Source organism: Enterobacter sp. HG048, from assembly GCF_024702055.1.
Classification (GTDB): Bacteria; Pseudomonadota; Gammaproteobacteria; order Enterobacterales; family Enterobacteriaceae; genus Enterobacter; species Enterobacter dykesii.
Map to the genome: position 1 here is coordinate 1 of NZ_JANLIZ010000015.1, position 57,671 is coordinate 57,671.

Below are 57,671 nucleotides of genomic sequence, written 5' to 3' on the forward strand. Positions count from 1 at the left end.
GTGCAGCAGGGTGGCATAGCCGATGGAAAGCGGGATCGCCCCTTCCCCGACGCCGCCCGCCATAATTGGCAGAATGATAAAGAAGAAAATCTGGAACGGCTCAAGACCCAGCGCCAGGCCGACGCCCATCCCTACCAGCATGCCGACGATTTCGCCGCACAGCATCGGGAAGAAGATGCGCAGGAAGCCCTGAATCAGTACCGTGCGGTTCATGCTCATGATGCTGCCGACGATAATGCAGCAGATGTAGAGGTAGAGAATGTTGGTGGATTTGTAGAACTTGGTGGTGGACTCGACCACCACGTCCGGCAGCAGGCCATAATAGACCAGCGCGGAAGGGATAAAGGTGGCGCAAATCGCCGCCGCGCCGAGCTTGCCGACAATCGGCAGGCGTTTGCCAAACTCGCCGCAGGCAAAGCCGAAGAAGGCCAGCGTTGCCACCATCACCACGATATCGCTCGGCAGTTTTCCGCCCAGACAATCAATCGCAATCAGCGCGCCCGCCAGAACGAACAGCGGCAGAGGAATAATCCCAATTTTCCAGGTATCCATAATATGCCACCAGCGCTCTTTGAGCGAAGGTCGCTGAATTTCAATCGGGTCGTGGGTAACAGAGAAAGAATCGTCAGTTGTGCTCATAATAAGCCCCTTGGTTATTTTGTGCGTTCAGCTTAGAGTCACAAAGGCTTACTTTATGTGAGGAATGGCATATTAAAAGCGAAGTTTTAATGGCAGCTATGGTTTTAATGGTTTCTTTTATTTAATGTGATTGATACCTTATTTATTGCCGTGGTTTTTATGGTTTCTTTTCCGAATTGAACAAACAAATAACATTTGTTCGTGCAGCCCGAAGCACGTTAGCCTTCAGGATAACTCTTTTACAGCGCCCGCTGTGCAAGGGATCACAAGTTTTCGGCAAAGCGGGCGTCAGCGCAAAAAAAGATGATATATTGGCGATCTTTGCTGCTACCTCGCGTGATAGTTATGAAACTCTCCTTCCAGATTAAGCTGTTTATTTCGCTGGTTGCCTTTTTCTCAGTGCTTTTCGCGCTGCTGGGCGGATATTATTATGCCGATGTTGGGAAACAGCTTTATCAGGAAATGAGTACGCGAGCCAAAATACAGGCTGAAGAGATTGCGCTTATTCCGACATTGCGTCATGAAGTTGAACAAAAGAATATCAACGCCATCCATGATTTTATGCAGAAAATTTCTGCGCACAGTGACGCCAGCTTTATTGTGATTGGCGATAATAAGGGCCAGCATCTTTTTCACTCCGTCTTTGCCGACAGAGTGGGCACAACCCTGGTTGGCGGAGACAATGAAGCCGTATTGCAGGGTAAAAGCATTACCACCATCCGCAAAGGCGGGCTGGGCATTTCGCTGCGTAGTAAAGCCCCCATCTTCAATGCTGCCGGAAAGGTGGTCGGCATTGTTTCGGTTGGCTATCTCACCAGCTACCTGGACACCATTACCGTCAGTAAAGTGGTCAATATCCTGATTGCCGCCGTGCTGCTGCTTATCGCTCTCTTTATCTTCTCCTGGTTCTTTACCCGCAGCATCAAGAAGCAGATCTTCTCCCTTGAGCCGCGCGAGATCGGCCTGCTGGTGCGCCAGCAGAAGGCGATGATGGAGTCTATTTATGAAGGGGTGATTGCCATTGACGATCGGCGGCGGATTGAAGTGATCAACCAGGCGGCGCGCAAGCTGCTGGGCCTGAGCCAGCCCGCCCGTGAACTGCGCGGACAACTGATAAGCCAGGTGATCGATCCGGTCCCGTTCTTCGACACGCAGACGATGCTGGCGAAAGATACCCATGACGAGATTTGCCGTTTTAACGATCTCACGGTGATTGCCAGCCGGGTGCACATCATGCTTGAGGGTTCGCTGCAGGGCTGGGTGATCACCTTCCGCGATCGCAACGAGATCGACTCGCTGAGCGCCCAGCTCAGCCAGGTAAAACGCTATGTCGATAACCTGCGCATCATGCGCCACGAGCAGTTAAACAGGATGACCACCCTCTCCGGCCTGCTGCACATGGGCCGCTATGAGGAAGCCATTGGCTACATTCAGGCGCAGTCTGAACACGCCCAAGAGCTGCTGGACTTTATCTCTTCGCGCTTCAGCTCCCCGACCCTGTGCGGCCTGCTGCTGGGGAAAGCTGCCCGCGCGCGGGAGAAAGGCGTCGAACTGTATTTCGACCCGGCCTGTCGGCTGGACAGACCGTTCCAGCCCCTTGGGGAGCAGGAGCTGATTTCAATTATTGGCAACCTGCTGGATAACGCCATCGAAGCGACACAGCGGTCGCCGCTTCCCCATGCGCCGGTAGAAGTGCTGATTAAACTTAGCGATCAGGAGCTGATTATTGAAGTCGCCGACCAGGGCGTTGGCATCAAGCCCGAGATCCGTGAGCGGATCTTTGAACGCGGCATCACCACCAAAACACGCGGCGATCATGGGATTGGTCTGTATCTGATCGAAAGCTACGTCACACAGGCTGGCGGCGCGATAGAAGTTGCCGATAATACCCCGCGCGGCGCCATTTTCTCCTTGTTTATCCCGGCCACGGGAACCGCCCGGCAACTGGAAGACACCGACTATGCAACATGAACTTATCGACGTACTGATTGTTGAAGACGAGAACGAGCTGGCGCAACTGCACGCGGAGCTGATAGGCAAACATCCACGTCTGAGGCTGGTGGGCATTGCCTCGTCCCTGGCTGCGGCCCAGGCAGAGCTTGCAAACAAACAGCCGCAGCTGATGCTGCTGGACAACTACCTGCCGGACGGCAAAGGGATCTCGCTTATCAATAACCCGATGCTGGCCCGCGCCAACTGCTCGGTGATTTTTATTACTGCCGCCAGCGATATGGACACCTGCAGCCAGGCGATTCGCAACGGCGCGTTCGACTACATCCTCAAACCCGTCTCCTGGAAGCGGCTCAGCCAGTCGCTGGAGCGGTTTGTGCAGTTTGCCGAACAACAGCGCGTCTGGAAGATTGTCGACCAGCAAAACGTGGATTCTCTGTATCAGCTCCAGGCGAAAAACTACCGCCTGGACAACGGCAGCAAAGGCATTGAGGAAAATACGCTGGCGCGAGTGCAGACGCTGTTCAACGACAAGGCAACGCACTGCTTTACCGTGGATGAGGTGGTGAGCGAGACGGGATTAAGCAAAACCACCACCCGGCGCTATCTGGAACACTGCGTGGAGGCGGGTTTTCTGACGGTGGAGATGCTGTACGGCAAGATTGGGCATCCGAGGAGGATGTACAAGCGTAGCGCGGTTTGATGAAACGTTCCCTCTCCCTGTGGGAGAGGGTTAGGGTGAGGGCAACAGCCCGCACTATCTTAAAACATACCCATACAGCCGCTTAATCCCGTCGGCATCCTTCTCGCTGTAAACTCCCTGCAGCTCCGGCGAGAAGCCCGGCAGCAGGTTGACGCCCTCCTCCAGCGCCAGGAAATAACGCTGTACCGCCCCGCCCCAGACCTCACCCGGCACCACGCACAGCACGCCCGGCGGATAGGGCAGCGCCCCTTCGGCAGCAATGCGCCCTCCGGCATCCCGAATGCGAACCAACTCCACGTCACCGCGAATATAGGCCCGGTTTGCATCCTGCGGGTTCATCACCACCTCCGGCAGGCTCTCCTTGCGGAACATCGCCTTCTGCAGATCCTTCACGTCAAAGCTGACGTAGAGATCGTGCATCTCCTGGCACAGCTGGCGAAGGGTGTAATCCCGGTAGCGCACCGGGTATTTCTGGAAGATCGTCGGCAGCACGTCCGCCAGCGGCGTGTCGTCTTCAATATGCTGTTCGAACTGGCCCAGCATCGCCACCAGCTGCGCCAGCTTCTCGCTGCTTTCGGCAGGCGTCAGCAGGAACAGGATCGAATTGAGGTCGCATTTCTCCGGTACGATGCCGTTTTCGCGCAGGTAGTGCGCCAGAATCGTCGCCGGGATCCCGAAATCGGTGTACTCCCCGGTTTCGGCATCAATGCCCGGCGTGGTCAGTAGGAGCTTGCACGGGTCGACAAAGTACTGCTCGCGGGCATAGCCCTCAAAGCCGTGCCATTTGGCCCCCGGTTCAAAGCTGAAGAAGCGCAGCTCGCGGGCGATGGCGTGCGTCGGATGATCCTGCCACGGCCGCCCCGCCACCACCGGCGGGATAAACGGTTTGATCATATGGCAATTCGCAACGATCGCCTTGCGCGCTTCAATCCCCAGCTCGACGCACTCCGCCCACAGCCTGCGTCCGCTTTCACCTTCGTGGATCTTGGCATTCACATCCAGCGCTGCGAACAGCGGATAAAACGGGCTGGTGGAGGCATGCAGCATAAACGCGTTGTTCAGCCGCTTGTGCGGACAGAAGCGCGCCTGACCGCGAATGTGGTTATCCTTTTTATGGATCTGCGACGTTTGCGAGAACCCGGCCTGCTGTTTGTGCACCGACTGGGTCACGAAAATCCCCGGATCGTTCTCGTTCAGCTCCAGCAACAGCGGGGACGTTTCCGCCATCATCGGAATAAACTGCTCGTAGCCCACCCATGCGGAGTCAAAGAGAATGTAGTCGCAGAGATGACCGATCTTGTCGATCACCTGGCGGGCGTTGTAGATCGTCCCGTCGTAGGTGCCAAGCTGAATGATCGCCAGGCGGAACGGACGCACCTCGTCGGCCTTTTCCGGCGCCGCCTCGCGGATAAGATCCCGCAGATAGGCATCGTCAAAGCAGTGGTCGTCAATTCCGCCAATAAAGCCAAACGGGTTACGCGCGGCCTCAAGATAAACCGGCGTGGCGCCCGCCTGGATCAGCGCCCCGTGGTGGTTAGACTTATGGTTATTACGGTCGAACAGCACCAGGTCGCCGCGGGTCAGCAGCGCGTTGGTCACCACCTTGTTGGCCGCTGAAGTGCCGTTCAGCACGAAGTAGGTTTTGTCCGCATTGAATACTTTTGCCGCGAACTTTTGCGCGTGCTTGGCGGACCCTTCGTGGATCAGCAGATCGCCCAGCTTCACGTCGGCGTTGCACATATCGGCGCGAAACACGTTCTCACCGAAGAAATCATAGAACTGTCGCCCTGCCGGGTGTTTTTTGAAAAAGGCGCCGTGCTGGTGTCCGGGACAGGCGAAAGTGCTGTTGCCCATCTCCACATACTGGCTCAGGGTGTCGAAAAAAGGCGGCAGCAGATTCTCTTCGTAACGGCTGGCAGCGCTCTCCAGTTCCAGAAACTCCTGAGCTTTACCTGAGATGACCGCGGTGGCGCCGTCGGGTACGTCCGTTGGCTCCTGCGAGAAAATAAACACTGGTAAATGAAAGCCCGTGCGTTTCAGCAGTGCAAGAATGCCGCTGCGACTTTCAGCTGTTGTGATGACGACGGCCGCCACATCGGTAAAATCAGTGCTGTCCAGCGTCACCTTTTCGCGGTGCGTAGACACAGTGGAGAGCAGCTCGCGGCTGACGGCAATTTTCATGGTTTTCATAGGCGCAGTTACCCTCACCGGGCGGTGAGACAGGAAGGAGAAAATTCGCGCAATAATGTCACCTTTTATTTTGAGGTGCAAGAAGGAATCAGTATGCACTAAACCAACCAAAGCTAAGGCTCGCGCAGCCCTGCCGTGCCATAATAATGCACTATCAATGATTAAATAACAGGAGTTAACTTTGGTTATCGGGCCATTTATTAACGCAGGCGCCGTATTGCTGGGCGGCGTACTCGGCGCCGTGCTGAGCCAGCGGTTGCCGGAGCGTATTCGCACCTCCATGCCCTCAATATTCGGCCTGGCATCGTTAGGGATCGGTATTCTTTTAGTCATCAAATGCGCCAACCTGCCGGTGATGGTGCTGGCCACCCTGCTCGGCGCGCTGATTGGCGAGTTCTGCTATCTGGAAAAAGGCATTAACAGCGCGGTGAGCAGAGCCAAAAACCTGATTGCCCGACCGGGCAAGGCGAAACACGGCACGCACGAGTCGTTTATTCAAAACTATGTCGCCATCATTATTCTGTTTTGCGCCAGCGGCACCGGGATTTTCGGTTCGATGCAGGAAGGGATGACGGGCGACCCGAGCATTTTGATTGCAAAAGCGTTTCTTGATTTCTTCACTGCCACCATTTTCGCCACTACCCTTGGCGTTGCCGTGGCGGCGATTTGCGTCCCGATGCTGCTTATTCAGCTCGCGCTCGCCACCTGCGCCACGTTGATTCTCCCGCTCACCACGCCGGCGATGATGGCAGACTTTACCGCCGTCGGCGGCCTGCTGCTGCTGGCTACCGGGCTGCGCATCTGTGGAATCAAGATGTTTGCCGTGGTGAACATGCTGCCCGCCTTGCTGCTCGCCATGCCGCTCTCCGCGCTCTGGACGCACTTTTTCGCTTAAGGATGCGGCGAAATGGTGAGAGATTGCGCAGTCTGTAACGAAAACAACATTTTTCGTTGACGCCACGGGGCAGATCGGGTTTAATGCGCCCCGTTGCCCGGATAGCTCAGTCGGTAGAGCAGGGGATTGAAAATCCCCGTGTCCTTGGTTCGATTCCGAGTCCGGGCACCACTATTTAAAGAACCCGCCCTCGTGGCGGGTTTTTGCTATATGGCTTCGGCCGATTTCTGGGCGCTGATAAGCGTGGCTTTAATGCAGGCACGCTTACTCTAATAGCCCGGTAAGTTAATACAGGCGGTGGCTCTTTTTATCACTTAATTTTGCCGGATAAATTGCTGACCTGATTTGAAAGGTTGTCGTTGCTCCGCTTCATGTCATCAAGGCTTCTTTGCAATCGCTCGATCTTACTCTCCTGCTCAGAATTCTTTCTCTCAAGCTGTAAAACCTTCTGAGTTAGCTCATCGACTTTGCGGTTGTCGGACTTCATCTTCCTCAGGCTATCCTGCATCTCCTGTAGATCCGACTCCCTGAAATCAGAAGGCTCGATTTCATCTGCATCAGAAATTACCGGGATATATCCTCCATTAGCGCTGCTGGGTTTGATACTAACCTGAACTTTATTTAGCCCCGCAGAGTGCGCGTAACCTATTGAAGAAAAATAAAAAAAAGAAACAACACACAGACCAGACAGATATTTATTCATTTCTAACGTCCTTTTAAATTTTTCAATCACTTCCAGGAGTCTCCTTCTGGTATCACCCGCTTAGGATAAAACACATGGCTTAGCCTCTGGCAGTTCATAAACGGGGTTAAAGAGCAGAAGATACCATTCGTTTTTCATTATAATACGCGTTTCCTCTCCCCCAAAATCCAACCGCCACCCGCTCATTTTCTGCCACCTTATATCCGCCGGTATCGAGATAAGCGCGTTACCACGCACCTTATCAAAGGTATCTCCCATGCCCGTCGAAGAAATAATCCTGCTTAGCGCCTGCCTGTCAGCGCACCTTGTCCGCTACAACGGTACCGATAAATCCTGTTCCTCAGATCTGCTGCAAAACTGGCGCAAAGAAGGCCGTCTGGTCACCCACTGCCCGGAACTGGCGGCAGGGCTATCTACCCCCCCTTATCCGCAGAGAGGATTAGCGGTCAGGAAATCGATTGTTCAAGCCCATACCTGTACAAAGCCGTTGCGACAGGTCAAAACCTGTCATCAGCTGATGATAAAGTGGTATCGGATAAATTACTCTGGCCTTGAAGAAGAGTATTTCAACATGTTGCCTGAAGACGTCAGGATAGTGTCGATTTCCCCTGCGATGACTACAGGCGATAACCCTAACGAAAACCCTATGGAGACCGTCGAACTCAGGTATGAGAAAATCACCTGGAAGGTCCATTCTTTCTTTGCCGGAGATTTACGGTCACTGTAATTCTCAGTGATGTAATCTAGTAATTCTTGCTCATCATGTAGCATCAGAAAAATTTCCAACCAGACTCTTCAACCGTGTCCATTACAACGTCCTTTCTCTCGTTTTGAGCTAGAGTAAATCCATAGCTAAAACAAGGATGTCGTCACCGTCCAGTTTTCTTAAAACTCAGAATACCGCCCGCAAGTCAGTTCTATGCTTTTGATTTCTCCCCAGCCCAGGGATCGTTCCCACCTGCGTCCAGCAGTTTGTTTTTAAAGATAAACAAACACGCCTCGTTGAAGTTTTCAGCCCCCAGGCGTTCCGAGAGCGCCGTTCGTTTGCGATAGAGGCTTTTGACCGACGTATTTAGCTCATCGGCAATGGCTTCCATCGACATCCCTGCCCTCAGCAACCGCAGCATGATCGCTTCGTGCGTGCTAAGCCGTAAGTTAAGCAGCCACTTCGTGGTCAGGCGCCGGCCCTTCATATTGAGCACCAGGTTAAATAACGACGCCATATCCGGCGCGGTCAGCGACGTGTTCATAAACAGCTTCATACTGAGCAGATTCTCCTCGCGGTGTCGCATATCAAGCATAACGCAGCAGATTGTTTTTTTCGTTCTGGCCGGATGGCGTATCAGGTAATCATATAAACGGAGCGGACAACGACTATCAATCAATACAGAATATTCATCTGCACCGTTATCAAATATGTTTCTGTCAATCGAGTCGAGCAGGATAATATCCGGAAAAAATATCCGCATCCCCCTGACAAGGTAGCGATCCTGAGTCACTAACACTATTGAAGTTGCCACTAACCATCCCTTTTAGATTAAAGCAAGAACGATCCCTCGCAAAGAAGGCCGCCTTCGTTTTATAGCGCTGTTATATTAACGATAAATGTATTCTGGCTTTGGACATCCCTCAATACAGACATTGATGAGTAAGACTTCCTATAGACTATCATTCAATGGCTGCCATTAATTATAAATAAAAAACAATCGCAGAAAAGTCACTTCCCTAAACATTAAGAATTTTTGTCATGAAACTTCCCAAACATGTACCAGAAAGTACTTTAATTGAGGCGGGTAAACCACATTAGAAATATATACAAAGCTGTCACAATATAAATAAAAAACCTATGTATCAATCACTTACAAATAACCAATCATTTCAATAAAACCGCCAAAAACCACTCGATACAGAATTATCTCAAAACAACACACCCCCATTTCAACATATTTATCCGGCAACATATCAGGTGTACATTAGCTTTCACCCAGTCCACTGAGATAAGGAACCATAATTACCTTTAGGTAAGTACCCCATAACGTTACTGCATTCAGATTTAATGTTCTCATTTATGGCCTTTAACGCTGAGTTTAAAGGCGGCCGTGTTATGCAATGGATTCATGATAAACAAATGGCAAATAGATATGGAAAGATCGCTTCGCTTCAATACGTTATTCTTTTATCGCACCCCAACATTATTGTTTCTGTTATTCCTCTTTCCTGTTCTGGCTCAGGCTACTGAATCCGTTTATGAGCAACAGATTCAACAGGCGAGAAACGGTAATTACTCACCGTTTCTCGATTATCTTCATCGTTATCAGCAGCAGCATGCCCTGACGCCAGAACACGTTGCGGACTGGTTACAGGTTGCGTCCTGGGCAGGTCATGATGACGAGGTTATTCAGGTCTGGCAGCGTTACGGTATTTATATGCCGCTGCCCGCCCGCGGCGTTGCTGCCGTCGCGCAATCCTGGCGGAATAAAAAAGCGTGGCAGCCGGCCCTGGCGCGCTGGAAAGAGGCACGTAGCCTTGCGCCGGATAACGACGATTATCGTATCGGCTACATCAAAACTCTCGCCGATGCCCGCATGGACACGCTTGCCCTGCAGGAAGCCCAACGGCTGGTAGCGGAAAATCCCTCTCAGGCGCATCTCCAGACGCTCTCGTATGTCTGGTTACGCCAGGGAAAAAGCTGGGATCGGCTTCTGGCAGACACGCGCGCGCTGAATATCGCACCTGAGAATAAAGCGCTCCTCAGCGAGCTGATCGACGCGCTAACGGATAGCCGGGTGAACACCCCCGCGCTCCAGCTTTCACAAAGCGTTACGCTGCCCCCCGCGGAGCGTCGCCGTCTTGAACGTAATGCCGCCGCCGAACGGGTTCGCCTTGCCGATGTGCCCGGCAGAACAGAAAAGGAACGCCTGCAGCTTGCGCAATCTGCGCTGAATCGTTACGACGCCCTGCTTTCCCGCTGGCAAAACGAGCCGCAGGCGGCGGAAGACGTCGTCCTTGCGCGTATCGACAGGCTTGGCGCGCTGTACGCCCATGCTGATTACCCACAGGTGATTAGCGAATATCAGGATCTTACGGCAGCCCAGCATCCGGTGCCGGGCTGGGCAATCGGCTGGGTCATCTCCGCGTATCTGCAGGAGAAAAATGCGGCCGCCGCCTTCGCGCTTCTGCAACGCTACCCACAATACGCTTCCGACCCGCAGGACGAGGAGCACGCGCTTTTCTACGCCTGGCTGGATACGGGAGATTATCAATCCGCCCGCCGATATGCTGAGCGCCAGACCCATAATGCCCCCTGGACCCGCTACGATTTCGGCTCCCCTACCCCTCAGCCGAACGATCGGTGGCTTACCGGACAGTCGCTCCGCTTTAACTATTTGCTGGCGACGAATGCCCTGCCGGAAGCCGAAAAGCTGGCGCACCATCTGGCGACAACGGCGCCGGGCAATCAGGGGTTACAGATTGACTACGCCACCCTGCTTCAGGCGCGGGGCCTGCCGCGCGCGGCCGAGCAAAAGCTGAAAAAGGCGGAGGCGCTGGAGCCCTCGAATCTGGAGCTTGAGCAGCAGCAGGCTTACGTCGCCATGGATCTGCAGGAGTGGCGGCAAATGGATTTACTGGCCGACGACGTGCTTGCCCGCGCGCCAGCCGACCGCAGCGCATGGCGTCTCGACAGGCTCCGCACCGTCCACCATATGTCCGAGCTGCGCCTCAACGCGAGCAAGGGGTTGCACTCCGATAACCCCGTCAGCGGGACGCACGACCTCAACTGGGACGCCACGCTCTATGGCCCGCCTCTGGCAGACAAATGGCGGCTGTTTGCCGGTACCCGCTATGCAGAGGGTAATTTCGATGAGGGCAAAGGCACCAGCCGGCACCTGTTGGGCGGCGTCGAATGGCGGCCACGCGATCTTCAGCTTGAAGCCGAGCTCTCCAGCAACCGCTATCACGGTGAAAACAAGCCGGGTGCTCGACTCTCAACAACCTATTTTGTGAGCGATAGCTGGCAGGTCAGCGGCAGCCTGGAACGCCTGTCGCGCACCACGCCCCTGCGAGCGTTACGTAACGGAATTAGCGCCAACAGGGGGGAAGGCGGGGTGCGCTGGTATCAAAACGAGCGGCGTGAGTACCAGTTCAGCGCCGCCCTCAGCCGATTCTCCGACCATAACCGTCGCCAGGAATACACCCTCACGGGCAAGGAGCGTCTCTGGCAGACCCCGTCCCTGACGCTGGATCTCGAGCCGGGGATCGCCGCCAGTAAAAACAGCCTGCGCGACACGCTCTATTACAACCCGGCGCGGGATCTGTCCGTGACGGCCGCCCTGGCCGTTGACCATGAGATGGTCCGCCATTACGACACCCTCTGGAGCCAGCAGTTTGTGGCGGGAGGCGGCAGCTACTGGCAGAAAAATCAGTCCGCTGGCGCCATCGCCCTGCTGGGTTACGGACAGCGCGTCCAGTGGAACAACGTTATTGATACCGGCGTGATGCTGAACTGGGACAAGCGCCCTTATGACGGCAAACGCGAGAGCAACCTCTCCGTCACGTTTGACGCGACTTTACGCTTTTAAGGATGAATATGCTGAACACACGTTTTTCCGTGAGCCTGATACTCCTCGGCTGGCTCTGCCTCAGCGCAAATGTCTGCGCGCAGGCGATCTCGTTCATTGCGCCCAAAGATCGGCCGCAGCTGGAGGCAAGCAAACCCTGGCCGAAGAACCAGTTTCTGGTTCTGGCCTACCACGATGTAGAAGACGATGCCGCCGATCAGCGCTATCTCTCCGTCCGCACCAGCGCGTTAAACGAGCAGATAAGCTGGCTTTTGCACAACGGCTACCATGCCATCAGCGTGCAGGACATTCTGGATGCCCATGACGGGAAAAAAACGCTGCCGCCAAAAGCCGTTCTTCTCAGCTTTGACGACGGCTACAGCAGCTTTTACACCCGCGTCTGGCCGCTACTTCAGGCCTGGAACGTTCCTGCGCTGTGGGCACCGGTGGGCAGCTGGGTCGATACGCCAGCGAAACAAAAAGTTAACTTCGGCGGCCTGATGACGCCCCGGGATCGCTTCGCGACGTGGGACATGGTGCGCGAGCTCAGCCGGTCCCCGCTGATTGAGATCGGATCGCATACCTGGGCTTCGCATTCCGGCATTCCGGGCAACCCGCAGGGCAGCCGCGAGCCGGCGATCGCCAATCGCTTTTATGACAGCGCGACGGGTCGCTATGAAACCGATCGGCAGTTCAGCCAGCGGATCGGCGATGACGTTCGCAAAGTGACTGAAAAAATCACGCAGGTGACGGGCAAAGCGCCGCGCGCCTGGGTCTGGCCCTACGGCGCCGCTAACGGTACGTCGCTCGCTATCGCCAGACAGCAGGGTTATCAGTTGGCCTTTACCCTTGAGGACGGGCTGGGGAACGTGCAGGATCTGGGCAACATCCCCCGTCTGCTGATCGCCGGAAATCCCTCGCTCAAGGCGTTTGCCAGCACGGTCAGCCAGGTTCAGGAGCGCGATCCCGTGCGCGTCATGCACGTCGATCTCGACTACGTTTACGATCCCGATCCGGCCCAGCAGACTCAAAACATCAACAAGCTGATCCAGCGGGTCTACGACATGAAGATCAGCCATGTTTTCCTGCAGGCGTTTGCCGACCCGCAGGGCGACGGCAGGATCAAGGCGCTCTATTTCCCCAACCGCCGGCTGCCGGTCCGTGCAGATCTTTTTAATTTTGTCTCCTGGCAGTTGCAAACCCGCGCGGGCGTGAAAGTCTTCGCGTGGATGCCGGTGCTCTCGTTCGATCTCAATCCTTCCCTGCCGCGCGTGCAGCGCAGGGATCGTCAAACCGGCGAGCTGCGCGAAGCCACCGAACCCTATATCCGGCTTTCCCCGTGGGACCCGCAGGTGCGCCAGCAGGTGACGGACATCTATGAAGATCTGGCCCGCTATGCCAGCTTCAACGGGATTTTGTTCCATGACGATGCGGCGCTGACGGACATGGACGATGCCGGTCAGAACACCACGCGTCAGAAAAGCCAGACGCTTATCGGACTTACCCACGCCCTGAGCCTGGCGGTGAAGCATATCCGTGGCCCGCAGATAAAAACCGCGCGCAATATGTTCGCCTTACCCATTCTGCAGCCCGAAAGCGAAGCGTGGTTCGCGCAGAATCTTGATGATTTTCTGGCGGAGTATGACTGGACGGTACCGATGGCCATGCCGCTGATGGAGTCCGTCCCGGCAGATGAAAGTGATGCCTGGCTGACGCGTCTGGTTAACGCGGTCGCCGCACGCCCCGGCGCGCTCGATAAAACGATTTTCGAGCTGCAGGCCAGGGACTGGGACCAGAAACCGCAGCGCGCCGTTGCCGACAGCCAGCTTGCGCAGTGGATGCGCGTGCTCCAGCTGAACGGCGTCAAAAACTACGGTTACTACCCCGACGACTTCATCAACAATCAACCTGATATCTCACGCATCAGGCCTGAATTTTCTTCGTACTGGTACCCTGACAATGACTGATCGCATTATCGCCTTCTCTATTTTATGTCTGGTATTCGGGTTGCCGTTAGGCGTGGCCGCCCTCTTTACCGGCGAACTGATTCTGGATTTTGTGTTCTTCTGGCCGCTGTTCATGTCGGTACTCTGGATAACAGGCGGCCTCTATTTCTGGTTTCAGCTTGAACGCCACTGGTCGTGGGATAAAGACACGCTCGCCCCGACGCTCGCGGGTGAGCCGCTCATCTCCATTCTTATCCCCTGTTTCAACGAGGGACGAAATGCCCGGGAGACCATCAGCGCCGCGCTGGATCAGCGGTATGAAAATATAGAAGTTATCGCCATCAACGACGGGTCTTCTGACAACACCGCGCAGGTTCTGCAGGAGCTGGCGCTGGAACAGCCGCGCCTGCGGGTGATTAACCTCGCGGAGAACCAGGGGAAAGCGCTGGCGCTCAAGGCCGGAGCCGCGGCGGCGCGGGGCGATCTGCTGGTCTGCATTGACGGCGACGCCCTGCTCGACCGCGATACCGCCGCTTATCTGGTGGCACCGCTGATTCAGTACCCCCACGTCGGCGCGGTTACCGGGAATCCGCGTATTCGCACGCGCTCCACGCTGATTGGCCGCATTCAGGTGGGCGAGTTCTCATCCATTATTGGGCTCATCAAGCGGACGCAGCGGATCTATGGCCGGGTCTTTACCGTCTCCGGCGTCATCGCCGCGTTTCGCCGACAGGCGCTGGCGGACGTCGGGTACTGGAGTCCGGACATGATCACCGAAGATATCGACATCAGCTGGAAGCTTCAGCTGCGCCACTGGGATATCTTTTTTGAGCCGCGGGCGCTGTGCTGGATCCTGATGCCTGAGACGCTGAAGGGCCTGTGGAAACAGCGTCTGCGCTGGGCCCAGGGGGGCGCGGAGGTGTTTCTGGTCAACCTTCGCAGGATTGTGCGCTGGGAGCATCACCGCATGTGGCCGCTGTTTCTGGAGTACGCGCTGTCAACGCTGTGGGCCTTCGCGTACGCGGTGACGGTGCTGCTATTCCTCCTCAGCCATGTCGCGCCTGTTCCCGCCAGGCTAACCGTGGAGAGCCTTTTTCCACCGGAGTTTACCGGCCTGCTGCTGGGCGTGATGTGCCTGCTGCAGTTCCTGGTCAGCTTGTACATCGAGCGGCGCTATGAACGAAAAGTGGCCAGATCGCTTTTCTGGGTGATCTGGTTCCCGATGGTGTACTGGATGATCGGCCTGTTCACCACCCTCGTCGCATTTCCAAAAGTCATGCTTAAACGCCAGCGCGCCCGCGCTCGCTGGATCAGTCCGGATCGAGGAAAAGGGAGCATTTAATGAACGAAAATACCTTAATTTTGACCGAGCATCGGCTCTTGCCGCGTCTTTTCGATGCAGCGTTGACGCTGGTGGCGTGGGGAGGATTTCTGTTTTTCCTGTATGCCCGTCTGTGGATGCAGCTAACCGATGAGAGCGACCACCGCTGGGGCGTGATTATCGCGTCCTTTAATACGGTGTTGATCTACCTGCTGTTCGCCGCGCTTAACGGCTGGCTGCTGATTTTGTGGTATCAGTACAACCGCCGCCGCGCCAACGTGAGACGGCGCCAGCCGGGCTATTTTCACCAGGAGGAGCTGGCCCGCAGCTTTAACGTTTCACCGCAGATCATCTCCGAGATGAGCCAGTACAACCTGCTGACGGTGTACCATGACCAGATTGGCCGCATCATCGATCTGAAGGTAAGCGAGCAGCAGGAAGAGGAAGAACAGTAGCGAAAAGCCCCCGCAGGAGACCCTGCGGGGGCTTTTATATTGCGGGTGTGAACTACTTATCTTTAACAACAATCAGCGGCTCGATATCGCTCTCTTTCTTCACCACCAGCGAGTCATCGCCGCGCAGACAGGTGCCGCCGTAGTTCCCGCCCACGGTGAAGGTGCAAACCTGTATGTACTTGCCGTCGACCTTCGGCAGGCACCACAGCTGCTGGTAGATATTCTTGCGGTCGACAAACTTGCCGCTGGATTTATCCAGCAGTTCGTCCTGGGCGCTGATGAGATCGATATTGCTGCCGCAGCGGCCGGCAATCGGCTTGGCTGCGTAGCCAGTCTGCTTCAGCAGATCGTTAACCTCAAAATCGGTGTCGAGCAGGTAACGGTGATTCGGGAACAGCTGCCACAGAACCGGGAGAATCGCCTTGTTGCCGGGAATCACGGTCCACAGCGGTTCGAAGACCAGCACCTCCGGGCGCAGCAGGACGTCAATCAGGCGCACCTCGCCCTTAGGATGTCCGGTGCGAATCGGCACGGCGGCGTATTCGGTTTCGCTCACCTCGCGGATCTGCTCTATCGCCGTTTCCCACGCCCAGGTTTTCCACACGCAGTTGACGTGGCGACCTTCGTCGTCAATCAGCTGTCCGGCGGCATCCCAGCTGAGCGCCCCCAGCCCGTGCAGGATTTTGGTCTCGAACCCGGCCTGCATCAGCGAACGCTGTATAAAGAGCGCGTGATAGTCCTCTTCGACATCGTTGTCCTGCATGATGTGGACGAACGGCCGCGCGTGGCTGTGTTTCCACGCCCCGGTCAGCTCTTCAAGCAGCCCTTCCGCCGGGTTATGCCCGTTGCCGCGATAGCCGTTTTTCACCCACTCTTCGAGAATCAGCCCGCCCTCGGTATGGCAGGAGGCGGAATCCGCGTTGTACTCGTAGACCTTAATGCCGCGCTCATCCATGCAGAAATCCATACGACCGGTGATCATATGGTGGCGACGCCACTGCCAGGAGAGGCGCAGGCGCGGCCAGAGGATTTTCGGGATGTCGAAAAGCGCCAGCAGGCTGTCGTCTTTCAGCACCTTGTCCGTCGCGTGCAGGTACATCAGATGCAGTTCGTTGGTGGCCTTGATCAGCTCCTGCTCGGCGCTTTCGGTAATGGTGAAGTACTGGCAGGGATCTTTGTTGATCACATGGCCGTTGGCGCGGATATACGCCTGCTGTAGCGCGTCATTTTCGTTAAGCCATTTTCCGTCGAACTGACGTTTGTTTTTCAGCCGCGCGCCGCTGATTTTCAGCAGTTCGCCGTCGATTTCCGGCTGGGGAATGCTGTGTTCCGTGTCTTCGGTCTGGATCATCCAGCCGAGAATCTCCGTGTCGTTGAAGGTGTCATGAATTGTATAACACCCGTTCTCCACGCTCAGACGCAGCTCGCGCGTCCACTGCTGCCCGAGCGGCAGCGGGGAGTGAATCACGTTCTGCTCCGCAATACGTACCCTATCGTCGAGAAGCTGGGTGATCACCGCCACGTGGCCGGTCTCGTGAAACTCGCCGCCCTTTTGCCAGATCAGCAGCGCCCCGGCGCGCGGCGCGCGTTTTGAACCGTTGGCAAAAGCCTGAAGGGGCAGAATGTTATCGTTCACCACCTGACGCAAAAAGCGCAGGGAGAAGATTTCCCACGCCATGCCGACGTCGGTAAACACGAAGCCATAGTTGAGAAAAAGGAAACGGCGGGCAAACTCAACGCACTGCCACTTGTGGCCCATGTATTCGTTGCCGATATAGCTGCGAAAATCCGCGTCCTGCGGGTAGCTGCGCGGGTCCAGACTGCCGTAATTTGAAGAGTAAATCGCCACGCCACCGGGCGCATAGCCTAACAATGTCCCGAATGGCGCATCACTGCTTAACTTTCCTTTACGCATGTATCCAACCTAAAACAGGCAGGCGGCAATTTTTTAAGGGTTGTCGTCGTCTGCACGTTGTAATTAACCTGACAGAGGAGCGTTTATCATACACCTGCGCGGTGCATTAATGACATGTTAAACAGCCAGCACGCCGCGAAATGCCCTGGCGCAATCTCCTGCATGGCAGGCTCCTGCGTCTGGCAAACCGGCATGGCGTGCGGGCAGCGGCTGCAGAACTTACAGCCCGGCAGCACGGACGTGGGGCCGGGAATGTCGCCGCGCAGGGTGGCGTCTTCGAGATTGCGGATGCGCGGGTCGGGCTGGGGAACCGCCGCCAGCAGCGCACGGGTATAAGGGTGCGCCGGATGCTGATACAGTTCATTCGCCGGGGCCACCTCCACCAGTTTGCCGAGATACATCACCCCAATGCGGCTGGAGATATGCCGAACCATGGAGAGATCGTGGGCGATGAACAGATAGGTTAGCCCCAGCTCCTGCTGCAGATCCTGCAAAATATTCACCACCTGCGCCTGCACCGAGACGTCCAGCGCCGAGAGCGGCTCGTCGCACAGCACGAATTCAGGATGCACCGACAACGCGCGGGCGATACTGATGCGCTGGCGCTGCCCGCCGCTGAACTCATGCGGGAACCGTTCGAGGTGTTCGTGCTTCAGCCCCACCTTGTAGAGCAGCGTTTCCGTACGTTCCCGCTGTTCTTCCCGGCTGTAACCGTGGATCTGCATCGGCTCGGCCACCAGCTGTCGCACCGTCATACCGGGGTTGAGCGAGGAGTAGGGATCCTGAAAAATCGCCTGCATCCGCTTGCGCAGCGGCTTGAGTTCTTTTTCGCGGGCGTGGGCGATCGCCTGTCCGGCGAAGTGGATCTCACCCGAGGTGATATCGAAGAGGCGCAGGATGGCGCGCCCGAGGGTGGATTTTCCGCAGCCGGACTCCCCCACCAGGCCAAACGTCTCGCCGGGCTGGATATCAAAGCTCACGCCGTCAACCGCCTTCACGGCCACGCCTTTACGCAGCAAACCGCCGTTAAGCTGATAGTGCTTGCGCAGATCGCGCACGCTCACTAAGGGCGCCTGTTGTTCATTCATGCCTGAATCTCCTTGTCGGCCCATAGCCAGCAGGCGGCGCGATGGCCCTCTCCGACGGCGTAAAAGGCGGGCTGTTGTTCGCACTGGAGCATGCGCTTCGGGCAGCGTTCCGCGAACGGGCAGCCCGGCGGCGGATTCAGCAGGCCAGGCGGCGAGCCTTCAATGGGAGATAAACGCTGATTCACCTCATCCGGGCGCGGCAGCGAGGCCAGCAGACCCCGGGTGTAAGGATGCGCAGGGCGATAGAAAATGTCCTCCACGCTCCCCTCCTCCATCACCAGCCCGCCGTACATCACCACCACGCGGCTGCAGACCTGCGCCACCACGCCGAGATCGTGAGTGATCAGCAAAATCGCGGTCCGGGTCTGCTGTTGCAGACTTTTCAGCAGGCGCAGGATCTGCGCCTGAATGGTCACGTCCAGCGCGGTGGTCGGCTCATCGGCAATAAGCAGCTTAGGGTTGCAGGAGAGCGCAATGGCGATCATCACCCGCTGTCGCATCCCGCCGCTAAACTCGTGGGGATACTGGTCGTATCGGCGTTCCGCCTCGGCAATCCCCACCTGTTCCAGCATGGCGATTGCCGCCGCTTTGGCCGCTTTTTTTGTCAGCCCTTTGTTGCGCATCAGAATCTCTGCCATCTGCTTGCCGATGGTCAGCACCGGGTTCAGGGCGGTCATCGGATCCTGAAAAATCATCGCGATCTCGTTGCCGCGAATGGCGCGCATCTGCGCGGGCGTTTTCTGCGCCAGATCCTCATTCTGGAAGCGGATGCTGCCGCCGGCGATCCGTCCGTTGCTCCCCAGAAGCTGGATAATCGACTTGCAGGTGACGCTTTTCCCGCAGCCCGACTCGCCGACGATACCGACAAGTTCCCCCGGCTGAACCTGAAAGCTCACGCCGCGCACCGCGTGAACCTCGCCCTCGCGGGTGCGGAACGTGGTTTGCAGGTCCTCAAGCGCTAATAAGTTACTCATCGCGATTCGCTCCCGGCTCAAAGGCGGTACGGAAGACATCGCCGAGCACGTTAAAGCTGAACACCGTCAGCAGGATCAGAATGCCGGGGAACATCGCCAGCCACGACGCTTCGCCTATATAAGACTGCGCGTTGTTAAGCATGCTTCCCCACGACGCCGCGGGCGCCTGCACGCCCAGCCCTAAGAAGCTGAGCGTCGACTCCATCAGAATGGCCGAGGCGATATTGAGCGTGGCCGCCACGATAATGGTCGGCAGCACGCCGGGAATGATGTGGCGCGCGATGATGCGCAGCGGATGCTCCCCCGACGCGCGGGCATAAAGCACGTACTCGCGCTCTTTCACCGACAGGGTTTCAGCACGCACCAGACGCGACATGTTCATCCACGTCAGCAGGCTGATAATCAGAATGATGTTATCCACGCCCGGCTTGAGGTAAGCATTCACTACCAGCAGCAGGAAGAAGGCCGGAATGGCCATCAGGATATCCACGGCGCGCATCATCAGGTTATCCAGCCAGCCGCCAAAATAGCCGCTCACCGTTCCCACCACCGTGCCGATAAGCGTAGAAAAGAGCATCGCCAGAAAACCGACCATCAGGGAGATCTGGCCGCCATACAGCGCGCGGGTGAAGTAGTCGCGGCCGTATTCGTCGGTGCCGAACCAGTGCGCGGCATCCGGCGGCAACGTGCGCGCGCCGAGCGACATCCGATCCGGATCGTACGGGCTTAACCCCGCACAGAGCGCGGCGACGACGAAAATAAAAAGCACAAACAGGGAGAACTGCGCCGGACGGTTGCGGCGCAGCTGGTGACGAACCTGCTGCCAGCGTCTGCTCATCCGGGTTACCTCAGCGTACGAATGCGGGGATCGGCGAAGCGATAAAGCACGTCGGCGATCAGGTTACCGACGATCAGCATCATCGACGAGAGCATGATGATCGCCATAATCAGGGGGTAATCCAGCGAGGCGATCGACTGGATCCCGAGCAGCCCCATCCCCGGCCAGGAGAAGACGCTTTCCGTCACATAGGCCCCCACAATCAGCTCTCCGAACGACAGGCCGAACAGGGTGATCACCGGCAGCAGCACGTTTTTCAGAACGTGCCGAAACAGAATACTGGAACGCGTCGCGCCGTAGGCAAGCTGGGTTTGCACGTAGTCGGCCGAGAGCTGCGAGATGGTGTTGGAGCGGATGTAGCGCACGTAGCTGGAGAGGTTGTAGAACGTGAGGGCAATACACGGCAGCACGACATGACGCAGCACGTCCAGCGCATTATCCTCCATGCCGATGGTGCGCATCCCCATGCTGGGGAACCAGTTAAGCTGCACGGCAAAAACGGTGATGAGCAAAATGCCGAACCAGAATATCGGAACAGAAATGCCGATATAGGCGAATATATTGAGCAGATGATCCAGCCAGCGGTGCTTAAATGCCCCGGCCAGCAGGCCCAGCGGGATCGCCAGCACGATCGCCATCAGCAGCGACGCGCCCATCAGCCCCAGCGTGGCCGGAATGCGTTCGCCAATCATCTCCAGCACCGGGCGGTGGTAGATCAGCGAATAGCCGAGATCGCCCTGCAGGACGTTTTTCAGCCACAGGACGTACTGCGTGACCAGCGGCTTATCCAGCCCCAGGCTCTGGCGAATACGCTCGATATCCTCCGGGGCCATACGCGGCGTAATGTACGCCGCCACCGGATCGCCGGGCGCGAGCTTGACCAGCAGAAACGCCACCAGTGAAATAAAAAACAGCATCGGCAGCAGCTGCAGCAGCCGACGCGTGAGAAGTGTGTTCACGACATGCCCTTACCAAGGCCCCGACCCGACGGTCGGGGCAATCACTTATTTCTGATAGATTTTTGACAGATCCTGGAACAGATAGACCGGTTTCGGCTCTGCTTCCTGGGTGCCGCCGAAACGCTTGTCCACCGCGACGGTCGCATTGGTGTAGGCAATCGGGTAGTAGGTCATGTCGTTCGCCACGGTCTGCTGAATTTGCTTATAGATATCGGCCCGTTTTGCGGCGTCGGTTTCCACGGCGCCTTTATCCCACAGGGCATCAAACTGCGGATTTTTGTAGTGCGCGTAGTTATAGGCTTCGTTGCTCATGAACAGCGATTTGTAACCGTCCGGCTCGGAGCCCATGATGTAGCCGCCCAGGTTCAGCTCCCACGCGGTGTTGTTCATATCAAGGCTGCGCTGAGACATGGCGTTGGAGTCCAGCGGCATCAGCTCCACGTTCACCCCAATGCCCTTCAGCGCCTGCTGAATATAAAGCGCCATGCTCTCCTGGGTTTTGTTGGTGTTCACATACGCCAGGCGCAGCTTGAGATTGTCCGGCGCGCCGGACGTCTTCAGCAGCTCTTTGGCTTTTTGCAGATCGAATTTGTACTGTTCAACGTCATCCGTCTTGTAAAGCGTATCTGGCGTCAGGAACGAGGTCGCCGGTTTAGCGTAGTCCAGCGAGGTAAAGGCGGTCTGGGTGAGCTCGTCTTTGTTGATGGCATACGCGATGGCCTGGCGCAGCGCTTTGCTCTTCATCACCGGCACGTTCTGGTTGAACGTCATGTAGGCCAGACGACCTTCCGGATAGACCACGAAGTCAAACTTACCGGTATTTTTCAGACGGTTCACATCCTGCGGGTCAACCATCTTGAGGTTGATTTCCCCGTTTTGCAGAGCAAGGTTGGCGGCGTTGCTGTCTTTGGCGAAACGGTAGGTGACCGAATCAAGCTTCGCTTTGCCGTTCCAGTAATCGTCAAAACGGGTCAGGGCGTAATACTGCCCGGCGCGATACTCCTTAAATTTGAACGGCCCGGAGCCGACCGGCGCATCGTTTTTGCTGCTCTTTTCCAGGTCGCCTTCACCGGCGAACACGTGCTGCGGGATCGGGTAGATCTGTACCAGGGTGCCGGTAAAGGCCGCGCTGACCTGCGGTAAGGTGAGCTTAACGGTGCGCTCATCCACCTTGCTCACCTGTACCGGCTTGTCGCCCCAGGTAAACATGCTGCGAAAGAAGCTGTGCTGTTTGGCATCCAGCAGCTTATTGAACGTAAAGACCACGTCGTCCGCCGTCAGCGGCTGGCCGTCCTGCCATTTGAGGTTGGGTTTTAACGTCAGGGTATAGCTCAGGTTGTCGGCGGAGGGCGTCAGGCTTTCCGCCAGGCCCCACTCAATGTTGCCGTTATTAAAGCTGTACAGCGGGGCATAGAGCGCCTGCATGATCGTTAACGTCGTACGGTCGCTGGCATAGAGCGGATTAACGGCTAACGGGTCGCCGGAGGTAATTCCAATAATTAGCGAACCGCCCTCTTTCGGCGCGCCGCTTTTTGCCGCTGAGGGCGTATTTGTCTCTTTATTTTTCGCATCATCACAGCCCGCCAGGCCTAACGCGAGCGAAACGACCACTGCCGATAACAGAAGCTTGCGCATCTCACTAACTCCTTGCCTTATAAAGTGTTTATTACTGCATTTTTTATTTATGTTGAAGCATCATATTCAGCTTTATCGGTTTTCGCATTAATTATGAAAATGCGATTTTCGATTAAGCTTATGCCGGATTTGTTATATATAAGCGCCAGAAGGAATAGCGGTTAATTGATTGCGCTCGCAACGTTAAACGGTTCACAAATCTCCTGCTACACTGCCTCAACACATCACTCAAAAGGCAGGCCAACATGTCAGACAACACGTATCAGCCACCAAAAGTGTGGGAATGGAAAAAGAACGGCGGCGGCGCGTTCGCCAACATCAACCGCCCGATTTCCGGCGCGACCCATGAGAAAGATCTGCCCGTGGGCTCCCACCCGCTGCAGCTTTACTCTCTCGGAACACCGAACGGCCAGAAAGTGACGATCATGCTCGAAGAGCTGCTGGCGCTGGGCGTGACGGGTGCGGAGTATGACGCATGGTTGATCCGCATCGGCGAGGGCGATCAGTTCTCCAGCGGGTTTGTAGACGTGAACCCGAACTCGAAAATACCGGCGCTGCGTGACCACTCCACGAACCCGCCAACGCGCGTATTTGAATCCGGCAATATCCTGCTCTATCTGGCAGAGAAATTCGGTCACTTCCTGCCGAAAGATCCGGCTGGACGCACCGAGACCCTGAACTGGCTGTTCTGGCTGCAGGGCGCAGCGCCGTTCCTCGGCGGCGGCTTTGGCCACTTCTACAACTACGCGCCGGTAAAAATTGAATACGCGATTGACCGCTTCACCATGGAAGCCAAACGCCTGTTCGACGTGCTGGATAAACAGCTGGCGCGCGGCCGCTACGTGGCGGGTGAGGAGTACACCATCGCGGATATCGCCATCTGGCCGTGGTTCGGCTGCGTGGCGCTGGGCAGCGTCTATAACGCCGCCGAGTTCCTCGACGCAGAGAAGTACACGAACGTGCAGCGCTGGGCGAAAGACGTGGCGAATCGCCATGCCGTTAAGCGCGGCCGTATCGTTAACCGCACCAGCGGCGAGCTGAACGAGCAGCTCCACGAGCGCCACGCGGCGAGCGACTTCGATACCAATACGGAAGATAAGCGTCAGGCGTAATGTTCCGCCGGGCGGGTCCCCGCCCGGCAACTGAGATCCTTGTTCAGGGCATGATTAGCTTAAAGGTTAAGCCGGTATTGCTGGCACTATCTGGACGTTTTTCTCGCGTGAGATACCATGTCTCAACCGACAGCAGTCACAAAGGATCTGTTATGAAACTTATTAAAACAACGCTGGTTATCAGCGCCCTCATTTTTTCCACCTCGGGAATGGCAATCGACAAAACTGCCGCCGGCGCGGTAGCAGGCGCGGCCATTGGTGCGGCCACGGGCAAAGATCTGAAATCAACCGTTGGCGGCGCCGTCGTGGGCGCAGGCACCGGTGCCATGTTCAAAAATGGCGGCAAAGGTAAAGCCGCGCGTAAGGGCGGCGCGGTAGGTGCAGCCCTAGGCGCTGGCGCCGCGGCGGTTACCGGCAAGAGCGTGCTGAAAGGTGCAGCCGTTGGTGCGGGCACGGGTGCGCTGATTGGTGAAGCGACGCACTGATAAATAAAGCCGGGCGGCGCTGAGTTTGCCCGGCATGAATCACATTCCCGATGACGCCCTCCGCTTATTGTTCGTGTCTCATTCCTGGATAGTTTTCGTTAACCGCATTAATACTTAATGTCCCGCGCTTTTTGTCTTCCGGACTGTTTCATCTGACGCTTGTCCTGACGGCAGTCATGATTGCTCTGGTTATTGTTCGCCACGCAGGTCTGCTTCACCTGCCGCGACGCGTCGCGGGTTTCCCGCCTGACAACACGCGCTACACGCCGCTCCTGCGCCTGCTGGGTCGCGCTGGCAGAAACCGAGAACAGCATCAGAATAATGAAAGAAAGGACAGGAATGACAGATAACGATCTGTTCATAAAGGGTTAGCAAAAGAATAGCTGTTTCAGAAGGGGCTGAATGGGGAAGGCGTTAATAATATAAGGCCGCACAAGGCGGCCTTATACGCTGCGTTATGCCGTCAGGCGGAACTTCTGCACCGAGCGCTGAAGCTCTTCGGTCTGGCGCTCCAGCGCCGCCGCCGCGGCAGAAACTTCTTCAACCAGCGAGGCGTTTTGCTGGGTAACGCCGTCCATCTGCGTAATGGCAATCCCGACCTGCGAAATGCCCTTGCTTTGCTCCTCAGAGGCGGAAGCGATTTGCTTCATGATGGTTGTCACTTCCGTCACGTCACGTAAAATCGCATCCATGGTGGTGCCGGTGTCGCTCACAAGCTGCGCCCCCTGCTCGACGCGGGAAACGGAATCGGTAATCAGCCCTTCAATCTCTTTGGCCGCGTTGGCGCTGCGGCTTGCCAGGTTGCGCACTTCTCCTGCCACTACCGCGAAACCACGCCCCTGTTCACCCGCGCGCGCCGCTTCAACCGCCGCATTGAGTGCCAGAATATTGGTCTGGAAGGCAATGCTGTTGATCACGTTGGTGATTTCAGCAATTTTCTTCGAGCTTTCCGAAATACCGCTCATGGTGGTCACCACCTCTTCCACCAGCGAGCCGCCGCGGCTGGCGGTGGTTGAGGCCACATCGGCCAGCTGGCTGGCCTGACGCGCGCTTTCCGCGTTCAGTTTCACCGTGGCGGTCAGCTGTTCCATGCTAGCTGCCGTCTCTTCCAGCGCAGCAGCCTGCTCTTCGGTACGGGAAGAGAGATCGTTGTTGCCGCTGGAGATTTCCGTCGCGCCGCGCCAGATATTTTCACTGCCGGAGCGAATCGTGCTGACCGCTTCGCGCAGGCTGTCCTGCATGGCGCTCAGCAGAGGCACCAGCTGCCCCACGCAGTTACGACCGAACGGCTCAATGGGCTGGCTGAGATCGCCCTGGGCAATCTGGCGGAACTGCTGGCGAATGCGAGCCAGCGGTTTGACCAGCATCGCCACCAGGTAACGGTCGGTGAAGAGCAGGATCAGCAGGCCGATAATCGTGGCGACGATAATCACCGTGCGGGTCATGCTTGTCAGGCCGTCCACCACCACGCGGGTGCTGTCGAGCGACTTCGCGGCGGCATTGTTGAACTCCTCAGCCGCCGCACCGAACGCGCGGCTCAGCGGTGGGGTGACGTTGTTGGCCTGCTGGCGATACCCCTCCAGATCCCCCTGCTTCGCCTGCTGCATTTGCGGCGTTACGCCCTGTTCAAGCAGCGCCTGCCAGGAGCCGATCACCCGGGATGAGATCTGCTCATCCATCGGGCCCGGGGAGATCGCTTTCATCTCGGTCAGTTTCTTGCCCATGTTATCCAGCGCCTGCTGGGCGGAGGAGAGATCCGGCGTGCCGCCTGCGGCTTTGACTTCCATCGCGCGGCTCAGACGGGTCACAAAGCGGAAATATTGATCGTTACCCTGGCTGAGTACCGTCATCTGTTTAACCAACTGGCGATCGACTTCATTGCCATCTGATACGCGAGAAAGGGCCCAGGTGCTGTACAACCCAACGCCCGCCCACATTAAACAAAAGATCCCGAGAATCGTCAGCATGACGAAGCGGATCGTGAAATTACGAAGCATATTCATAAGTCTTCCTTGCCGTGAGGGTGAGTTCGCCCAGAGGCGAGTACTACTCTCGTTATCGGCAGGAAAAAGGGAAATTATAACGTTTTGTGATCATTTTTAATTAGCATGGCTTCACTGGTCACACAGCAGTCGTTAATCATTAGGCCCGCGCTTAGGGATGCAATTTGTGATGTGATAAGTGCAGAGTGGGAAAGCGCTTTGAATCTGTGGCAGGCGTCGTCGGATAAGTCGTCGGATAAATAGTGCGGTCTGATGCCCTCACCCCGGCCCTCTCCCACAGGGAGAGGGCGCTTAAGTAAGGGGAATTACTTCTTACTGATCTTATCCAGATACCCCATCACAAACGCAGACAGCACAAACGTCAGGTGGATGATGACGTACCACATCAGTTTGTTATCCGGCACGTTCTTCGCGTCCATAAACACGCGTAACAGGTGAATAGAGGAGATCGCCACAATCGACGCGGCGACTTTATTCTTCAGCGATGAAGCATCCATTTTCCCCAGCCAGCTGAGCTTCTCTTTACGCTCGTCGATATCGAGCTGGGAGACAAAATTCTCGTAGCCGGAGAACATCACCATCACCAGCAGCCCGCCCACCAGGGTCATGTCCACCAGCGACAGCAGAACCAGAATCAAATCCGCTTCGGCAATAGAAAAAATGTTCGGCAGAACATGCCAGATTTCCTGAAAGAACTTAATCGTCAGCGCGATAAGTGCCAGCGAGAGGCCAAAATAGACGGGGGCCAGTATCCAGCGAGAGGCGTACATGGCATTTTCAAAAAAGCGTTCCATAGAGTCCTGTTTGCAAAAGAAACCAGCGTCCAGTATATCTCAACGGCGCTGGCTGTTTGCAATAACTCAACGGTACGTCATTCAGACGTTGTCCGGGTTAACCTCGGGACGTGCGTACTCCGGCCAGACAAGCGCCACCAGTTCAGGATAGGCTTCAAGACTGAACTCGCGAAAACACTGCCGCAAATTTAATACGTCCAGATCGGAATAAGAGACCTTTTCGCCGTTAAGGCAGCGCTTTTTGATATTGTCATAATATTTATAGACTGCTGAATTCAGATCGCTACAGCGACGCTGCGCCTCAAACAGTCCGGGCGTATCATTAATTTCTGACATTTTCATGCGCTTAATTGTCGCGTGTAAAAAGTCGATATATTCGTGGTTCACCCGCCAGTACCAGACAGGCGTAACGGAGTTCATCAATACAGAGAAATGGTCTTCCCCTTCCTCTTTTGTCATCAGTTCAGGTTGCGGGGGTTCACTGGTGTCTTTAGACACTTTCGTTTTATTGAACTCCTGCATCAATAAAAGCACACCAGCGGTCAGTAATAGTAATGTGATGACCGTAAAAAAGATGCTGTTCATGGGTAGGCTCCATTTTTTTTGATTTTAAATTTGCCTCATGATATTGTCAACGAATCTCACGCCTTTACCAACCCCACCCTGTTGAAATTAAAGGAAATTAAAAATGCTGCCCGACTATCTCGTCCCGGCTAAGTACCACATTACGCCTGTGGAACAGCAACCGACGGAAGCAGAAAAAGAGGCCAGTTTCACTCAGGGGAAAAGAAAGCTCTCTGATTTCGAGCCCGATATATTAATTGGTGTTTCCCGAACTGGCAAATCCCGAAATATGTTGCTGGAAGAGCACGATCGCCATATAAAAGACCGCTTATTTCGCGCCATAAAAATTGAAGCCTTTGTCCACCTGCTGAATGACCTGCAGGCTGAGGGTGAAATAGATGCCCAAAAACTCAGTCAAATAATGGCCGAGAAAACCGAAGAAATTAATGAAGCGGGCAATAAAATTTGGCTTAATTTAATTACGCGTGAAAAGAACAACCCAATTTTTTACAGCCTGGGGGAAGATTAACGTGAAAGAAGTTAAAAACAACGACGTTTATTTGACTTTAGATGATAAAAAAAGTGATGAATTTATCTTAAAGCAAAATCTCGACGCACTGAGAAACACAAAAAATGACGAGATGACGCGAATTACACAAGACCTGGTATCGATCCCGGCGACGCTGGTTCGTCTGAAATGGCGGAACCGTCGTGAAATTTATCCGCTACAGGTCAAAGAAGAAATTTACGGTGCCGTGATGAACGCCATCATTGAACAGCGTCCAGAACTGAAAGAGAAGCTTCTGGGACGTCTCGAGGCCAATTATCAGTACCTGCTTGCCAGAGAAATCGCCACCCTGCGTCTGACGCGCAAGCTGTCAGACGGTGAGTACCGTACCTCAAACGTCACCTGCGTAGCGCTTGATGAGGACGCGCTGGCACCCTCTTCTACTGCACCGACGGATAGCAAAAACACATAAACCGACAGGCATAAAAAAAGCCGGCTTTCGCCAGCTTCTTTATCACTTCGAGGCCGCTTTCTCTTCGCCGACCAGTCCAATCTTCAGGTAACCCGCCTGATGCAGCGTGTCCATTACCTTCATCATGGTTTCATAATCAACGGTTTTATCCGCACGGAAGAAGACCGTGGTGTCTTTCTTACCGCCCGTAAGCTGCTCCAGCGCCGGGATGACAGAGTCGGCCGTCACCGGGTCGTTCCCGAGGAACATGGATTTATCCGCCTTCACCGACAGGTAAATAGGCTTCTCCGGGCGCGGCTGGGGCTGGCTGGAAGAGGCCGGCAGATTCACCTTCACATCCACCGTCGCCAACGGTGCGGCCACCATGAAGATAATCAGCAGAACCAGCATGACGTCGATAAACGGCGTCACGTTGATTTCATGCATTTCACCGTTATCGTCCAGATTTTCGTTTAGACGCATCGCCATACTCTTAACCTGCGCGCAGTTTAGACGCCGCGTGCACCGGCTTAACCGAGCTGGAATTCAGATCCAGATCGCGACTTTGCAGCAGCAGAACCTGTGCGGCAACGTCACCCAGCGTGGCTTTGTAGCTGCCAATCATACGCGCGAAAATGTTGTAGATGACCACCGCCGGGATAGCGGCAACCAGACCGATGGCCGTCGCCAGCAGCGCTTCTGCGATACCCGGCGCAACGACCGCCAGGTTGGTGGTTTGGGTCTGCGCGATGCCGATAAAGCTGTTCATGATGCCCCAAACCGTACCGAAAAGACCGATGAACGGTGAGATCGCGCCGATGGTCGCCAGATAACCATTGCCGCGTCCCATGTGTCGGCCAACGGCCGCCACGCGACGCTCCAGGCGGAAACCGGTACGTTCTTTGATGCCTTCGTTATCTTCACTGCCAGCGGAGAGTTCCAGCTCGTTCTGTGCTTCATTCACTAACAGGGTGGTCAGGCTTTTCGCGTGGAAGGATGAGGTCATATCTGAAGCCTGATCCAGAGAGCGGGCTTCTGCAAGCTGCTGCTGTTCCCGCTTAAGGCGACGCTTCTGCGAAAGCAGCTCGGCGCTTTTGCTGAAGAAGATAGCCCAGGTGACAACGGACGCCAGAATCAGGCCGATCATCACAATCTTAACCACGATGTCAGCATGATGATACATGCCCCAAACGGAGAGATCCGTCTGCATCAAATTATTACCCACTCTGTATCTCCAGGACGCAAATCACAAAATCTGAACGTAATAATATCAAAACGTCGTCGAATTGATAGTAGTTCTCATTAGTATTTGCATAGTGCCGTAATTTTCGCTCACTTTCCTTGCGCTTACGCAGTAAAAATTTCTTATGCGAATTTTTGCTAATATTTTCTGCTTATTCGATAAGCCTCGGGGTGCAGTTTTTTCCAATCGTGGTAGTCTGGACGTCCAGACGTATAAAAACAGGGTTGGCGAACATGACAAAGAAGCATCTTGATACCACGCTGGTACAGGCAGGACGCAGCAAAAAATATACGCAGGGATCGGTCAACAGCGTGATTCAACGAGCCTCCTCGCTGGTGTTTGATACCGTTGAGGAGAAAAAAATCGCCACGCGCAACCGCGCGAAAGGCGGGCTGTTTTATGGCCGTCGCGGCACGCTAACCCATTTTTCGCTGCAGGAGGCGATGTGCGAGCTGGAAGGCGGCGCGGGCTGCGCGCTGTTCCCGTGCGGGGCGGCGGCTGTCGCCAACACCATTCTGGCGTTTGTGGAACAGGGCGACCATATCCTGATGACCAACACCGCCTATGAACCCAGCCAGGACTTCTGCACCAAAATCCTCAGCAAGCTCGGCGTAACGACCGGCTGGTTCGACCCGCTGATTGGTGAAGGCATTGCCGAACTTATTCAGCCAAACACGCGCATTGTGTTCCTGGAATCGCCGGGATCGCTCACCATGGAAGTTCACGACGTGCCGGCCATCGTGAAGGCCGTACGCAGCAAAGCGCCAGAGGCGATCGTGATGATCGACAACACCTGGGCGGCAGGCGTGCTGTTTAAAGCCCTGGAATTCGACATTGATATCTCGATTCAGGCGGCGACGAAATACCTGATTGGCCACTCTGACGGCATGATTGGCACGGCGGTCTCCAACGCGCGCTGCTGGGATCAGCTGCGTGAAAATGCCTACCTGATGGGCCAGATGGTGGACGCAGACACGGCCTACATGACCAGCCGCGGACTCCGCACGCTGGGCGTTCGCCTGCGTCAGCACCATGAAAGCAGCCTGAAGGTAGCCGAATGGCTGGCGCAGCATCCGCAGGTTGAGCGCGTAAATCATCCCGCGTTACCGGGAAGTAAAGGCCACGAATTCTGGCAACGTGACTTTACGGGCAGCAGCGGGTTGTTCTCATTCGTGCTGAAAAAACGGCTGAATAACGACGAGCTGGCGAGCTATCTGGATAATTTTACTCTCTTCAGCATGGCCTACTCGTGGGGCGGTTTTGAATCCCTGATCCTGCCTAATCAGCCGGAACAGGTTGCGGCTCTGCGCCCCGGCGGTGAAGTAGACTTCAGCGGCACCCTGATTCGACTGCATATCGGTTTAGAAAATGTTGACGATCTGATTGCCGATTTAGCAGCAGGGTTCGAGCGTATCGTGTAGAGTGCTGGCTGAAAATGTACTCCCTGGACGCTTTTGTGGACACGGCAATGAGAAAAGTCTGCATGAGTTGCGCCCGGGATCAAACCCGACAGGCGAATAAGGGAGTACAATAGCGCTATATCTGCTGTTCCACAGGAAAGTCCATGGCTGTTATTCAAGATATTATCGCGGCGCTCTGGCAACACGACTTTGCCGCGCTGGCGGATCCTCACATCGTTGGTATCGTTTACCTCGTGATGTTCGCAACACTGTTTCTGGAAAATGGATTACTGCCAGCCTCGTTTTTACCCGGTGACAGCCTGCTTTTACTTGCCGGGGCGTTAATCGGGAAAGGCGTCATGGACTTCACGCCAACGATGGTTATTCTTACCTCCGCAGCCAGCCTGGGCTGCTGGCTGAGCTATCTGCAGGGCCGCTGGCTTGGGAATACTCGCGTCGTGAAAGGCTGGCTGGCGCAGTTACCGCATAAATATCATCAGCGTGCGACCTGCATGTTCGACAGGCACGGCCTGCTGGCATTGCTGGCGGGGCGTTTCCTGGCGTTTGTTCGCACGCTTCTGCCTACGATGGCGGGCATTTCCGGTCTGTCAAACCGCCGCTTCCAGTTTTTCAACTGGCTGAGCGCCCTTCTGTGGGTGGGCGTGGTCACGACGCTCGGCTATGCGCTAAATATGATCCCCTTTGTGAAACACCACGAAGATCAGGTGATGACCTTCCTGATGGTGCTACCGATGTTCCTGCTGGTGGCAGGGCTGGTGGGAACCATCGCGGTGGTGATTAAGAAGAAGTACTGCAGCGCGTGATGTCAATTGCCGGGTAGCGCTGCGCTTACCCGGCCTGTGTTTCCCCTCAGGCACCCTGCATCGTTCTGATACGTGACGCATCCTCTCCCGGCGTGACGCCAAAATAGCGCTTAAACTCCCGACTGAACTGCGACGCACTTTCGTAACCCACCCGCATCGCTGCCGCGCTGGCCTTCATGCCGTCGTGGATCATCAGCATCCGCGCCTTATGCAGCCGGTAGGTTTTAAGGTACTGCAGCGGGGAGGTGCTGGTCACCGACTTGAAGTTATGGTGAAACGCCGAAACGCTCATGTTCGCTTCCGCCGCCAGCTGGTCAACGCTGAGGTTTTCCGTGTACTGGCTTTCGATACGCTTGAGCACGCGGCTTATCAGGCTGAAGTGGGTCTGTCGGCTCACCAGAGCCAGTAACGCCCCGCCGCCCGGGCCCAACAGCACATGGTAGAGAATTTCGCGGACAATCTGCTTGCCCAGAATGCGCGCGTCCAGCGGCCTTTCCATCACGTCCAGCAGACGTTCAATGGCGCAGAGGATCTCTTCCGAAAGCGTCGCCGAGTTAATCCCGCTCGACGCCATCGAAGGCTGGAAGAACTCATCTTCGCCTATCTCCATCAGCAGCTCCTGCAGCTGAAGAATATCGACGTTGACGCGAATACCGGCCAGCGGAACGGCCTCTGTCGCGAAGGTTTCACATTCGAAGGGTAAAGGTACCGTCAGGAGCAGATATTCATTGGTGTCGTAGCGGAACACGCGTTCGTTTATATAGCCAATTTTATGGCCCGAGAAGAGAAAAACGATGCCCGGCTGGTACATCACCGGCGTGCGCGTCCCGGGCTGCGTGCCATAAAGCAGGCGAATGTCAGGAAGCAGATCGCTGACGCCATTTTCTTTATCTATCAGTCTTTTAATCTGCGCAGTGAGCTGCTGGCAGATAGCCTCACGGTTCATCTTGCGTTACTCCGGGTACGTTTTTCGACGTTGACAGTGTGCGTCGTTTTCCGCGCTTTCTCCAGCGCTCTGTAGAAATGGGCAAGACATCGGCAGGAATGTGCATTGAGGGCGTAGCCCCGGACAGCCACAATGTGCAGCATCAGGTCGCCCTCAGCGCCACCACGGTTTTTCACCCACTAAAGGGAACGAGCAATGAACAACTTTAATCTTCACACCCCAACCCGCATTCTGTTTGGTAAAGACGCTATCGCCGATCTGCGCGCCCAGATCCCTGCTGACGCCCGCGTACTGATCACCTACGGTGGCGGCAGCGTGAAAAAAACCGGCGTGCTGGATCAGGTTTACAGCGCCCTGGACGGTCTGGACGTGCGTGAGTTCGGCGGCATCGAGCCAAACCCGTCTTACGAAACGCTGATGAACGCGGTGAAAATCGCCCGCGAAGAAAACATTACCTTCCTGCTGGCCGTCGGCGGCGGCTCCGTGCTGGACGGCACCAAATTCATCGCGGCGGCAGCGCACTACGCTGACGGCATCGATCCGTGGCACATCCTTGAAACCCGCGGGAGCGACATCAAAAGCGCCATCCCGATGGGCTCCGTGCTGACCCTGCCAGCCACCGGCTCTGAATCCAACAAGGGCGCGGTGATCTCCCGCAAAACCACCGGCGACAAGCAGGCCTTTATGAACGAACACGTTCAGCCTGTATTCGCCATCCTGGATCCGGTTTACACCTACACCCTGCCTGCGCGTCAGGTAGCGAACGGCGTAGTCGATGCCTTTGTTCATACCGTTGAGCAGTACGTAACGTATCCGGTAGATGCCAAAATTCAGGATCGCTTCGCGGAAGGCATTCTGCTGACGCTCGTTGAAGACGGCCCGAAAGCGCTGAAAGAGCCGGAAAACTACGACGTGCGTGCCAACGTCATGTGGGCGGCAACGCAGGCGCTTAACGGCCTGATCGGTGCTGGCGTGCCGCAGGACTGGGCAACCCATATGCTGGGCCACGAGCTGACGGCGATGCACGGTCTGGACCACGCTCAGACGCTGGCCGTTGTGCTGCCTGCGCTGTGGAACGAAAAGCGGGATACCAAGCGTGCCAAACTGCTGCAGTACGCAGAACGCGTGTGGAACATCACCGAAGGTTCTGACGACGCGCGTATTGATGCCGCCATTGAAGCGACCCGCAGCTTCTTTGAAGGTCTGGGCGTGCCAACGCGTCTCTCTGGCTACGGTCTGGACGGCAGCTCCATCCCTGCCCTACTGGCGAAACTCGAAGAACACGGCATGACCCACCTGGGCGAGCACGGCGACATTACGCTGGACGTCAGCCGTCGCATCTACGAAGCGGCACGCTAAGCGTTTTTGCCCTCCCGACTTTCGTTTTTTGACATTTCGTCCAGACTTAATGCACATCCCATCGCCGGAGTCTCCCTCCGGCGATGCGCACCTGAAGGAGGAAAAATGGCAAACCAAACCGTAATCAAGCTGCAGGACGGCAACGTGATGCCCCAACTGGGGCTAGGTGTATGGAAAGCCGGTAACGACGAGGTCGTCTCCGCCATTCATAAAGCCCTGGAAGTCGGCTATCGGTCTATTGATACCGCTGCCGCATACAAGAACGAGGACGGCGTGGGTAAGGCACTTGCCAGCGCTGGCGTCCCCCGCGATGAGTTATTCATCACCACGAAACTGTGGAACGACGATCAAAAACGCCCCCGCGAAGCGCTGGAGGAGAGCCTGGAGAAACTCCAGCTCGATTTCGTCGATCTCTGGCTGATGCACTGGCCGGTTCCGGCTATCGACCACTACGTTGAGGCCTGGAAAGGGATGATTGAACTGCAGAAAGAGGGGCTGGTGAAAAGCATCGGCGTCTGTAACTTCCAGGTTCATCACCTGCAGCGACTGATTGACGAGACGGGCGTTACGCCGGTGATTAACCAGATCGAGCTGCACCCGCTGATGCAGCAGCGCCAGTTACACGCCTGGAACGCTACGCATAAAATCCAGACCGAGTCCTGGAGCCCGCTGGCGCAGGGCGGCGAAGGGGTGTTTGATCAAAAGATTATCCGTGAGCTGGCGGATAAATACGGTAAAACCCCGGCGCAAATCGTCATTCGCTGGCATCTCGACAACGGCCTGGTGGTCATTCCGAAATCGGTCACGCCGTCGCGCATCGCCGAAAACTTCGACGTCTGGGATTTCCGGCTGGATAAAGATGAGCTTGGTGAGATTGCGAAGCTGGATAAGGGTAAACGTTTAGGCCCGGATCCGGATCAGTTTGGCGGATAGATAAAAAACACCCCGGCTTGCCGGGGTGTTTATTTTACGCTTTACGTTTGGCTGGCTTCTTCATCGTCGCCCCACCGTTCGAACGCTGATGCACAATCGGCGTGTGCTTGGTCAGCGCCGGGCGCGTATTGCGGTTCTGGCGACGCGCTTCGCGCATCTCATCCAGCGTCGGAGCCGGTACCAGACAGTCGCGGCGCGAGCCGATCAGGTGTTTTTTACCCATCTCTTCCAGCGCCTGACGGATCAGCGGCCAGTTTTTCGGATCGTGGTAGCGCAGCAGCGCTTTATGCAGACGACGCTGTTTATCCCCTTTCGGCACCACCACCTCTTCACTCTTGTAGCCAATCTTACTCAGCGGGTTCTTGCCGGTGTAATACATGGTCGTCGAGTTGGCGAGCGGTGACGGATAGAAGTTCTGCACCTGATCCAGGCGGAAGCGACGCTGCTTCAGCCACAGCGCCAGGTTCACCATGTCCTCATCACGCGTGCCCGGGTGGGCGGAGATGAAGTATGGGATCAGATACTGCTCTTTACCCGCCTGCTTCGAATAGGTATCGAACAGCTCCTTAAAGCGATCGTAGCTGCCCATGCCCGGCTTCATCATCTTCGACAGCGGGCCTTCCTCGGTGTGCTCCGGCGCAATCTTCAGATAGCCACCGACGTGGTGCGTCGCCAGCTCTTTGATGTAGCGCGGATCTTCCACGGCGATGTCGTAACGTACCCCGGAGGCTATCAGGATCTTCTTGATGCCTTTCAGGTCACGCGCGCGGCGGTAGAGGTTGATCGTCGGCTCATGGTTGGTGTCCATATGCTCGCAAATGCTCGGATAGACACAGGAGAGGCGACGACAGGTTTGCTCCGCGCGCGGCGATTTGCAGCGCAGCATGTACATGTTCGCGGTTGGGCCGCCAAGGTCGGAAATCACGCCGGTAAAGCCCGGCACCGAGTCGCGAATCGCTTCGATCTCATTGATGATCGAATCTTCAGAGCGGCTCTGGATAATGCGCCCTTCGTGCTCGGTAATGGAGCAGAAGGAACAGCCGCCGAAGCAGCCGCGCATGATGTTGATCGAGAAGCGGATCATCTCATATGCCGGGATACGGGCGTTACCGTACGCCGGGTGCGGCACGCGCTTGTACGGCAGCGCAAAGACGCTGTCCATCTCTTCGGTAGAGAGCGGGATCGCCGGCGGGTTGATCCAGATAAAGCGCTCGCCGTGCTTCTGCATCAGCGCGCGGGCGCAGCCCGGGTTGGTTTCATGGTGCAGAATACGGGACGCGTGCGCGTAGAGCACCTTGTCGGCTTTCACCTTCTCGTAGGACGGCAGCAGCACGTAGGTCTTTTCCCACGGTTTCGGGCGCGGCGGCTGCACAACGATAGCCTTCGCTTCCGCTTTTTTCGGCTCAACCGGCTTGTTATCGGCACACGGCAGATCTTCGCCGTACGGGTGCGGGATCGGGTCGATTTTGCCCGGCATATCAATGATGCGGGAATCCACCCCGCTCCAGCCCGGCAGCGCCTCTTTCACCATGATGGCGGTATTGCGCACGTCGCGGATGCTGCTCACCGGTTCACCCTGCGACAGACGGTGCGCCACTTCCACCAGCGGACGCTCGCCGTTACCGTAAATCAGCATGTCGGCTTTGGAATCCACCAGCACCGAGCGGCGTACGGTATCTGACCAGTAGTCGTAGTGGGCGGTGCGGCGCAGGCTCGCCTCGATGCCGCCCAGGATCACCGGCACGTCTTTCCAGGCTTCTTTACAGCGCTGGGTATAGACCAGGGTCGCGCGGTCGGGGCGTTTACCCGCCACGTTATCCGGCGTGTAGGCGTCGTCATGACGCAGCTTGCGGTCGGCGGTATAGCGGTTGATCATCGAGTCCATGTTGCCTGCGGTGACACCGAAGAACAGGTTCGGTTTACCCAGACGCATAAAGTCGTCTTTGCTGTTCCAGTCAGGCTGGGAGATGATCCCCACGCGGAAGCCCTGCGCCTCAAGCATACGGCCACAGATGGCCATACCGAAGCTCGGATGGTCAACGTAGGCATCGCCCGTGACCAGAATGATGTCGCAGCTGTCCCAGCCCAGTTGGTCCATCTCTTCCCGGGACATCGGCAGGAATGGCGCCGGTCCAAAGCAGGCCGCCCAGTACTGGGGCCAGGAGAAGAGGTCACGATCCGGCTGGATCAGGGAAATTGCGCTCATAATGCTTCCGAAGAAAAAATAGACAAAAGGAGCGGGATTATACGCTGTTCATCCGCCAGATTTGAAGAAAAGGATGCCGGAAGCAGGCAGATATTCTTGGAAGTCGTTAAAATACGGCGCCCTGATAATTTTGAATCATAATATTCACTATATTTTCCGGTGATTTGCCCCGGAACGTGTTATTGCGCGGAGCTCTGTCGTGAAGCCCAACGATTCGTTACATGTATCCCAGCTGCGGGTTGTCCTTCATCTCTGCGGTTTTCTGGTTCTGCTGTACAGCCTTTCTATGCTGCCGCCGATGGTTATCGCCCTGCTGAATAAAGAGCGGACCTACTTTGCCTTTCTGACCACCTTTTTAACCTTTTTTACTCTCGGAGGGCTAACCTGGCGCGCAACCCGTCACGCGGGCATACAGCTGCGCACCCGCGATGGGTTTGTCATTATCGTGCTGTTCTGGCTGCTGTTTTCATTCATTAGCGCCATGCCACTCTGGATGGACGACGGGCTGCAGCTCTCCTTTGCCGACGCGCTCTTTGAAGGGGTTTCCGGGATCACCACCACCGGGGCAACGGTGATCGGGGACGTCAGCGCCCTGCCTAAGTCGTACCTTTATTACCGCGCACAGCTGAATTTCATTGGCGGGTTAGGCGTCATCGTGCTGGCCGTCGCGGTCCTGCCGCTTCTGGGCATTGGCGGCATGAAGCTCTATCAGTCAGAGATGCCGGGGCCGTTCAAGGAGGAGCGCCTGACGCCCCGCCTTGCCGATACTGCGCGTACGCTGTGGGTGACCTACTTCGCGCTGGGGGTGGCCTGCACCCTGGCCTACTGGCTGGCGGGGATGTCCTTTTTTGACGCCCTCTGTCACGGGCTGTCGACCGTGTCGCTGGGCGGGTTCTCCACCCGTAGCGAGAGCATTGGGTTTTATGACAGCCATGCGATTGAACTGGTCGCCGGGGCGTTTTCACTGCTCTCCGCGTTCAACTTCACCCTCTGGTACGTCGCCATTGTCCGACGCACCCTGAAGCCGATTCGCCGCAGCCCTGAGGTGAGATTCTTTCTGAGCGCCGCCGCGGTGATTATTGTCATCACCGCCTGGCAGGTCTGGCATGCCGGGATGTACAACGCTACGGATAGCCTGGTGCACGCATTCTTCCTTGCCAGTTCAATGATGACCGATAACGGCCTTTCGACAGCCGATTATGCCCAATGGCCCGCACACACCATTTTCCTGCTGTTGAGCGCCAGCTTTTTTGGCGGCTGCGTAGGCTCGACCTGCGGCGGGATCAAAGCCCTGCGTTTTCTCATTATGTTCAAGCAGAGTATTCAGGAGATGAACCAGCTGGCGCATCCGCGCGCGCTACTGAGCATTAAGGTGGGCAAAAGCGTGGTGAATGAACGCGTCCTGCGCTCGGTGTGGAGCTTCTTCTTTCTCTACGTGATGATCACGGGCTTTTTTGTCTGGGCGCTTAATCTGATGGGCTACGACCTGTTTACGTCATTCGCAACGGTTGCCGCCTGTATCAACAACATGGGGCTGGGGTTTGGCGAGACGGCGTCGACGTTCGGCACGTTAACAGAGGGGGCAAAACTGCTGATGTGCGCGGCGATGATCTTAGGGCGTCTGGAAATTTACCCGGTGCTGATTCTGTTCTCGCGCTTTTTCTGGCGGGCATAAACCATTCCCGGCGAACCGGGAATGTTGGGGTTAAGGTGCGGGGTTGATCAGCATCTGCCCTACGGAGCCCCTGTCCATCATCTCCAGCGTCTGGCTGTGGAACAGGAACGGGAAGTGCGGCCACGAAGGCTGACCATAGTAGACAAGCAGTTCAACCTGACCGTCCACCCAGACGGTATCTTTCCAGCCGCGGTCTTCCGGGAACGGCATCGCTCCGTTGACGTTGCGGATCAGGAATGCCACCCCTTCAATATGGAACGACTGCGGCATATCTGAACGGACCGTCCAGCGCTCCCAGGTGCCCTGCTGCGCGGTAATGTCGATGCGGTTGACGTCCCACAGCGCGCCGTTGATGCCCGGGTCATCGCCCAGGCTGATATCACGGCTGCGCACCGGCGAGCCGCTCATGATCTCCTGCGGCAGCAGGCGCATTGGCAGGCTATCGGTCACCAGCGGCAGCAGACCGGTTGGACGCAGGGTCAGCACCAGGGTCGAGACAAGTATGCTCGACGGTTCAAAGAACCCGCGAATACGGTCCACAATGCTGGCCGCTTCACCGCAGGTTAGCGACACTTCATCCCCGTTGGTCATGTCCACGAGAATTTCGCGACGTTCACCCGGCGAGAGCGCCAGCTGTTTGACGGACACCGGGGCCGGTAAAAAGCCCTGGTCGCCGGAGATCACGTGCAGAGGTCGGCCATCGCTCATTTGCAGCTGATAGCGGCGCGAGTTAGACGCGTTGAGCAGGCGCAGGCGCACCCAGCCGCGCGAGACCTCGACATACGGGCTTTGCGCACCGTTGACCAGCAGCGTATCGCCGACAAAGCCACCGCTGCCCGGCTCGCTGTATTCTGGCGTACCGAAATTATCCAGACGTTTGTCCTGGATGATAATCGGGAAATCATCCACGCCGTAGTGGTTCGGGATCGGCAGAGATTTGCTGACCTCATCTTCCACCAGCCACATTCCGGCCAGGCCGTTATAAACCTGCTGCGCCGTACGGTTAGGCGTGTTGGCGTGATACCAAAGGGTGGCCGCGCTCTGGCGAATCGGCAGAACCGGCGCCCAGTCGGCGCTGGGTGACATCATTCGCGCCGCGCCGCCAATCAACGGGCCAGGCACCTGTAAGCCGCTGATGGTCATGGCGACATTTTCAGGGGTACGGTTACTGTAGATGAGCTTTACGTCATCGCCATTCCACACGCGTATGGTCGGCCCAAGGTAACGTCCGTTAATGCCCCAGACCGGCGCGCGCGTCCCCTGGGTAAAGGACCAGTGGCTACGCTGCAGCGTCAGGAAAAGCGGCTGACCGCGACGAGATTCAATTAATGGCGGAATGGGCAGCGGCTGTTGCTGCCCGGCGGCGCTGGCTGTCAGCGGCATCGCACCCGCACAAAGGGCGATCCCGGAAGCCTGAATAAACTGACGCCGACTGAGTGACATATAAGCTCCATCTGAAACGACTAACAACGCGGGAATTCGTTTTCCCTTCAACGCCGGATTAAATCTTACCGGCGGCTTCTCTCTCTGCGACTTCTTTGTCGAGCTGCGCAATATGCTGAGCCATCAGCTCACGGCAGTGCGCTGCCAGCTCGCGCACCTGGTCTTTACCGTATTTGCTGGTATCGACGGGTGGCAGCATTTCGACAATCACCAGCCCGTTATTCAGGCGGTTAAGATTAATCTTATTCGAAGTATTGGAAACGCACACAGGAATAATTGGAACACCTGCCGCAATTGCGGCATGAAACGCCCCGGTTTTAAACGGCAGCAGGCCGCGGCCGCGGCTGCGCGTTCCTTCCGGGAACATCCAGATTGAGATTTTGCGCTTTTTAAAATGATTCACCACTTCCGCAATGGTGCTGTGCGCTTTCGCGCGGTTGTTACGGTCGATCAGCAGGTTACCGGTCAGCCAGTAAAGCTGGCCAAAAAACGGGATCCACAGCAGGCTTTTTTTCCCCACCGTCACGGTCGGTGGAAGCACGATATTTGCGGCGGTCACCATATCGTAATTGTTCTGATGGTTGGCGATATAGATGGCGTTACCGAAATTCTCCGCCCCTTCAGGCAGACGTTTTTCAACCTTCAGACCAAACAGCGGCGCAAGACGACCGAACATATGGCCAAAGGTGGCAACATGCTTCGGATTACGCGGACTGAACAGGCAGTAGATGCAGCCGAAAATACAGACCAGAATGCAGTAGATAACGGTAAGAATAAGACGAACAATATATAGCATAGCGACCTCTGAAGCCCCAACAGCTGACAATTATACTTCACCTGTGGCCAGGTAAGGACTTTATTACGAGCGCGTATTGTTAATCGCAACGCACGAATTAACAACGATTTTACGGGAAATTTTATTGAAACTCCCCCTCCGGGCAGAGGGGGATATCACGACATTACTCTTCGCTGTCACCCGCGGTGCTGCGTGCAGGAGAGTCAATCTCCACGCGGTCGATGCGCTGCAGGCCGCGCATCAGCGAGCCGCGGCGACCGCGCTCACCCACCACTTTCTGCAGCTCTTCCGGACGAAGCTTGATCTTACGCTTGCCGACGTGAATGGTCAGCGTGCTCTGCGGCGGCAGGAGGAAGAGGTGCGCCAGGCTATCTTCGCCTTTCGCGGCTTCCGCCGACGGGATGTTGATGATCTTGTTGCCCTTGCCTTTAGACAGCTCCGGCAGATCGCTGACCGGGAACATCAGCATACGCCCGGCGGTGGTGATCGCCAGCAGCATGTCGCTTTCGTTCTCGATCACCAGCGGCGCCATCACGTGGGCGTTGTCCGGCAGGCTAATCAGCGCCTTACCGGCACGGTTACGGGAGACCAGGTCGTTAAAGGTACAGATAAAGCCGTAGCCCGCATCGGACGCCAGCAGCAGCTTCTGGTCATCGGCTTCCATCAGCATATGGTCAACCGTCGCCCCCGGCGGCAGCGTCAGCTTGCCGGTGAGCGGCTCGCCCTGCCCGCGCGCGGAAGGCAGCGTAATCGGGTCGATGGCGTAGCTGCGGCCGGTGGAGTCGATAAACGCCACCGGCTGGTTGCTCTTGCCTTTCACCGCCGCTTTGAAGCTGTCGCCCGCTTTGTAGCTCAGGCCCGGCGCGTCGATATCGTGGCCTTTGGCGCTGCGCACCCAGCCGCTCTGCGACAGAACAATGGTCACCGGCTCGGACGGCTGCATGTCGTGCTCGTTCATCGCCTTCGCCTCTTCGCGCTCGTGCAGCGGAGAACGACGGTCGTCGCCGAAGGCATCGGCATCGGCCTGCAGCTCTTTCTTCAGCAGGGTGTTCATCTTGCGCTCGGACGCGAGGATCGCCTGCAGCTGATCGCGCTCTTTTTCCAGCTCGTTCTGCTCGCCGCGAATCTTCATCTCTTCCAGCTTGGCGAGATGGCGCAGCTTCAGCTCGAGGATCGCTTCGGCCTGGGTTTCGCTGATGCCAAAGCGCGACATCAGCGCCGGCTTCGGCTCGTCCTCGGTACGGATGATCTCAATCACTTCATCGATATTGAGGAACGCCACCAGCAAACCCTCGAGGATATGCAGGCGCTTAAGCACTTTCTCCAGACGATGGTTCAGACGACGACGGACCGTATCGCGGCGGAAGGTCAGCCATTCGGTGAGGATCTCCAGCAGGTTTTTCACCGCCGGGCGTCCGTCGAGGCCAATCATGTTCAGGTTGATGCGGTAGCTTTTTTCCAGATCGGTGGTGGCGAACAGGTGGTTCATCACCTGCTCCATGTCCACGCGGTTGGAGCGCGGCACGATCACCAAACGGGTCGGGTTCTCGTGATCCGATTCGTCGCGCAGGTCGTCCACCATCGGCAGCTTTTTATTGCGCATCTGGGAGGCGATCTGCTCCAGCACTTTGGCACCGGAAACCTGATGCGGCAGCGCGGTGATCACCACGGCGCCGTCCTCTTTATTCCACACCGCGCGCATACGCACGGAGCCGCGACCGTTCTGGTAGATTTTGCGGATTTCCGCGCGCGAGGTGATGATCTCGGCTTCGGTCGGGAAATCTGGCCCCTGCACGATATCCAGCAGCTCGTCGAGCGTCGCTTTCGGCTGCTCGATCAGGGTAATGGCGGCTTTCGCCACTTCACGCAGGTTGTGCGGCGGAATGTCCGTCGCCATACCGACCGCGATACCGGTGGTGCCGTTCAGCAGGATGTTCGGCAGACGCGCAGGCAGCATCTTCGGCTCCTGCATCGTACCGTCGAAGTTTGGCACCCAGTCAACGGTTCCCTGACCCAGCTCGCCCAGCAGCACTTCGGCATATTTAGAGAGGCGGGATTCGGTATAACGCATCGCCGCGAAGGATTTCGGATCGTCCGGCGCACCCCAGTTCCCCTGCCCGTCCACTAGTGGATAGCGGTAAGAGAACGGCTGCGCCATCAGCACCATCGCTTCATAACAGGCGCTGTCGCCGTGCGGATGGTATTTACCCAGTACGTCACCGACGGTACGGGCGGATTTCTTGAACTTGGCGGTGGCGTTCAGCCCCAGTTCGGACATCGCATAGACGATGCGGCGCTGAACGGGCTTCAGGCCATCCCCGATAAACGGCAACGCCCTGTCCATGATGACGTACATGGAGTAGTTCAGGTAGGCGTTTTCCGTGAATTCATGTAGCGCGAGGCGCTCTGCCATATCGCTCATTACGTGTGATTCCTCAACTCAGAAACCGAAGGGTTTCAGGCAATATTGCCGCAGATACTACCCTATCTGACGAGTTGAGTCACAAAGAAAAAGGGCCGCTTATGCGGCCCATTTCGGGTTATTTGTTTAGCTTGATGACCTGCTTCACGTCGATTTCAAACTCGTTCCAGTCTTTATCAACTTTACCCTGAAGTTCGACCTTATCCTGCGGGGTGACGGTTACGCCGTTCCAGCGCTTGTGGTCGATCTCAACCACTACCGTGCCGGACTCATCGCGGAAGGTGTAACGATCATCGGACAGGCGCTCGGTGATGTTCCCGCGCAGCTTTACCCAGGCATCGTCTTTCAGATCCTTCACTTTTGCCGCGGTGGTGAGGTTGGCGTTGTTATCGACAAAACCGCCCTGCTGGGTTTGCGTCTGGGTCGCGGTTGCAGACGGGCCGCTAAATCCGCCCTGCGCAGCAAAAACAGGGGCAGTGGTCATCATCATGATGGCAGCAACGGCAGCGAATTTTTTCATATTAATCTCTCCCTTTAATGTGGTTTCGTAATCCATTAAACAGGGTAATCCTTAACAACTTCTTAAGGGAAAAATTTATTTATTATTGCTGTACAGCAGGCGCTTACAGAGGGTTTACTGACCACATCAAGGAGGGAATATGCGCATTTTACTGGTAGAAGACGACAGGTTAATCGGCGACGGTATCAAGGCGGGGTTAAGCAAAATGGGCTTTAGCGTGGACTGGTTTACCGACGGAAAAACCGGTCAGGCCGCGCTCTCCTCTGCGCCCTATGATGCCGTGGTGCTGGATCTGACGCTGCCGGAAATTGACGGTCTGGAGATCCTGAGCGCGTGGCGCGAAAGCGGTCGCAGCGAGCCGGTACTGATTCTGACGGCGCGGGATGCGCTGAACCAGCGCGTCGAAGGGCTGCGTCTTGGGGCGGATGATTATCTCTGTAAGCCGTTCGCGCTAATCGAAGTGGGTGCCCGCCTCGAAGCGCTGGTCCGCCGCAGCCACGGCCAGGCGCGTAGCGAGCTGCGTCATGGGAAGGTCACGCTCGATCCGACCCGTCTCGTCGCCACGCTGGACGGTGAGCCGCTGACGCTCAAGCCGAAAGAGTTCGCGCTGCTGGAGCTGTTAATGCGTAACGCTGGTCGGGTGCTGCCGCGAAAGCTGATCGAGGAAAAACTCTATACCTGGGACGATGACGTCTCCAGCAACGCCATCGAGGTTCACGTCCATCATTTGCGCCGCAAGCTTGGGAGCGAGTTTATCCGCACCGTGCACGGCATCGGCTACACCCTGGGTGACGCATGAAACTGAGCCTGAAGCTGCGCCTGACGCTTCTCTTCCTGCTGCTCTCTCTGACGGCATGGTTTGCAGCCAGCCTGGTCGCCTGGCAGCAGACGACCCACAAGCTCGACAAGCTGTTCGATACCCAGCAGATGCTGTTTGCCAAACGGCTGCTGACGATGGATCTGGACGAGATCCGCGCCCCCGAACGCATGCGCGAGATCCCGAAAAAAGTGAAGCACGGTCGTCTGGACGACGACGCGCTGGCTTTCGCCATTTACGCCGTCGACGGCAAAATGCTCCTCAACGACGGTGAAAACGGACGCGATATACCGTACCACTATCGCCGCGACGGGTTTGATGACGGGAGGCTCAAAGACGACAACGATGAATGGCGCTTCTTATGGCTGACGTCACCCGACGGGAAGTACCGCGTGGTGGTCGGCCAGGAGTGGGAGTACCGCCAGGAGATGGCGCTGGACGTGGTCAGCTCGCAGCTGACCCCCTGGCTGGTGGCGCTGCCCGTGATGTTGCTACTGCTGATCGTCCTCCTGAGTCGGGAGCTGAAGCCGCTGAAAAAGCTGGCGCTGACCCTGCGCTCCCGCTCGCCGGATGCCACCGATAAACTGCCGACGGAGGGTGTCCCGACGGAAGTGCGTCCCCTGCTTGATTCTCTGAATCACCTCTTCGCGCGCACCCAGGAGATGATGACCCGCGAGCGCCGCTTTACGTCCGATGCCGCCCACGAGCTACGCAGCCCGCTGGCGGCACTGAAGGTGCAAACTGACGTGGCGCAGCTCTCTCATGACGATCCGCAGGCGCAGGAAAAGGCACTGATGCAGCTGCATGCGGGCATTGACCGCGCTTCCCGGCTGGTGGATCAGCTCCTTACGCTGTCGCGTCTGGACTCGCTGGATAACCTTGACGATGTCGAACCGATTCCTCTGGCCGACTTACTGCAGTCGGCCGTGCTGGATATCTGGCATCCGGCGCAGCAGGCGGGCATTGATATTCGCCTGAACATCCATGCACCAGAGGTGACACGCACCGGTCAGCAGCTGCTCCTGAGCCTTCTGGTGCGCAACCTGCTGGATAACGCGATTCGCTACAGCCCGCGCGGCAGCGTGGTGGACGTGACGCTGGACGCGCGTGGCTTTACCGTGCGCGACAACGGCCCCGGCATTTCACCGGACGCGCTGGCGCGCATCGGCGAGCGCTTTTATCGTCCACCGGGTCAGGAGGCCACGGGCAGCGGGCTGGGGTTATCCATTGTAAAGCGCATCGCCGCCCTGCACGGGATGCGCGTTTCGCTGAGCAATGCGCCTGAAGGCGGTTTTGAAGCGAAGGTCAGCTGGTAGGGATTATTGCGTTTAACGCAAAAGACTTTGCACATTTTGCTCATTTTACCGCACCGTCCTCGCGCGTAGAATACTCGCCATACTCTCATCATCGAGGACAACTAATGAGCAACATCCTGATTATCAACGGTGCAAAAGAATTTGCGCACTCTAAAGGCCAGCTGAATGACACCCTGACCGAGGTCGCGGACGGTTTCCTGCGCGACGCCGGGCATGATGTTAAGGTCGTGCGTGCAGACAGCAATTATGACGTGAAGGCCGAAGTGCAGAACTTCCTGTGGGCTGACGTGGTGATCTGGCAGATGCCAGGCTGGTGGATGGGCGCGCCGTGGACCGTGAAAAAATACATGGACGACGTGTTCACCGAAGGTCACGGTTCGCTGTATGCCAGCGATGGCCGCACCCGCTCTGACGCCTCCAAAAAATACGGCTCGGGCGGCCTGATTCAGGGCAAAAAATATATGCTCTCGCTGACCTGGAACGCACCGCTGGAAGCCTTCACCGATAAAGATCAGTTCTTCGAAGGCGTGGGCGTCGACGGCGCGTACCTGCCGTTCCACAAGGCTAACCAGTTCCTGGGCATGGATCCGCTGCCGACCTTTATCGTCAACGACGTGATTAAAATGCCTGACGTCCCGAGCTATATCGCAGAATATCGCAAGCATCTCGCGGAAATTTTTGCTTAACTGGTAGCCTGGAATTAAAGGAGTGTAAACATGCTTACCGTAATCGCAGAAATCCGTACTCGTCCAGGTCAACATCACCGTCAGGCGGTGCTGGATCAGTTCGCGAAAATTATCCCGACCGTACTGAAAGAAGAAGGCTGCCACGGCTACGCGCCGATGGTGGATGCCGCCACTGACGCCAGTTTCCAGGCGACCGCGCCAGACTCGATCATCATGGTTGAGCAGTGGGAAACCGTCGCGCATCTTGAAGCGCACCTGCAGACCGCGCACATGAAAGCGTGGAGCGACGCGGTGAAGGGTGACGTGCTGGAAACCCACATCCGCATTCTGGAGCAAGGGGTTTAAGTTTCCCCTCATCCTGCCCTCTCCCGAAAGGAGAGGGAGAACAGATCCAGGCCCGGTGAGCGTCAGCGCCACCGGGCTTTGTTTTTAGGTACTTTTCTTCCCCGGCTTTAACCCACGGTGTAACTCGTTGATGCGCTTCATCGACTTGATGGTGCGCTGCGGCTCGGTGGAGGCGACGGATAAAATGATCATCTCCAGACACAGCAGTACCGTGCCGTGGAGCGGAATTTTGCCTTTTTCGCCGCCGCGCGGAACGTGGATCACCACGCTGACCTCCTTGCTGAAACGCGAATCGAGGGCATTGGTTAGCAGGATGGTGGGAATGCCCAGCCGTTTTGCTTCACGCAGCGTGGTTTGCCCCTCCCGGTGCGCGGATTTCTGCGCCATCATCACCAGCACGTCGCCGCGCTGAAGCGCAATCAGCTGCTCGGCAAGCCCTATCCCTGTACGGTTAAGCGGCGTGGCGGGTAACCCCATACGACTGAACAGCCTGGCGGTGTACTCGGCCAGAATGCCGGAGGCGCCAATGCCAAATATGGCGACCTGCCTCGCCTGCGCCAGCAGAGAGACCGCCTGGGCCATTGCGTAGCGGTTGTGGGGCTCGGATAACACCTCGCAGGTGTGCTGATGCCCCTCCAGCACGAAATCAATGCTCGCGTTGACGTCGCTGGCGAGCGTATTCACCGTGGTGGACATCTTTTCGCTGGAGGTGACCACCGGACCAAACCACTGCTCCAGCGTTTGCTTGAGATCGCGCAGCCCGGCGAAACCCAGCGCCTGAATGGCGCGGACCACCGTGGCATCCGACGTTTTCAACAGCGTCGCAATCTCCATTGCGGTCTGTTCCATTACCGCTTCGCGGTTGTCATGGATATAGCGTGCAACCTGAAGCAGACGCGGCGTCAGCTGATGCGCACGCGCGCGAAAGCGGTCGCCATAGACATCCACGCGCCCTTTCTCTTTGCGGATCACCGTGACGCCTCCGGCAGCGGACGCCCGGCAATCTGCGACTGCACCTGCGCGGCCATCAGACCTAACGAGGCGTACGAATTCGAGATGGCCTCTTCACGCGAGATCAGCACGTAATGCCCGGTTCGGCAGGCATTCAGGAACTGACACCAGCCCGGCATGACCGCATCCATCGCCGCCAGCTCGTCCTGCGGTTTACCGCCCGTATCCCCGCGCCAGGTGGCGAAGACGAAATCGGCATCCAGCTCCGGCAGGCGCTCGGCGCTGACGTCAATCCGTCCCCCTTCCGGGATGGACTCAATCAGCGGCGGGAATTTGAATCCTGCGTCGCGCAGAACGCGGCCCAGCGAGTGGTAGCTGTGCATGGCGTTAATCTTCCCCTGATTCGCCTGAATCACGGACACGGTCACCTTGCTGGTATCAATAGTCGCCTTCAGCGCCTTGATTTGTTCCTGATAGCGGCGTTCCAGAATGTCTAGCCTTGCCTGCGTGCCCGTGAGCTGAGCCAGCTTGCGGTAGATCTCCGGCGCGCCGCCGTCGAGATGATCGATGCTCACCGTCGGGGCAATTTTCGCCAGCTGTTCCACCGGGGTGTTGCGGGTCGGCTCGGTAACGATCAGGTCAGGCTTTGCGGCGGCGATGGCTTCAATGTCGATATCGGCCGTACCGATAAATTTAATGTCGGAATTATCGAAGTCGACGCCGGTCAACATGCCGCTTGAGCGCAGAAAGTGGCTGCCATCCGGCCGCGTGCGGCCATGGCTTGCCACCGGCGGCACGCCAAGCTCAATCAGCGGAATGGTGATATCCAGATCGTGTAATGAAACAATCCGCTTCGGATGAACCGGCACCACCACTTTTCGGTTCAGATCGTCAGTAAACGTCTGCGTCGGCTCCGCCGCCCCCACCGCGAACCCCACCAGCAACAGCATCGAAAACAGTACGCGCATCATAGTCTCCTAAAATCTGTCCCGACGCTGCCAGAGCAGCAGCAGGAAAAACGGTCCGCCAATCAATGAAATCACAATTCCCGCCGGCAGCTGCAGCGGGAGGAATGCCAGACGTCCGACGTTATCCGCCAGCAGCACCAGCAGCGCGCCCAGCACGGCGCTTCCCGTCAGGAGCGCGGTTTGCCCACCGCGCAGCAGCAGGCGCGCCATATGCGGGGCAATCAGCCCCACGAAACCAATACTGCCCACGCACGAGACGCAGGCCGCCGTCAGCACCACCGGAGCGAGAACCCGCAGCAGCGCCAGCCGGGTTGTGCGCACGCCAAGGCCCACGGCGGCCTGATTGCCGAGCAAAGCCACGTCCGCAGCCCGTGCGGTTAACAGCAACAGCGCAAACGCGGGGGCAGCCCAGAGCGCAGCCAGGCCCACCAGCGTCCAGTTTGCCGCATGCAGGCTTCCCGCCAGCCACAGCATCGCCGTCTGCACGTCGCGCACGTCGGCGGTGGTGATAAAGACGCCCATTGCGGCGGCAAACGCCCACGACACGCCGATGCCGATCAGGATGAACCGCGGGCGCGAGATATCGCGTGCCAGGGCAATGACCAGCAGCGCGGTAAGTAGCCCTCCGGCCATGCCGACCAGCGGACGCCAGGCCAGGCCCAGCGCCGGGAACTGAAAAATCAGCAGCAGTACCGCCGCGCTACAGCCCTCCTTCACGCCGATAAGTCCGGGGTCAGCCAGGCCATTGCGGGTGATGGACTGCATTGCCGCCCCCGCCATGCCGAGCATCGCGCCGCACAGCACCGCCATCAGCAGGCGCGGCAGGCGGATATCCATCACGATGTAGTGCGTCTCCGCCGTCAGGCTCTCAGGCGAAAACAGCGCCCGCCCGATGGCGGAGGTGGGAATGGGCAGAGAACCGTGCGTCAGGCCAAAACCCAGCAGGCTTAGCGCCACCAGAGATAAAAGCGTCAGGCACGCCAGCGCCCTCGGGCGAACCAGCGCCGATAAACGGCCAATACGGATCGCGCGGAATCCGGCCCGGTTCATTTGAACATCCTCGACGCCATAAAGATGAATACGGGTGCGCCGACCAGGGCCGTCATGATGCCGGTTGCCAGCTCCCAGGGCGTAAACAACGTGCGGGCGGCGATATCCGCCAGCAGCAGAACCAGCGCGCCACACAGGGCAGACAGCGGCACCATCACGCGTAAATCGACCGACACCAGACGGCGGATGAGCTGCGGCACCACGAGGCCGATAAAGCCAATCGGCCCGGCAATGGAGACGGCCGCGCCGCAGAGCAGCGCAATCGCCAGCAGGGCGAGCAGGCGAGTTTTCAGCAGCGACACCCCAAGCCCCTGCGCCATTCGGTCTCCCAGCGCCAGCATATTGAGCGAGGGCGACAGCGCGATGGCGAGAACAAAACCGGCTGTTGCAGCCCACAGGGCGCTCCGGAGCGTCTGTATGCTGACCCCGGCCAGGTCTCCTGCCAGCCAGGTGCGCATGGCGAGCAGCGTCTGTTCATCGAGGATTAACACCGCGGCGGTAATCGACGAGGCAAACGCCGACATCGCCACGCCGCACAGCGTGACCTTCATCGGCGTAAGCCCGGTGCGACCGGACGAGGAGAACATCAGCACCAGCAAAAACAGCGCGGCGGCACCGGCGGCGGCAACGAGCGGGCGACCAAACGGCAGCGATAGCCCAAGCGCGCTGGTAATCACTACCGCCAGCGCGGCCCCGGCGTTGAGTCCCAGAATATGCGGCTCGCCGAGCGGGTTGCGGATCACAGACTGCAGCAGCACGCCCGCCACGCCGAGCGAGGCGCCCGTCACCATCGCGGCGCAGAGGCGCAACAGTCTTAATTTGATAATGACGTTATGGTCGAAATTGCGCGGATCGAAATGGAAAAATGCCTCCACCACCGTCTGCGGGGCAATGAAGCGCGCGCCGATGCCCAGATGCATTATCGCGCCCAGCGCCAGCAGCAATGCGAAGATCGGGAAGGCCAGAGAGGAGCGCATCATGGCTGAACGCTGCTCTGGCGAAACGGCATAAAGAACGGCTTGCCGGTCAACGGGTTGATGGACATATGCACGTCCACATCAAACACCGCTTTAATCAGCTCCGGCGTGCAGGCATCGCCCTCATGCAATACGCCTTCAACTTTCCCCTGGCGTAAAAAGACCAGCGAATCGCCGTAGTTTACGGCGAAGTTGAGATCGTGCAGCACCACCACGACGGTACGTCCGTGCTGGCGGGTCAGGGCGTGCAGCAGTTCCAGGATCTCCACCTGATAGCGGAGATCGAGAAACGTCGTGGGCTCGTCAAGCAGGATATACGGCGTTTGCTGCGCCAGCGCCATAGCGATCCAGCAGCGCTGACGCTGGCCACCGGATAAGCTTTCCACCGCCATATGGGCAAACTCTGCCGTGCCGGTCAGGCGCAGGGCCTCTTCCACCGCCAGCTCGTCCTCGTCGCTCCACTGGCGCATAAAGTTTTGCCAGGGAAAACGCCCGCGCGAGACCAGCTCAAAGACGGTTAACCCTTCAGGCAGCAGCGGAGACTGCGGCAGGATACCCAGCTCGCGGGCAACAGCTTTGGTCGGCTGCTCGTGGATCGCCTTACCGTCGAGAACTGCCCCGCCGCCAAGCGGCTGAAGCAAGCGCGCAATGGTGCTCAGCAGCGTGGATTTTCCGCAGCCGTTCGCCCCTACCAGCACGGTCATTTTCTGCTGTGGGATCGCAAGGGAGATATCATCAACGATGATTTTTTTCTGATAGCCCGCAGAGAGGTTCTCCAGAACCAGTCCCGGTTTTTTTGTGTTGTGAGCCACGTGAATGCCAACGTAATAAAAAAGCGCAACAAATATAAATAAAAATCATTCTCTTTTGAGAGTTTGACGCTGCGCCATGTAGTAGTCAAGAGAAGAAACACCCTGATAAAACCAGGGATAAGACTGATGGAAAATGAATACTGAACGGCTTGCAAAAACATTTATTTCAATAAGTTAATCATTATTCCTCGGCGCTTGTATGCCCGGCGAAACGTTGTAGTCGATTTTTTCTTTTTTCCATTTACTACTACATTCGCGCATGATTGAATGATTCTCAATTACATGTCCGATGCCCGCCGTGGCTAACGGACAGACCGTAAAGGGCAATGACTCACACATTTTTCCGCGAAACGTCATTCGCGGGATATTTCGGGATAACAGATGTAATGGCTACGTTCACACCTTCACTCTCTGGGATAAAAGGGCGCGCGCTCTTTTCACTGCTGTTCATGGCGCCGCTGGTGCAGGCAGCAGATAACACCGCGGCTAAAGACGGCGAAACGCTTACCGTCACCGCCGATCCAAATAAGACGGCGGAGGCCACGAATGGCTATCAGCCGCTGAACACCTCCACCGCGACGTTAACCAACATGCCGATGCTGGATATACCGCAGGTGGTCAATACCGTCAGCGATAAAGTGCTGGAGGATCAGCATGCCACCACGCTGGATGAAGCGCTCTATAACGTTAGCAACGTGGTGCAGACCAACACCCTGGGCAGTACGCAGGATGCCTTCGTGCGCCGCGGATTTGGCGCGAACCGCGACGGCTCGATCATGACCAACGGTCTGCGCACCGTCCTGCCGCGCAGCTTTAATGCCGCAACCGAGCGCGTGGAGGTGCTGAAAGGCCCGGCCTCGACGCTCTACGGCATTCTCGATCCGGGTGGTCTGATCAACGTCGTCACCAAACGCCCGGAGAAAACCTTCGGCGGTTCCCTCTCCGCCACCTCTTCCAGCTTTGGCGGCGGCACCGGACAGATCGATGTTACCGGCCCGATTGACGGTACGCGCCTGGCGTATCGCCTCACGGGTGAGTATCAGGATGAGGATTACTGGCGTAATTTCGGCAACGAACGTAGCACCTTTATCGCCCCGTCGCTGACCTGGTTTGGCGACGACGCCACCGTAACCGTGCTCTATTCGCATCGCGACTATAAAACGCCGTTCGATCGCGGAACGATCTTCGATCTCAACACTAAAAAAGCCGTCGACGTCGATCGCAAAACCCGCTTCGACGAACCGTTTAACGTGACCGACGGCCAGTCCGATCTCGCTCAGCTCAACGCGGAGTATCGCCTCAACAGTGAGTGGACCGCAAAGTTCGACTATAGCTACAGCCAGGATAAATACAGCGATAACCAGGCCCGCGTGATGGCCTACGATTCCAAAACCGGCAACCTGACCCGCCGCGTGGATGCGACCCAGGGCTCGACCCAGCGTATGCACACGACGCGCGCGGATCTGCAAGGGAACGTGGACATCGCGGGCTTTTACAATGAGATCCTGACCGGCGTGTCGTATGAGAATTACGATCTGCTGCGTACGGACATGATCCGCTGTAAGAACGTGAAGGGTTTCAATATTTACCACCCGAGCTACGGCAGCCTCGGCAAGTGCACCACCGTCTCGGCATCCGACAGCGATCAAACCATTAAGCAGGAGAGTTACTCCGCCTATGCGCAGGACGCGCTGTACCTGACCGATAAGTGGATCGCCGTCGCAGGCATGCGCTATCAGTATTACACCCAGTACGCGGGGAAAGGCCGTCCGTTTAACGTGAACACCGACAGCCGCGACGACCAGTGGACGCCAAAGCTGGGTCTTGTTTATAAGCTCACCCCGGCGGTCTCGCTGTTTGCCAACTATTCCCAGACGTTTATGCCGCAGTCTTCCATTGCGAGCTACATTGGCGACCTGCCGCCGGAAACGTCAAACGCGTATGAAATCGGCGCTAAGTTTGACATTTTCGACGGGATTACCGCTAACATCGCGCTTTTTGATATCCATAAACGCAACGTGTTGTACACCGAAAGCATTGGAGATGAAACCGTCGCCAAAACCGCGGGCCGCGTACGCTCGCAGGGCGTGGAAGTGGATCTCGCCGGATCGCTGACCGAGAACACCAATATTATCGCCAGCTACGGCTATACCGACGCGAAGGTGCTGGAAGATCCGGACTACGCGGGCAAACCGCTACCGAACGTGCCTCGCCATACCGGCTCCCTGTTCCTGACCTACGATATTCACAATGCGTTTGCCGGGAATACCCTGACGCTGGGCGGCGGCGGGCACGGCGTGAGCCGTCGCTCAGCAACCAACGGTGCGGATTATTATCTGCCGGGCTATTTCGTGGCGGATGCCTTTGCGGCGTACAAGATGAAGCTGCAGTATCCGGTGACGCTGCAGGTGAACGTGAAAAACCTGTTTGATAAGACCTACTACACGTCGTCCATTGCAACCAACAACCTGGGCAACCAGATTGGCGATCCGCGCGAAGTGCAGTTTACGGTGAAGATGGAGTTTTGACGTAAAAAAGCCCGGTGGCGCTAGCGCTTACCGGGCCTACGATCCATTACCTCTCCCGGCGGGAGAGGGTTAGGGTGAGGGCATCAGGCCTCAATATCCGCCATATCGCCTTTCTCCTGCAGCCAGTTACGTCGGTCTTCCGAACGTTTCTTGGCAAGGAGCATATCCATCATGGCGTTGGTCTGCTGTTCGTCTTCGTCGCTGATCGTCAGCTGCACCAGGCGGCGCGTGTTCGGATCCAGCGTCGTTTCGCGAAGCTGCATCGGGTTCATTTCACCCAGCCCTTTAAAGCGCTGCACGTTCGGTTTGCCCTTCTTGCGCTTCAGCTGTTCCAGCACGCCCGCTTTCTCTTCTTCCGTCAGCGCGTAGTAAACCTCTTTGCCAAGGTCGATACGGTAGAGCGGCGGCAGCGCCACGTGGACGTGACCGTTTTTCACCAGCGTTTTGAAGTGTTTCACAAACAGCGCGCAGAGCAGCGTGGCGATGTGCAGACCGTCGGAGTCCGCATCCGCGAGGATACAGATCTTGCCGTAGCGCAGCTGGCTCAGATCGTCGCTGTCCGGATCGATGCCGATCGCGACCGAGATATCGTGGACTTCCTGCGAGGCCAGCACTTCATCGGACGAGACTTCCCAGGTGTTCAGGATCTTCCCTTTAAGCGGCATGATCGCCTGATATTCACGATCGCGCGCCTGCTTGGCCGATCCGCCCGCCGAGTCCCCTTCCACGAGGAACAGCTCGGTACGGTTGAGATCCTGCGCGGTACAGTCCGCCAGCTTGCCCGGCAGCGCAGGGCCGCTGGTCAGCTTTTTACGCACCACTTTCTTCGCGGCACGCAGACGACGCTGGGCGCTGGAAATCGCCATTTCCGCCAGCATCTCTGCCGCCTGAACGTTCTGGTTCAGCCACAGGGTAAACGCATCTTTCACCACGCCGGAGACGAACGCCGCGCACTGGCGTGACGACAGGCGCTCTTTGGTCTGACCGGCAAACTGCGGATCCTGCATCTTCACGGAGAGCACGTAGGCGCAGCGATCCCAGATATCTTCCGCCGACAGCTTTACGCCGCGCGGCAGAATATTGCGGTATTCGCAGAATTCGCGCATCGCATCCAGCAGCCCCTGACGCAGGCCGTTGACGTGCGTACCGCCGAGCATGGTCGGGATCAGGTTGACGTAGCTTTCCGTCAGCAGCTCGCCGCCTTCAGGTAGCCACAGCAGCGCCCAGTCCACCGCTTCGGTATCACCGCTAAAGTTACCGACGAACGGTTTTTCCGGCAGCGTCGGCAGGCCGTTTACCGCTTCGCACAGGTAATCGTTCAGACCATCGGCGTAGCACCAGGTTTGTGCGGTATTGTTAACGTGATCGGTAAAGGTTATTTCCACGCCCGGACACAGCACCGCTTTGGCTTTCAGCAGGTGCGTCAGGCGAGAAACGGAAAAGCGCGGGCTGTCGAAGAAGCTTTCGTCAGGCCAGAAGTGGACGCTGGTGCCGGTGTTGCGTTTGCCGCACGTGCCGACAACCTGCAGATCCTGCACCTTATCGCCGTTTTCAAACGCGATGTTGTAGACATGACCGTCGCGACGGACGTTCACTTCCACGCGTTTGGACAGGGCGTTGACCACGGAAATGCCAACGCCGTGCAGACCACCGGAGAACTGGTAGTTCTTGTTGGAGAACTTACCGCCCGCATGCAGACGACAGAGGATCAGCTCAACGGCAGGTACGCCCTCTTCCGGGTGGATATCCACCGGCATGCCGCGCCCGTCGTCGATGACTTCCAGCGACTGATCGGCGTGCAGAATGACGTCAACGCGTTTGGCATGGCCCGCCAGCGCTTCGTCCACACTGTTATCAATAACTTCCTGGCCCAGATGGTTTGGGCGCGTCGTATCGGTGTACATCCCCGGGCGGCGGCGAACCGGCTCAAGCCCGGTGAGGACCTCAATGGCATCAGCGTTATAGGTTTGCGTCATGATTTAAACTAGCAATTCGCATTGATTGTCAGTGGCTGTGCAGTCCAAGAAAATCGACAATCTGGGTGAAATGATTCTCAAAGCCCGTGAAAGCATGGTTTCCGCCCTCTTCTATAGTCTGGCGGCAGGAGGCGTAATACGCCACTGCCTGGCGGTAATCCAGCACTTCATCACCCGTCTGTTGCAGCAGCCAGATGAGATCCGGCGCCTCAAGCGGGTCGACCTGCATAACTTTGAGATCGTAAATATGGCGTGACTCTAGCACATATTGCTGGCCGGTGTAGGGGTTCTCGTTTTCGCCAAGAAAGTCCCTCAGCAGCTCAAATGGCCGAACCGCCGGATTAACCACAACGGCGGGCAGCATGAAGCATTGTGAGAGCCAGGTGGCGTAGTACCCGCCCAGGGATGAACCGACCACACCGAAGGTTTCGCCGCCGTGCGCAAGCACAATAGATTCCAGCATCTCCGCGGCCTCTGCCGGGTAAGGCGGCAGCTGCGGGATAATCATCTCAACGTCGGGGTGATGCTCGTTCAGCCACTGGCGAAACTGTGTCGCTTTTGCGGAGCGCGGCGAGCTGTTGAATCCGTGCAGATAAAGGAGCGTAGACATCAATAGCCTTCTGAAGCGGTATCCGGGCGGAATTTTGCACCGGTCAAACGGCAGACTTCCGTGGTCAGCGTGCCGTCGGCATGCAGTTCCAGCCAGCGCCAGCCCGGCGCGATGGTATCCAGCGTAAAGTTGGCGCAGTGCGGCTTAAACTGAACGCAGGTCGACGGCGTCGCCAGCATGC

At 57.0% G+C, this 57,671-nt stretch carries 51 protein-coding genes, 1 tRNA gene and 1 pseudogene (1 of these 53 running past the window's edge); 23 read left to right on the top strand and 30 right to left on the bottom strand.

Annotated elements, in window-relative coordinates:
- On the bottom strand, positions 1-639 hold a 639-nt coding region (locus NUX24_RS16415; RefSeq protein ID WP_257832864.1), incomplete at its 3' end, for a 2-hydroxycarboxylate transporter family protein.
- 345 nt (positions 640-984) lie between these two features.
- On the opposite strand from NUX24_RS16415, the gene NUX24_RS16420 reads away from it, so the two are divergent.
- Both NUX24_RS16420 and NUX24_RS16425 read left to right on the top strand, forming a co-directional pair.
- The gene (locus NUX24_RS16420; RefSeq protein WP_257832866.1) at positions 985-2,610 is read left to right on the top strand and encodes a sensor histidine kinase; all 1,626 of its coding nucleotides are present in this window, start codon (positions 985-987) and stop codon (positions 2,608-2,610) included.
- Positions 2,600-3,292, top strand: coding sequence for a response regulator (locus tag NUX24_RS16425; protein ID WP_047650157.1), 693 nt, complete (start codon positions 2,600-2,602; stop codon positions 3,290-3,292). The genes NUX24_RS16420 and NUX24_RS16425 overlap by 11 nt, the downstream gene beginning before the upstream one ends.
- Positions 3,293-3,346: 54 nt before the next feature.
- On the opposite strand, the gene NUX24_RS16430 is transcribed toward NUX24_RS16425, so the two are convergent.
- Positions 3,347-5,482, bottom strand: coding sequence for an ornithine decarboxylase (locus NUX24_RS16430; protein WP_257832869.1), 2,136 nt, complete (start codon positions 5,480-5,482; stop codon positions 3,347-3,349).
- A gap of 181 nt (positions 5,483-5,663) precedes the next feature.
- Here NUX24_RS16430 and NUX24_RS16435 point away from each other — a divergent pair, with 181 nt between their 5' ends.
- Together NUX24_RS16435 and NUX24_RS16440 are read left to right on the top strand one after the other, a co-directional pair.
- Complete coding sequence (locus NUX24_RS16435; protein WP_047650155.1) at positions 5,664-6,377, top strand: DUF554 domain-containing protein; 714 nt, start codon at positions 5,664-5,666, stop codon at positions 6,375-6,377.
- A gap of 95 nt (positions 6,378-6,472) precedes the next feature.
- A tRNA-Phe gene (locus NUX24_RS16440) sits at positions 6,473-6,548 on the top strand.
- A 139-nt stretch (positions 6,549-6,687) separates the two neighbouring features.
- On the opposite strand, the gene NUX24_RS16445 is transcribed toward NUX24_RS16440, so the two are convergent.
- Positions 6,688-7,110, bottom strand: coding sequence for a hypothetical protein (locus NUX24_RS16445; protein WP_233444761.1), 423 nt, complete (start codon positions 7,108-7,110; stop codon positions 6,688-6,690).
- A gap of 226 nt (positions 7,111-7,336) precedes the next feature.
- Between NUX24_RS16445 and tssD the strand changes: the two are divergent.
- Positions 7,337-7,807: pseudogene (tssD, locus tag NUX24_RS21925) on the top strand (type VI secretion system tube protein TssD).
- Positions 7,808-7,997: 190 nt separating this feature from the next.
- On the opposite strand, the gene NUX24_RS16455 reads toward tssD, so the two are convergent.
- Positions 7,998-8,549, bottom strand: a complete 552-nt coding sequence (locus NUX24_RS16455) for a helix-turn-helix domain-containing protein (protein ID WP_257833002.1) — start codon at positions 8,547-8,549, stop codon at positions 7,998-8,000.
- Positions 8,550-9,221: 672 nt separating this feature from the next.
- Here NUX24_RS16455 and pgaA point away from each other — a divergent pair.
- Genes pgaA through pgaD form a run of 4 tightly spaced genes read left to right on the top strand, consistent with a single transcriptional unit; the run spans position 9,222 to position 15,361 of the window.
- Positions 9,222-11,660 (top strand): poly-beta-1,6 N-acetyl-D-glucosamine export porin PgaA, encoded by a 2,439-nt coding sequence (gene pgaA, locus NUX24_RS16460; RefSeq protein WP_257832875.1) that lies wholly within the window; start codon positions 9,222-9,224, stop codon positions 11,658-11,660.
- Positions 11,661-11,668: 8 nt separating this feature from the next.
- Positions 11,669-13,606 (top strand): poly-beta-1,6-N-acetyl-D-glucosamine N-deacetylase PgaB, encoded by a 1,938-nt coding sequence (pgaB, locus tag NUX24_RS16465; RefSeq protein ID WP_257832877.1) that lies wholly within the window; start codon positions 11,669-11,671, stop codon positions 13,604-13,606.
- The gene (pgaC, locus tag NUX24_RS16470) at positions 13,599-14,927 is read left to right on the top strand and encodes a poly-beta-1,6-N-acetyl-D-glucosamine synthase (protein ID WP_257832879.1); all 1,329 of its coding nucleotides are present in this window, start codon (positions 13,599-13,601) and stop codon (positions 14,925-14,927) included. Before pgaB ends, pgaC begins: the two co-directional genes overlap by 8 nt.
- Positions 14,927-15,361: a poly-beta-1,6-N-acetyl-D-glucosamine biosynthesis protein PgaD gene (gene pgaD / locus NUX24_RS16475; protein WP_047650148.1), complete on the top strand. Its 435-nt coding sequence runs from the start codon at positions 14,927-14,929 to the stop codon at positions 15,359-15,361. The genes pgaC and pgaD overlap by 1 nt, the downstream gene beginning before the upstream one ends.
- A 52-nt stretch (positions 15,362-15,413) precedes the next feature.
- On the opposite strand, the gene gss is transcribed toward pgaD, so the two are convergent.
- The 6 genes from gss to NUX24_RS16505 form a co-directional block, all read right to left on the bottom strand.
- The gene (gene gss, locus NUX24_RS16480) at positions 15,414-17,276 is read right to left on the bottom strand and encodes a bifunctional glutathionylspermidine amidase/synthase (RefSeq protein ID WP_257832882.1); all 1,863 of its coding nucleotides are present in this window, start codon (positions 17,274-17,276) and stop codon (positions 15,414-15,416) included.
- An 86-nt stretch (positions 17,277-17,362) separates the two neighbouring features.
- Positions 17,363-18,364, bottom strand: a complete 1,002-nt coding sequence (locus NUX24_RS16485; protein WP_257832884.1) for an ABC transporter ATP-binding protein — start codon at positions 18,362-18,364, stop codon at positions 17,363-17,365.
- A complete protein-coding gene (locus tag NUX24_RS16490; RefSeq protein WP_257832886.1) occupies positions 18,361-19,338 on the bottom strand; it encodes an ABC transporter ATP-binding protein in 978 nt (325 codons plus the stop codon). Before NUX24_RS16490 ends, NUX24_RS16485 begins: the two co-directional genes overlap by 4 nt.
- On the bottom strand, positions 19,331-20,176 hold the full coding sequence (locus NUX24_RS16495) for an ABC transporter permease (RefSeq protein ID WP_047646341.1): 846 nt from the start codon (positions 20,174-20,176) through the stop codon (positions 19,331-19,333). Before NUX24_RS16495 ends, NUX24_RS16490 begins: the two co-directional genes overlap by 8 nt.
- A gap of 5 nt (positions 20,177-20,181) precedes the next feature.
- Positions 20,182-21,135 (bottom strand): ABC transporter permease, encoded by a 954-nt coding sequence (locus NUX24_RS16500; protein WP_257832890.1) that lies wholly within the window; start codon positions 21,133-21,135, stop codon positions 20,182-20,184.
- Between the two features lie 45 nt (positions 21,136-21,180).
- Positions 21,181-22,770, bottom strand: coding sequence for an ABC transporter substrate-binding protein (locus NUX24_RS16505; RefSeq protein ID WP_257832892.1), 1,590 nt, complete (start codon positions 22,768-22,770; stop codon positions 21,181-21,183).
- Positions 22,771-23,015: 245 nt separating this feature from the next.
- On the opposite strand from NUX24_RS16505, the gene yghU reads away from it, so the two are divergent.
- Positions 23,016-23,882, top strand: coding sequence for a glutathione-dependent disulfide-bond oxidoreductase (gene yghU / locus NUX24_RS16510; RefSeq protein ID WP_136343775.1), 867 nt, complete (start codon positions 23,016-23,018; stop codon positions 23,880-23,882).
- Between the two features lie 152 nt (positions 23,883-24,034).
- Complete coding sequence (locus NUX24_RS16515) at positions 24,035-24,367, top strand: glycine zipper family protein (RefSeq protein WP_257832895.1); 333 nt, start codon at positions 24,035-24,037, stop codon at positions 24,365-24,367.
- A 107-nt stretch (positions 24,368-24,474) separates the two neighbouring features.
- Here NUX24_RS16515 and NUX24_RS16520 read toward each other — a convergent pair whose 3' ends face one another.
- The 4 genes from NUX24_RS16520 to NUX24_RS16535 all read right to left on the bottom strand — a co-directional run bounded on the left by NUX24_RS16520 (position 24,475) and on the right by NUX24_RS16535 (position 27,749).
- Positions 24,475-24,729, bottom strand: coding sequence for a hypothetical protein (locus NUX24_RS16520; protein WP_257832897.1), 255 nt, complete (start codon positions 24,727-24,729; stop codon positions 24,475-24,477).
- A gap of 93 nt (positions 24,730-24,822) precedes the next feature.
- Positions 24,823-26,370: a methyl-accepting chemotaxis protein gene (locus tag NUX24_RS16525; RefSeq protein ID WP_257832899.1), complete on the bottom strand. Its 1,548-nt coding sequence runs from the start codon at positions 26,368-26,370 to the stop codon at positions 24,823-24,825.
- A 305-nt stretch (positions 26,371-26,675) separates the two neighbouring features.
- A complete protein-coding gene (locus NUX24_RS16530) occupies positions 26,676-27,164 on the bottom strand; it encodes a TIGR00645 family protein (protein WP_023309169.1) in 489 nt (162 codons plus the stop codon).
- 81 nt (positions 27,165-27,245) lie between these two features.
- Complete coding sequence (locus NUX24_RS16535; protein ID WP_023309170.1) at positions 27,246-27,749, bottom strand: ESA_00282 family adhesion-associated protein; 504 nt, start codon at positions 27,747-27,749, stop codon at positions 27,246-27,248.
- Positions 27,750-27,852: 103 nt separating this feature from the next.
- On the opposite strand from NUX24_RS16535, the gene NUX24_RS16540 reads away from it, so the two are divergent.
- Complete coding sequence (locus tag NUX24_RS16540) at positions 27,853-28,257, top strand: hypothetical protein (protein WP_047650136.1); 405 nt, start codon at positions 27,853-27,855, stop codon at positions 28,255-28,257.
- A gap of 1 nt (position 28,258) precedes the next feature.
- A complete protein-coding gene (locus NUX24_RS16545; RefSeq protein WP_047650135.1) occupies positions 28,259-28,708 on the top strand; it encodes a hypothetical protein in 450 nt (149 codons plus the stop codon).
- Between the two features lie 42 nt (positions 28,709-28,750).
- On the opposite strand, the gene exbD is transcribed toward NUX24_RS16545, so the two are convergent.
- Positions 28,751-29,176: a TonB system transport protein ExbD gene (exbD, locus tag NUX24_RS16550; RefSeq protein ID WP_023309173.1), complete on the bottom strand. Its 426-nt coding sequence runs from the start codon at positions 29,174-29,176 to the stop codon at positions 28,751-28,753.
- 4 nt (positions 29,177-29,180) lie between these two features.
- Positions 29,181-29,912, bottom strand: a complete 732-nt coding sequence (gene exbB / locus NUX24_RS16555) for a tol-pal system-associated acyl-CoA thioesterase (protein ID WP_257832904.1) — start codon at positions 29,910-29,912, stop codon at positions 29,181-29,183.
- A gap of 251 nt (positions 29,913-30,163) precedes the next feature.
- On the opposite strand from exbB, the gene metC reads away from it, so the two are divergent.
- Together metC and yghB are read left to right on the top strand one after the other, a co-directional pair.
- The gene (metC, locus tag NUX24_RS16560) at positions 30,164-31,351 is read left to right on the top strand and encodes a cystathionine beta-lyase (protein WP_045403978.1); all 1,188 of its coding nucleotides are present in this window, start codon (positions 30,164-30,166) and stop codon (positions 31,349-31,351) included.
- A gap of 143 nt (positions 31,352-31,494) precedes the next feature.
- Positions 31,495-32,154, top strand: coding sequence for a DedA family general envelope maintenance protein YghB (yghB, locus tag NUX24_RS16565; RefSeq protein ID WP_126329362.1), 660 nt, complete (start codon positions 31,495-31,497; stop codon positions 32,152-32,154).
- A gap of 46 nt (positions 32,155-32,200) precedes the next feature.
- On the opposite strand, the gene NUX24_RS16570 is transcribed toward yghB, so the two are convergent.
- Positions 32,201-33,100 (bottom strand): AraC family transcriptional regulator, encoded by a 900-nt coding sequence (locus NUX24_RS16570; protein WP_047650129.1) that lies wholly within the window; start codon positions 33,098-33,100, stop codon positions 32,201-32,203.
- 195 nt (positions 33,101-33,295) lie between these two features.
- Here NUX24_RS16570 and yqhD point away from each other — a divergent pair, with 195 nt between their 5' ends.
- Both yqhD and dkgA read left to right on the top strand, forming a co-directional pair.
- On the top strand, positions 33,296-34,459 hold the full coding sequence (gene yqhD / locus NUX24_RS16575) for an alcohol dehydrogenase (RefSeq protein ID WP_121424674.1): 1,164 nt from the start codon (positions 33,296-33,298) through the stop codon (positions 34,457-34,459).
- 105 nt (positions 34,460-34,564) lie between these two features.
- Positions 34,565-35,392 (top strand): 2,5-didehydrogluconate reductase DkgA, encoded by an 828-nt coding sequence (gene dkgA, locus NUX24_RS16580; RefSeq protein ID WP_047650127.1) that lies wholly within the window; start codon positions 34,565-34,567, stop codon positions 35,390-35,392.
- Between the two features lie 34 nt (positions 35,393-35,426).
- Here the strand turns inward: dkgA and NUX24_RS16585 are convergent, their stop codons facing one another.
- The gene (locus NUX24_RS16585) at positions 35,427-37,598 is read right to left on the bottom strand and encodes a YgiQ family radical SAM protein (RefSeq protein ID WP_047650125.1); all 2,172 of its coding nucleotides are present in this window, start codon (positions 37,596-37,598) and stop codon (positions 35,427-35,429) included.
- Between the two features lie 199 nt (positions 37,599-37,797).
- On the opposite strand from NUX24_RS16585, the gene NUX24_RS16590 reads away from it, so the two are divergent.
- Positions 37,798-39,273 carry a TrkH family potassium uptake protein gene (locus NUX24_RS16590; RefSeq protein WP_047650123.1) on the top strand — a complete coding sequence of 492 codons (1,476 nt, stop codon included), beginning with the start codon at positions 37,798-37,800 and terminating at the stop codon, positions 39,271-39,273.
- A 30-nt stretch (positions 39,274-39,303) separates the two neighbouring features.
- Here NUX24_RS16590 and ftsP read toward each other — a convergent pair whose 3' ends face one another.
- The 4 genes from ftsP to NUX24_RS16610 all read right to left on the bottom strand — a co-directional run bounded on the left by ftsP (position 39,304) and on the right by NUX24_RS16610 (position 44,454).
- Positions 39,304-40,716: a cell division protein FtsP gene (ftsP, locus tag NUX24_RS16595; RefSeq protein WP_047650121.1), complete on the bottom strand. Its 1,413-nt coding sequence runs from the start codon at positions 40,714-40,716 to the stop codon at positions 39,304-39,306.
- Between the two features lie 58 nt (positions 40,717-40,774).
- Positions 40,775-41,512, bottom strand: a complete 738-nt coding sequence (plsC, locus tag NUX24_RS16600; RefSeq protein WP_029740707.1) for a 1-acylglycerol-3-phosphate O-acyltransferase — start codon at positions 41,510-41,512, stop codon at positions 40,775-40,777.
- A 163-nt stretch (positions 41,513-41,675) separates the two neighbouring features.
- Positions 41,676-43,934 (bottom strand): DNA topoisomerase IV subunit A, encoded by a 2,259-nt coding sequence (gene parC, locus NUX24_RS16605; RefSeq protein WP_047650119.1) that lies wholly within the window; start codon positions 43,932-43,934, stop codon positions 41,676-41,678.
- 118 nt (positions 43,935-44,052) lie between these two features.
- Positions 44,053-44,454: a YgiW/YdeI family stress tolerance OB fold protein gene (locus NUX24_RS16610; RefSeq protein ID WP_126329352.1), complete on the bottom strand. Its 402-nt coding sequence runs from the start codon at positions 44,452-44,454 to the stop codon at positions 44,053-44,055.
- Positions 44,455-44,593: 139 nt separating this feature from the next.
- On the opposite strand from NUX24_RS16610, the gene qseB reads away from it, so the two are divergent.
- The 4 genes from qseB to NUX24_RS16630 all read left to right on the top strand — a co-directional run bounded on the left by qseB (position 44,594) and on the right by NUX24_RS16630 (position 47,618).
- Positions 44,594-45,253 carry a quorum sensing response regulator transcription factor QseB gene (gene qseB, locus NUX24_RS16615; RefSeq protein ID WP_257832914.1) on the top strand — a complete coding sequence of 220 codons (660 nt, stop codon included), beginning with the start codon at positions 44,594-44,596 and terminating at the stop codon, positions 45,251-45,253.
- Complete coding sequence (qseC, locus tag NUX24_RS16620; protein WP_257832916.1) at positions 45,250-46,587, top strand: quorum sensing histidine kinase QseC; 1,338 nt, start codon at positions 45,250-45,252, stop codon at positions 46,585-46,587. Before qseB ends, qseC begins: the two co-directional genes overlap by 4 nt.
- Before the next feature lie 104 nt (positions 46,588-46,691).
- Positions 46,692-47,273, top strand: a complete 582-nt coding sequence (locus tag NUX24_RS16625; RefSeq protein ID WP_023333418.1) for an NAD(P)H-dependent oxidoreductase — start codon at positions 46,692-46,694, stop codon at positions 47,271-47,273.
- A gap of 30 nt (positions 47,274-47,303) precedes the next feature.
- Entirely contained in the window at positions 47,304-47,618 is a 315-nt protein-coding gene (locus tag NUX24_RS16630) for a putative quinol monooxygenase (protein WP_008502984.1), read from the top strand.
- A gap of 84 nt (positions 47,619-47,702) precedes the next feature.
- On the opposite strand, the gene NUX24_RS16635 is transcribed toward NUX24_RS16630, so the two are convergent.
- The 5 genes from NUX24_RS16635 to NUX24_RS16655 are packed head-to-tail and all read right to left on the bottom strand — an operon-like array spanning position 47,703 to position 52,376.
- Positions 47,703-48,590: a MurR/RpiR family transcriptional regulator gene (locus NUX24_RS16635; protein WP_257832918.1), complete on the bottom strand. Its 888-nt coding sequence runs from the start codon at positions 48,588-48,590 to the stop codon at positions 47,703-47,705.
- Positions 48,587-49,537 carry an iron-siderophore ABC transporter substrate-binding protein gene (locus tag NUX24_RS16640; protein WP_193807218.1) on the bottom strand — a complete coding sequence of 317 codons (951 nt, stop codon included), beginning with the start codon at positions 49,535-49,537 and terminating at the stop codon, positions 48,587-48,589. Before NUX24_RS16640 ends, NUX24_RS16635 begins: the two co-directional genes overlap by 4 nt.
- Before the next feature lie 9 nt (positions 49,538-49,546).
- Positions 49,547-50,587 (bottom strand): iron ABC transporter permease, encoded by a 1,041-nt coding sequence (locus NUX24_RS16645; RefSeq protein WP_214576955.1) that lies wholly within the window; start codon positions 50,585-50,587, stop codon positions 49,547-49,549.
- Entirely contained in the window at positions 50,584-51,567 is a 984-nt protein-coding gene (locus NUX24_RS16650; RefSeq protein ID WP_126329340.1) for an iron ABC transporter permease, read from the bottom strand. Before NUX24_RS16650 ends, NUX24_RS16645 begins: the two co-directional genes overlap by 4 nt.
- The gene (locus NUX24_RS16655) at positions 51,564-52,376 is read right to left on the bottom strand and encodes an ABC transporter ATP-binding protein (protein ID WP_214576953.1); all 813 of its coding nucleotides are present in this window, start codon (positions 52,374-52,376) and stop codon (positions 51,564-51,566) included. The genes NUX24_RS16650 and NUX24_RS16655 overlap by 4 nt, the downstream gene beginning before the upstream one ends.
- Before the next feature lie 386 nt (positions 52,377-52,762).
- Here NUX24_RS16655 and NUX24_RS16660 point away from each other — a divergent pair, with 386 nt between their 5' ends.
- Positions 52,763-54,904 (top strand): TonB-dependent siderophore receptor, encoded by a 2,142-nt coding sequence (locus NUX24_RS16660; RefSeq protein WP_257832920.1) that lies wholly within the window; start codon positions 52,763-52,765, stop codon positions 54,902-54,904.
- Positions 54,905-54,987: 83 nt separating this feature from the next.
- On the opposite strand, the gene parE is transcribed toward NUX24_RS16660, so the two are convergent.
- The 3 genes in view from parE to cpdA are tightly spaced (at most 28 nt apart) and all read right to left on the bottom strand, a layout consistent with a single transcriptional unit that may run on beyond the window.
- On the bottom strand, positions 54,988-56,880 hold the full coding sequence (gene parE, locus NUX24_RS16665; protein WP_257832922.1) for a DNA topoisomerase IV subunit B: 1,893 nt from the start codon (positions 56,878-56,880) through the stop codon (positions 54,988-54,990).
- A 28-nt stretch (positions 56,881-56,908) separates the two neighbouring features.
- The gene (yqiA, locus tag NUX24_RS16670) at positions 56,909-57,490 is read right to left on the bottom strand and encodes an esterase YqiA (RefSeq protein WP_257832923.1); all 582 of its coding nucleotides are present in this window, start codon (positions 57,488-57,490) and stop codon (positions 56,909-56,911) included.
- Positions 57,490-57,671, bottom strand: partial view of a 3',5'-cyclic-AMP phosphodiesterase gene (cpdA, locus tag NUX24_RS16675; RefSeq protein WP_024906493.1) — the final stretch only. 646 nt of this gene lie beyond the right edge of the window; 182 of the gene's 828 nt are visible here — the last part of the coding sequence; its start codon lies off the right edge, out of view; it ends in the stop codon at positions 57,490-57,492. Before cpdA ends, yqiA begins: the two co-directional genes overlap by 1 nt.

Coding starts and splice junctions, on each gene's coding strand:
- NUX24_RS16420 (WP_257832866.1), top strand. CDS start 985: ATGAAACTCTCCTTCCAGATTAAGCTGTTTATTTCGCTGGTTGCCTTT.
- NUX24_RS16425 (WP_047650157.1), top strand. CDS start 2,600: ATGCAACATGAACTTATCGACGTACTGATTGTTGAAGACGAGAACGAG.
- NUX24_RS16430 (WP_257832869.1), bottom strand. CDS start 5,482: ATGAAAACCATGAAAATTGCCGTCAGCCGCGAGCTGCTCTCCACTGTG.
- NUX24_RS16455 (WP_257833002.1), bottom strand. CDS start 8,549: ATGCGGATATTTTTTCCGGATATTATCCTGCTCGACTCGATTGACAGA.
- pgaA (WP_257832875.1), top strand. CDS start 9,222: ATGGAAAGATCGCTTCGCTTCAATACGTTATTCTTTTATCGCACCCCA.
- pgaB (WP_257832877.1), top strand. CDS start 11,669: ATGCTGAACACACGTTTTTCCGTGAGCCTGATACTCCTCGGCTGGCTC.
- pgaC (WP_257832879.1), top strand. CDS start 13,599: ATGACTGATCGCATTATCGCCTTCTCTATTTTATGTCTGGTATTCGGG.
- pgaD (WP_047650148.1), top strand. CDS start 14,927: ATGAACGAAAATACCTTAATTTTGACCGAGCATCGGCTCTTGCCGCGT.
- gss (WP_257832882.1), bottom strand. CDS start 17,276: ATGCGTAAAGGAAAGTTAAGCAGTGATGCGCCATTCGGGACATTGTTA.
- NUX24_RS16485 (WP_257832884.1), bottom strand. CDS start 18,364: ATGAATGAACAACAGGCGCCCTTAGTGAGCGTGCGCGATCTGCGCAAG.
- NUX24_RS16490 (WP_257832886.1), bottom strand. CDS start 19,338: ATGAGTAACTTATTAGCGCTTGAGGACCTGCAAACCACGTTCCGCACC.
- NUX24_RS16495 (WP_047646341.1), bottom strand. CDS start 20,176: ATGAGCAGACGCTGGCAGCAGGTTCGTCACCAGCTGCGCCGCAACCGT.
- NUX24_RS16505 (WP_257832892.1), bottom strand. CDS start 22,770: ATGCGCAAGCTTCTGTTATCGGCAGTGGTCGTTTCGCTCGCGTTAGGC.
- yghU (WP_136343775.1), top strand. CDS start 23,016: ATGTCAGACAACACGTATCAGCCACCAAAAGTGTGGGAATGGAAAAAG.
- NUX24_RS16515 (WP_257832895.1), top strand. CDS start 24,035: ATGAAACTTATTAAAACAACGCTGGTTATCAGCGCCCTCATTTTTTCC.
- NUX24_RS16520 (WP_257832897.1), bottom strand. CDS start 24,729: ATGAACAGATCGTTATCTGTCATTCCTGTCCTTTCTTTCATTATTCTG.
- NUX24_RS16525 (WP_257832899.1), bottom strand. CDS start 26,370: ATGAATATGCTTCGTAATTTCACGATCCGCTTCGTCATGCTGACGATT.
- NUX24_RS16530 (WP_023309169.1), bottom strand. CDS start 27,164: ATGGAACGCTTTTTTGAAAATGCCATGTACGCCTCTCGCTGGATACTG.
- NUX24_RS16535 (WP_023309170.1), bottom strand. CDS start 27,749: ATGAACAGCATCTTTTTTACGGTCATCACATTACTATTACTGACCGCT.
- NUX24_RS16540 (WP_047650136.1), top strand. CDS start 27,853: ATGCTGCCCGACTATCTCGTCCCGGCTAAGTACCACATTACGCCTGTG.
- exbD (WP_023309173.1), bottom strand. CDS start 29,176: ATGGCGATGCGTCTAAACGAAAATCTGGACGATAACGGTGAAATGCAT.
- metC (WP_045403978.1), top strand. CDS start 30,164: ATGACAAAGAAGCATCTTGATACCACGCTGGTACAGGCAGGACGCAGC.
- yghB (WP_126329362.1), top strand. CDS start 31,495: ATGGCTGTTATTCAAGATATTATCGCGGCGCTCTGGCAACACGACTTT.
- NUX24_RS16570 (WP_047650129.1), bottom strand. CDS start 33,100: ATGAACCGTGAGGCTATCTGCCAGCAGCTCACTGCGCAGATTAAAAGA.
- yqhD (WP_121424674.1), top strand. CDS start 33,296: ATGAACAACTTTAATCTTCACACCCCAACCCGCATTCTGTTTGGTAAA.
- dkgA (WP_047650127.1), top strand. CDS start 34,565: ATGGCAAACCAAACCGTAATCAAGCTGCAGGACGGCAACGTGATGCCC.
- NUX24_RS16585 (WP_047650125.1), bottom strand. CDS start 37,598: ATGAGCGCAATTTCCCTGATCCAGCCGGATCGTGACCTCTTCTCCTGG.
- ftsP (WP_047650121.1), bottom strand. CDS start 40,716: ATGTCACTCAGTCGGCGTCAGTTTATTCAGGCTTCCGGGATCGCCCTT.
- plsC (WP_029740707.1), bottom strand. CDS start 41,512: ATGCTATATATTGTTCGTCTTATTCTTACCGTTATCTACTGCATTCTG.
- parC (WP_047650119.1), bottom strand. CDS start 43,934: ATGAGCGATATGGCAGAGCGCCTCGCGCTACATGAATTCACGGAAAAC.
- NUX24_RS16610 (WP_126329352.1), bottom strand. CDS start 44,454: ATGAAAAAATTCGCTGCCGTTGCTGCCATCATGATGATGACCACTGCC.
- qseB (WP_257832914.1), top strand. CDS start 44,594: ATGCGCATTTTACTGGTAGAAGACGACAGGTTAATCGGCGACGGTATC.
- qseC (WP_257832916.1), top strand. CDS start 45,250: ATGAAACTGAGCCTGAAGCTGCGCCTGACGCTTCTCTTCCTGCTGCTC.
- NUX24_RS16625 (WP_023333418.1), top strand. CDS start 46,692: ATGAGCAACATCCTGATTATCAACGGTGCAAAAGAATTTGCGCACTCT.
- NUX24_RS16630 (WP_008502984.1), top strand. CDS start 47,304: ATGCTTACCGTAATCGCAGAAATCCGTACTCGTCCAGGTCAACATCAC.
- NUX24_RS16640 (WP_193807218.1), bottom strand. CDS start 49,537: ATGCGCGTACTGTTTTCGATGCTGTTGCTGGTGGGGTTCGCGGTGGGG.
- NUX24_RS16645 (WP_214576955.1), bottom strand. CDS start 50,587: ATGAACCGGGCCGGATTCCGCGCGATCCGTATTGGCCGTTTATCGGCG.
- NUX24_RS16650 (WP_126329340.1), bottom strand. CDS start 51,567: ATGATGCGCTCCTCTCTGGCCTTCCCGATCTTCGCATTGCTGCTGGCG.
- NUX24_RS16660 (WP_257832920.1), top strand. CDS start 52,763: ATGGCTACGTTCACACCTTCACTCTCTGGGATAAAAGGGCGCGCGCTC.
- parE (WP_257832922.1), bottom strand. CDS start 56,880: ATGACGCAAACCTATAACGCTGATGCCATTGAGGTCCTCACCGGGCTT.
- yqiA (WP_257832923.1), bottom strand. CDS start 57,490: ATGTCTACGCTCCTTTATCTGCACGGATTCAACAGCTCGCCGCGCTCC.